The sequence below is a fragment of the Streptomyces sp. adm13(2018) genome (assembly GCF_008042145.1).
Classification (GTDB): domain Bacteria; phylum Actinomycetota; class Actinomycetes; order Streptomycetales; family Streptomycetaceae; genus Streptomyces.
In genome coordinates, this window is sequence record NZ_RDBH01000141.1 from 683,921 (window position 1) to 739,030 (window position 55,110).

At 70.2% G+C, this 55,110-nt stretch carries 47 protein-coding genes and 2 pseudogenes; 30 read left to right on the top strand and 19 right to left on the bottom strand.

What is annotated here, in order from left to right; translation table 11 throughout:
• The 23 genes from lysA to EAO70_RS31395 all read left to right on the top strand — a co-directional run.
• Positions 1-1,379 (top strand): diaminopimelate decarboxylase (lysA, locus tag EAO70_RS31285; RefSeq protein WP_187284111.1); only part of this gene is annotated, 1,379 nt, incomplete at its 5' end.
• Between the two features lie 143 nt (positions 1,380-1,522).
• On the top strand, positions 1,523-2,815 hold the full coding sequence (locus tag EAO70_RS31290) for a homoserine dehydrogenase (RefSeq protein ID WP_148006176.1): 1,293 nt from the start codon (positions 1,523-1,525) through the stop codon (positions 2,813-2,815).
• A 7-nt stretch (positions 2,816-2,822) separates the two neighbouring features.
• Positions 2,823-3,893 carry a threonine synthase gene (gene thrC, locus EAO70_RS31295; protein ID WP_148006177.1) on the top strand — a complete coding sequence of 357 codons (1,071 nt, stop codon included), beginning with the start codon at positions 2,823-2,825 and terminating at the stop codon, positions 3,891-3,893.
• A gap of 347 nt (positions 3,894-4,240) precedes the next feature.
• On the top strand, positions 4,241-5,158 hold the full coding sequence (thrB, locus tag EAO70_RS31300) for a homoserine kinase (RefSeq protein ID WP_148006178.1): 918 nt from the start codon (positions 4,241-4,243) through the stop codon (positions 5,156-5,158).
• Positions 5,159-5,571: 413 nt separating this feature from the next.
• Positions 5,572-7,608: a transcription termination factor Rho gene (rho, locus tag EAO70_RS31305; protein WP_315986260.1), complete on the top strand. Its 2,037-nt coding sequence runs from the start codon at positions 5,572-5,574 to the stop codon at positions 7,606-7,608.
• 226 nt (positions 7,609-7,834) lie between these two features.
• Positions 7,835-8,932, top strand: coding sequence for an LCP family protein (locus tag EAO70_RS31310; RefSeq protein WP_148006180.1), 1,098 nt, complete (start codon positions 7,835-7,837; stop codon positions 8,930-8,932).
• Positions 8,933-9,157: 225 nt separating this feature from the next.
• Positions 9,158-9,376: a 50S ribosomal protein L31 gene (gene rpmE, locus EAO70_RS31315; RefSeq protein ID WP_030321069.1), complete on the top strand. Its 219-nt coding sequence runs from the start codon at positions 9,158-9,160 to the stop codon at positions 9,374-9,376.
• Between the two features lie 97 nt (positions 9,377-9,473).
• Positions 9,474-10,550, top strand: coding sequence for a peptide chain release factor 1 (gene prfA, locus EAO70_RS31320; RefSeq protein ID WP_148006181.1), 1,077 nt, complete (start codon positions 9,474-9,476; stop codon positions 10,548-10,550).
• 46 nt (positions 10,551-10,596) lie between these two features.
• A complete protein-coding gene (gene prmC / locus EAO70_RS31325) occupies positions 10,597-11,478 on the top strand; it encodes a peptide chain release factor N(5)-glutamine methyltransferase (RefSeq protein WP_187284112.1) in 882 nt (293 codons plus the stop codon).
• Between the two features lie 49 nt (positions 11,479-11,527).
• Positions 11,528-12,175, top strand: a complete 648-nt coding sequence (locus EAO70_RS31330; protein ID WP_148006183.1) for an L-threonylcarbamoyladenylate synthase — start codon at positions 11,528-11,530, stop codon at positions 12,173-12,175.
• Positions 12,172-12,819 (top strand): protein-tyrosine-phosphatase, encoded by a 648-nt coding sequence (locus tag EAO70_RS31335; RefSeq protein ID WP_148006184.1) that lies wholly within the window; start codon positions 12,172-12,174, stop codon positions 12,817-12,819. The genes EAO70_RS31330 and EAO70_RS31335 overlap by 4 nt, the downstream gene beginning before the upstream one ends.
• Positions 12,820-12,911: 92 nt before the next feature.
• Entirely contained in the window at positions 12,912-14,159 is a 1,248-nt protein-coding gene (gene glyA, locus EAO70_RS31340; protein ID WP_148006185.1) for a serine hydroxymethyltransferase, read from the top strand.
• Positions 14,160-14,277: 118 nt separating this feature from the next.
• Positions 14,278-15,591, top strand: coding sequence for an MraY family glycosyltransferase (locus EAO70_RS31345; RefSeq protein ID WP_148006186.1), 1,314 nt, complete (start codon positions 14,278-14,280; stop codon positions 15,589-15,591).
• A 262-nt stretch (positions 15,592-15,853) separates the two neighbouring features.
• Entirely contained in the window at positions 15,854-16,267 is a 414-nt protein-coding gene (locus EAO70_RS31350; RefSeq protein ID WP_148006187.1) for a hypothetical protein, read from the top strand.
• 222 nt (positions 16,268-16,489) lie between these two features.
• On the top strand, positions 16,490-17,299 hold the full coding sequence (gene atpB / locus EAO70_RS31355; RefSeq protein ID WP_030321087.1) for a F0F1 ATP synthase subunit A: 810 nt from the start codon (positions 16,490-16,492) through the stop codon (positions 17,297-17,299).
• A 94-nt stretch (positions 17,300-17,393) separates the two neighbouring features.
• Complete coding sequence (atpE, locus tag EAO70_RS31360; protein WP_055599282.1) at positions 17,394-17,660, top strand: ATP synthase F0 subunit C; 267 nt, start codon at positions 17,394-17,396, stop codon at positions 17,658-17,660.
• Between the two features lie 41 nt (positions 17,661-17,701).
• Entirely contained in the window at positions 17,702-18,247 is a 546-nt protein-coding gene (locus EAO70_RS31365) for a F0F1 ATP synthase subunit B (RefSeq protein ID WP_073808580.1), read from the top strand.
• The gene (locus EAO70_RS31370; protein WP_148006188.1) at positions 18,244-19,059 is read left to right on the top strand and encodes a F0F1 ATP synthase subunit delta; all 816 of its coding nucleotides are present in this window, start codon (positions 18,244-18,246) and stop codon (positions 19,057-19,059) included. Before EAO70_RS31365 ends, EAO70_RS31370 begins: the two co-directional genes overlap by 4 nt.
• A gap of 149 nt (positions 19,060-19,208) precedes the next feature.
• Positions 19,209-20,807 carry a F0F1 ATP synthase subunit alpha gene (atpA, locus tag EAO70_RS31375; RefSeq protein ID WP_015036207.1) on the top strand — a complete coding sequence of 533 codons (1,599 nt, stop codon included), beginning with the start codon at positions 19,209-19,211 and terminating at the stop codon, positions 20,805-20,807.
• 20 nt (positions 20,808-20,827) lie between these two features.
• Positions 20,828-21,745: a F0F1 ATP synthase subunit gamma gene (locus EAO70_RS31380; RefSeq protein WP_148006189.1), complete on the top strand. Its 918-nt coding sequence runs from the start codon at positions 20,828-20,830 to the stop codon at positions 21,743-21,745.
• The gene (atpD, locus tag EAO70_RS31385; protein ID WP_148006190.1) at positions 21,745-23,187 is read left to right on the top strand and encodes a F0F1 ATP synthase subunit beta; all 1,443 of its coding nucleotides are present in this window, start codon (positions 21,745-21,747) and stop codon (positions 23,185-23,187) included. The genes EAO70_RS31380 and atpD overlap by 1 nt, the downstream gene beginning before the upstream one ends.
• 114 nt (positions 23,188-23,301) lie before the next feature.
• Entirely contained in the window at positions 23,302-23,676 is a 375-nt protein-coding gene (locus tag EAO70_RS31390) for a F0F1 ATP synthase subunit epsilon (protein ID WP_053648591.1), read from the top strand.
• A gap of 143 nt (positions 23,677-23,819) precedes the next feature.
• The gene (locus EAO70_RS31395; RefSeq protein ID WP_148006191.1) at positions 23,820-24,266 is read left to right on the top strand and encodes a DUF2550 domain-containing protein; all 447 of its coding nucleotides are present in this window, start codon (positions 23,820-23,822) and stop codon (positions 24,264-24,266) included.
• Positions 24,267-24,383: 117 nt separating this feature from the next.
• Here EAO70_RS31395 and EAO70_RS31400 read toward each other — a convergent pair whose 3' ends face one another.
• From EAO70_RS31400 to EAO70_RS31410, 3 genes are all read right to left on the bottom strand, one after another.
• The gene (locus EAO70_RS31400; protein WP_402115445.1) at positions 24,384-26,231 is read right to left on the bottom strand and encodes a glycosyl hydrolase family 18 protein; all 1,848 of its coding nucleotides are present in this window, start codon (positions 26,229-26,231) and stop codon (positions 24,384-24,386) included.
• 127 nt (positions 26,232-26,358) lie between these two features.
• A complete protein-coding gene (locus EAO70_RS31405; RefSeq protein ID WP_148006192.1) occupies positions 26,359-27,012 on the bottom strand; it encodes a response regulator in 654 nt (217 codons plus the stop codon).
• A complete protein-coding gene (locus EAO70_RS31410; RefSeq protein WP_261993129.1) occupies positions 27,009-28,205 on the bottom strand; it encodes a sensor histidine kinase in 1,197 nt (398 codons plus the stop codon). The genes EAO70_RS31405 and EAO70_RS31410 overlap by 4 nt, the downstream gene beginning before the upstream one ends.
• A 151-nt stretch (positions 28,206-28,356) precedes the next feature.
• On the opposite strand from EAO70_RS31410, the gene EAO70_RS31415 reads away from it, so the two are divergent.
• The gene (locus tag EAO70_RS31415; protein ID WP_148006193.1) at positions 28,357-29,001 is read left to right on the top strand and encodes a hypothetical protein; all 645 of its coding nucleotides are present in this window, start codon (positions 28,357-28,359) and stop codon (positions 28,999-29,001) included.
• Here EAO70_RS31415 and EAO70_RS31420 read toward each other — a convergent pair.
• A complete protein-coding gene (locus EAO70_RS31420; RefSeq protein WP_148006194.1) occupies positions 28,921-29,493 on the bottom strand; it encodes a cob(I)yrinic acid a,c-diamide adenosyltransferase in 573 nt (190 codons plus the stop codon). The genes EAO70_RS31415 and EAO70_RS31420 overlap by 81 nt on opposite strands.
• Positions 29,494-29,842: 349 nt before the next feature.
• Here EAO70_RS31420 and EAO70_RS31425 point away from each other — a divergent pair, with 349 nt between their 5' ends.
• The gene (locus EAO70_RS31425) at positions 29,843-30,691 is read left to right on the top strand and encodes a 3-hydroxyacyl-CoA dehydrogenase family protein (RefSeq protein WP_148006195.1); all 849 of its coding nucleotides are present in this window, start codon (positions 29,843-29,845) and stop codon (positions 30,689-30,691) included.
• Between the two features lie 126 nt (positions 30,692-30,817).
• Positions 30,818-31,141 (top strand): STAS domain-containing protein, encoded by a 324-nt coding sequence (locus EAO70_RS31430; protein ID WP_148006196.1) that lies wholly within the window; start codon positions 30,818-30,820, stop codon positions 31,139-31,141.
• 254 nt (positions 31,142-31,395) lie between these two features.
• On the opposite strand, the pseudogene EAO70_RS40125 reads toward EAO70_RS31430, so the two are convergent.
• Positions 31,396-33,167 (bottom strand): annotated as a pseudogene (locus EAO70_RS40125) (GAF domain-containing protein); the annotation flags it as partial.
• Between the two features lie 143 nt (positions 33,168-33,310).
• Positions 33,311-33,778 (bottom strand): STAS domain-containing protein, encoded by a 468-nt coding sequence (locus EAO70_RS31440; protein ID WP_187284113.1) that lies wholly within the window; start codon positions 33,776-33,778, stop codon positions 33,311-33,313.
• A gap of 256 nt (positions 33,779-34,034) precedes the next feature.
• Between EAO70_RS31440 and EAO70_RS31445 the strand changes: the two genes are divergently transcribed.
• On the top strand, positions 34,035-34,211 hold the full coding sequence (locus EAO70_RS31445; RefSeq protein WP_148006199.1) for a CsbD family protein: 177 nt from the start codon (positions 34,035-34,037) through the stop codon (positions 34,209-34,211).
• A 188-nt stretch (positions 34,212-34,399) separates the two neighbouring features.
• Here the strand turns inward: EAO70_RS31445 and EAO70_RS31450 are convergent, their stop codons facing one another.
• The 6 genes from EAO70_RS31450 to EAO70_RS31475 form a co-directional block, all read right to left on the bottom strand.
• The gene (locus EAO70_RS31450) at positions 34,400-34,906 is read right to left on the bottom strand and encodes a MarR family winged helix-turn-helix transcriptional regulator (protein ID WP_402117193.1); all 507 of its coding nucleotides are present in this window, start codon (positions 34,904-34,906) and stop codon (positions 34,400-34,402) included.
• A gap of 50 nt (positions 34,907-34,956) precedes the next feature.
• Positions 34,957-35,370 carry an STAS domain-containing protein gene (locus EAO70_RS31455; protein ID WP_148006200.1) on the bottom strand — a complete coding sequence of 138 codons (414 nt, stop codon included), beginning with the start codon at positions 35,368-35,370 and terminating at the stop codon, positions 34,957-34,959.
• A complete protein-coding gene (locus tag EAO70_RS31460; RefSeq protein WP_148006620.1) occupies positions 35,367-36,404 on the bottom strand; it encodes a B12-binding domain-containing protein in 1,038 nt (345 codons plus the stop codon). Before EAO70_RS31460 ends, EAO70_RS31455 begins: the two co-directional genes overlap by 4 nt.
• A gap of 62 nt (positions 36,405-36,466) precedes the next feature.
• Positions 36,467-38,020, bottom strand: coding sequence for a PP2C family protein-serine/threonine phosphatase (locus tag EAO70_RS31465; RefSeq protein WP_187284114.1), 1,554 nt, complete (start codon positions 38,018-38,020; stop codon positions 36,467-36,469).
• A gap of 241 nt (positions 38,021-38,261) precedes the next feature.
• Positions 38,262-39,482, bottom strand: a complete 1,221-nt coding sequence (locus EAO70_RS31470) for a PP2C family protein-serine/threonine phosphatase (RefSeq protein WP_148006621.1) — start codon at positions 39,480-39,482, stop codon at positions 38,262-38,264.
• A gap of 368 nt (positions 39,483-39,850) precedes the next feature.
• Positions 39,851-40,726, bottom strand: a complete 876-nt coding sequence (locus tag EAO70_RS31475) for a hypothetical protein (protein WP_148006202.1) — start codon at positions 40,724-40,726, stop codon at positions 39,851-39,853.
• Positions 40,727-41,034: 308 nt separating this feature from the next.
• On the opposite strand from EAO70_RS31475, the gene EAO70_RS31480 reads away from it, so the two are divergent.
• Positions 41,035-43,749: a M4 family metallopeptidase gene (locus EAO70_RS31480; RefSeq protein WP_261993130.1), complete on the top strand. Its 2,715-nt coding sequence runs from the start codon at positions 41,035-41,037 to the stop codon at positions 43,747-43,749.
• A gap of 587 nt (positions 43,750-44,336) precedes the next feature.
• Here the strand turns inward: EAO70_RS31480 and EAO70_RS31490 are convergent.
• Positions 44,337-44,687, bottom strand: a pseudogene (locus tag EAO70_RS31490) (VOC family protein); the annotation flags it as partial.
• 358 nt (positions 44,688-45,045) lie between these two features.
• On the opposite strand from EAO70_RS31490, the gene EAO70_RS31495 reads away from it, so the two are divergent.
• Positions 45,046-46,278 carry a hypothetical protein gene (locus EAO70_RS31495; protein ID WP_187284115.1) on the top strand — a complete coding sequence of 411 codons (1,233 nt, stop codon included), beginning with the start codon at positions 45,046-45,048 and terminating at the stop codon, positions 46,276-46,278.
• Positions 46,279-46,841: 563 nt separating this feature from the next.
• Here the strand turns inward: EAO70_RS31495 and EAO70_RS31500 are convergent.
• On the bottom strand, positions 46,842-47,030 hold the full coding sequence (locus tag EAO70_RS31500) for a hypothetical protein (RefSeq protein ID WP_148006204.1): 189 nt from the start codon (positions 47,028-47,030) through the stop codon (positions 46,842-46,844).
• Between the two features lie 635 nt (positions 47,031-47,665).
• On the opposite strand from EAO70_RS31500, the gene EAO70_RS31505 reads away from it, so the two are divergent.
• The gene (locus EAO70_RS31505; RefSeq protein ID WP_187284116.1) at positions 47,666-49,042 is read left to right on the top strand and encodes a VanZ family protein; all 1,377 of its coding nucleotides are present in this window, start codon (positions 47,666-47,668) and stop codon (positions 49,040-49,042) included.
• A 123-nt stretch (positions 49,043-49,165) separates the two neighbouring features.
• Here EAO70_RS31505 and EAO70_RS31510 read toward each other — a convergent pair whose 3' ends face one another.
• The 5 genes from EAO70_RS31510 to EAO70_RS31535 form a co-directional block, all read right to left on the bottom strand.
• A complete protein-coding gene (locus tag EAO70_RS31510; protein WP_148006206.1) occupies positions 49,166-50,122 on the bottom strand; it encodes a penicillin-insensitive murein endopeptidase in 957 nt (318 codons plus the stop codon).
• Between the two features lie 66 nt (positions 50,123-50,188).
• Positions 50,189-51,079, bottom strand: coding sequence for a hypothetical protein (locus EAO70_RS31515; RefSeq protein WP_148006207.1), 891 nt, complete (start codon positions 51,077-51,079; stop codon positions 50,189-50,191).
• A 90-nt stretch (positions 51,080-51,169) separates the two neighbouring features.
• Positions 51,170-51,592 carry a hypothetical protein gene (locus EAO70_RS31520; RefSeq protein ID WP_148006208.1) on the bottom strand — a complete coding sequence of 141 codons (423 nt, stop codon included), beginning with the start codon at positions 51,590-51,592 and terminating at the stop codon, positions 51,170-51,172.
• Between the two features lie 419 nt (positions 51,593-52,011).
• Positions 52,012-53,145, bottom strand: coding sequence for a DUF2690 domain-containing protein (locus EAO70_RS31525; protein WP_148006209.1), 1,134 nt, complete (start codon positions 53,143-53,145; stop codon positions 52,012-52,014).
• Positions 53,146-53,722: 577 nt separating this feature from the next.
• Positions 53,723-55,110: glycosyl hydrolase family 18 protein (locus tag EAO70_RS31535; RefSeq protein ID WP_148006623.1), on the bottom strand; the 1,388-nt coding region annotated here is incomplete at its 5' end.

Below are 55,110 nucleotides of genomic sequence, written 5' to 3' on the forward strand. Positions count from 1 at the left end.
CCCACCCCGCAGGTCCTCGCCACGCCGACGTCCTTCCCGAGGGCCACTACACCGCGCCCCCCGCCGACCTCAACGTCCTCGACCCCAAGGTGTGGTCGCGGACCGTCGAGCGCGACGAGCGCGGTGTCGCCACCGTCGGCGGGCGGAGCGTGACCGACCTCGCCGAGGAGTTCGGGACCCCCGCCTACTTCCTCGACGAGGCCGACTTCCGTGCCCGCTGCCGCGCCTGGGCCGAGGCCTTCGGCCCGGACGCCGACGTCTTCTACGCCGGCAAGGCCTTCCTCTCCCGGGCGATCGTGCGGTGGCTCACGGAGGAGGGACTGAACCTCGACGTGTGCTCCGGGGGCGAGCTCACCACCGCCCTGTCCGCCGGGATGCCTGCCGAGCGCATCGCCTTCCACGGCAACAACAAGAGCGAGCACGAGATCCGCACGGCCGTCGAGGCAGGCGTCGGGCGGATCGTGCTCGACTCCTTCCCCGAGATCGTGCGCGTCGCGCACATCGCGCAGTCCCTCGGCCGCCGCCAACCCGTGCAGATCCGCGTCACCGTCGGCGTCGAGGCCCACACCCACGAGTTCATCGCCACCGCGCACGAGGACCAGAAGTTCGGCATCGCGCTCGCCGGCGGCCAGGCCGCCGAGGCCGTCCGCCGGGCGCTGAGGCTGGACGGGCTCGAGCTCATCGGCATCCACTCGCACATCGGCTCGCAGATCTTCGACATGGCCGGCTTCGAGGTCTCCGCGCGGCGCGTCGTCCAGCTGCTCGCCGAGGTGCGCGACGAGCACGGCGTCGAGCTGCCCGAGATCGACCTCGGCGGCGGCCTCGGCATCGCGTACACCTCCGAGGACGACCCGCGCGAGCCGCACGAGATCGCCAAGGCGCTCAACGAGATCGTGACGCGCGAGTGCGAGGCCGCCGGGCTCCGTACCCCCCGGATCTCCGTCGAGCCCGGCCGCGCCATCGTCGGCCCCACCGCCTTCACCCTGTACGAGGTCGGCACCGTCAAGCCGCTCGACGGGCTGCGGACGTACGTCAGCGTCGACGGCGGCATGTCCGACAACATCCGCACCGCGCTGTACGACGCCGAGTACAGCGTCAACCTCGTCTCGCGGACCAGCGACGCCGCGCCGATGCTCTCCCGGGTCGTCGGCAAGCACTGCGAGAGCGGCGACATCGTCGTACGGGACGCCTTCCTGCCCTCGGACCTGGCACCCGGCGACCTCATCGCCGTGCCGGCCACCGGCGCGTACTGCCGCTCCATGGCCAGCAACTACAACCACGCGCTCCGGCCGCCCGTCGTCGCCGTCCGGGACGGCGAGGCGCGGGTCATCGTGCGCCGCGAGACGGAGGAAGATCTCCTGCGTCTCGACGTCGGGTGATGAAATAGTCGAGTGATGAAATAGATGTCTCACGATCCGGACGAGGGGCTGAAACCCCCGTCCGGTGAGTGAGACTGGATCCACCGTTGAGAACCGCAGAGACTCGAACGTAGAGATACGAAGTAGGACGGGAAAGAGGTCGGATGATGCGTACGCGTCCGCTGAAGGTGGCGCTGCTGGGCTGTGGAGTGGTCGGCTCAGAGGTGGCGCGCATCATGACGACGCACGCCGACGACCTCGCCGCGCGCATCGGCGCCCCGGTCGAGCTCGCCGGCGTGGCGGTCCGCCGCGCGGACAAGGTCCGCGAGGGCATCGCCCCGGAGCTGATCACCACCGACGCCACCGCCCTCGTCAAACGCGGGGACATCGACGTGATCGTCGAGGTCATCGGCGGGGTCGAGCCGGCCCGCACCCTCATCACCACCGCGTTCGAGCACGGCGCCTCCGTCGTCTCGGCGAACAAGGCGCTGCTCGCCCAGGACGGCGCGAGTCTCTACGCCGCCGCCCAGGAGCACGGCCAGGACCTCTACTACGAGGCCGCCGTCGCCGGCGCCATCCCGCTGATCCGCCCGCTGCGCGAGTCCCTCGCCGGCGACAAGATCAACCGGGTGATGGGCATCGTCAACGGCACGACGAACTTCATCCTCGACAAGATGGACACCTCCGGGGCCGGCTACTCCGAGGCGCTCGACGAGGCCACCGCCCTCGGGTACGCCGAGGCCGACCCCACCGCCGACGTCGAGGGCTTCGACGCCGCCGCCAAGGCCGCCATCCTCGCCGGGATCGCCTTCCACACCCGGGTCCGCCTCGACGACGTCTACCGCGAGGGCATGACCGAGGTCACCGCGGCCGACTTCGCCTCCGCCAAGCAGATGGGCTGCACCATCAAGCTGCTCGCCATCTGCGAGCGCGCCGCCGACGGCGAGTCCGTCACCGCGCGCGTGCACCCGGCGATGATCCCGCTCAGCCACCCGCTGGCGTCCGTCCGCGAGGCGTACAACGCGGTCTTCGTGGAGGCCGACGCCGCCGGACGGCTCATGTTCTACGGCCCCGGGGCGGGCGGCTCGCCGACCGCCTCCGCCGTACTCGGCGACGTCGTCGCCGTCTGCCGCAACCGTCTCAACGAGGCGACGGGCCCCGGCGAGTCCGCGTACACCCAGCTGCCCGTGAGCTCCATGGGCGAGGTCGTGACGCGGTACCACATCAGTCTCGACGTGGCCGACAAGCCGGGCGTGCTCGCCCAGGTCGCGACGGTCTTCGCCGAGCACGGCGTATCCATCGATACGGTGCGCCAGAAGGGCAAGGACGGCGAGGCCTCCCTCGTCGTCGTCACCCACCGCGCGCCCGACGCCGCCCTCTCCGGGACCGTCGAGGCGCTGCGCAAGCTCGACACCGTGCGCGGTGTCGCCAGCATCATGCGTGTTGAAGGGGAGTAAAGGACCCATGACCCACAAGGGCACCCACCAGTGGCGCGGCATCATCGAGGAGTACCGGGACCGCCTTCCGGTCACGGACACGACGCCGGTCGTCACGCTCCGTGAGGGCGGCACGCCGCTCGTACCCGCTCAGGTCCTCTCCGAGCGCACGGGCTGCGAGGTGCACCTCAAGGTCGAGGGCGCCAACCCCACCGGCTCCTTCAAGGACCGGGGCATGACCATGGCCATCACCCGGGCCAAGGAGGAGGGCGCGCAGGCCGTCATCTGCGCCTCCACCGGCAACACCTCCGCCTCGGCCGCGGCCTACGCGGTGCGCGCCGGCATGGTCTCGGCCGTCCTCGTGCCGCAGGGCAAGATCGCCCTCGGCAAGATGGGCCAGGCCCTCGTGCACGGCGCGAAGATCCTCCAGGTCGACGGCAACTTCGACGACTGCCTGACCCTGGCCCGCAGCCTCTCCGAGAACTACCCGGTGGCGCTGGTCAATTCGGTCAACCCGGTCCGCATCGAGGGCCAGAAGACCGCCGCCTTCGAGATCGTGGACATGCTGGGCGACGCGCCCGACATCCACGTCCTGCCCGTGGGCAACGCCGGCAACATCACGGCGTACTGGAAGGGGTACCGCGAGTACGCCGAGGACGGCCTCGCGACGCACCGCCCGCGCATGTGGGGCTTCCAGGCCTCCGGATCCGCCCCGCTGGTCCGCGGCGAGGTCGTCAAGGACCCGTCGACGATCGCCACCGCGATCCGCATCGGCAACCCGGCCTCGTGGGACTACGCGCTCGCCGCGCGCGACGAGTCGGGCGGCTTCATCGACGAGGTGACGGACCGTGAGATCCTGCGCGCCTACCGGCTGTTGGCCGCGCAGGAGGGCGTCTTCGTCGAGCCGGCCTCGGCCGCTTCGGTCGCCGGTCTGCTGAAGGCCGCCGAGCAGGGCAAGGTCGACCCCGGGCAGCGGATCGTCTGCACGGTGACCGGAAACGGCCTCAAGGACCCCGACTGGGCCGTCGCCGGCGCGCCGCAGCCGGTCACCGTCCCGGTCGACGCGGTCGCCGCGGCCGAGCGCCTCGGTCTGGCCTGATCCTCACCCCTCCGCGCAGGGAAACGTGCTGGTCGAAACCCGATCAGGAACGTACATAGGCGCACAGGTTGGCTCGCGACACGCATCGTGCGCCTCCTGTGCGCCCTATGTCGCGGCAGAACCTTCCTTCGATAGGCTGTACCGAACCCGCCCCGACGCATATGCGCGGTGTGGTTGCCGTCGTCGCCTCCGTGGCTGAAACGGCCCCCGGGTTCCCGGCACTTCTCTTGAGAACACCCGCCGAAACGCCCTGCCGAAGCACCCCCGCACCACCCTTCGCAACACCTTCTGAAACACCCGCTGTTCCAGAACAACCCGTTGTCGCAATCAAGGAGAGTCATCGAGCGATGGCCGGTCCAGCGTTCCGCGCCGCCGCCGTACGGGTGCGCGTCCCCGCCACCAGCGCCAATCTCGGTCCGGGCTTCGACGCCTTCGGCCTGTCGCTGGGGCTCTACGACGACGTGGTCGTCCGTGTCGCCGACTCCGGGCTGCACGTCGACATCGCGGGCGAGGGCGCCGAGACGCTCCCGCGCGACGAGAGCCACCTCCTCGTACGCTCCCTGCGCACCGCCTTCGACCTGCTCGGCGGACAGCCGCGCGGCCTGGAGGTCGTCTGCGCCAACCGCATCCCGCACGGCCGCGGCCTCGGCTCCTCCTCCGCCGCCATCTGCGCCGGCATCGTCGCCGCCCGCGCCGTGACGATAGGCGGGGACGCCCGGCTCGACGAGGCCGCCCTGCTGGAGCTGGCCACCGAGATCGAGGGTCACCCCGACAACGTCGCCGCCTGTCTCCTCGGCGGATTCACGCTCGCGTGGACCGAGTCCGGTGCCGCGCGGGCCATCAGGATGGATCCCTCGGATTCCATCGTTCCGGTGGTTTTCGTCCCCGGTAAGGCGGTCCTGACCGAGACCGCCCGCGGACTCCTGCCGCGCACCGTCCCGCACGTGGACGCCGCAGCCAACGCCGGACGCGCCGCCCTCCTCGTCGAGGCCCTGACCCGCCGCCCCGAGCTGCTGCTCGCGGCCACCGAGGACCGGCTGCACCAGGAGTACCGGGCTCCCGCGATGCCCGACAGCATCGCCCTCGTGAACCGGCTGCGGGCGGACGGCGTCCCCGCGGTCATCTCCGGCGCGGGCCCCACGGTCCTCGCGCTGGCCGAACACGGGACGGCCGACAAGGTCGCCCGCCTGGCGGGCGAGGGCTGGGCCGCGAACCGGCTCGACCTCGACGCCTCCGGAGCGAGCGTCCTTCCGCTGGCGCCCTAGGCGCACGGCGGCCGGACGCCGGGCAGCGTCCGGACAGGAGATTGCCGGTGAGGGAGAGGGGGAATGTTTGTCGGAGCCGGTAGTGTTAACCTCAAGTCAGCACCCGGCGCCTTTGTGGCGCGGTGCTGAGTGTCCCCATCAGGGACCACCGATTCTTCCGGGAGCCTCCCCAACTGCCTGAGCAGCCTGCCTGAGCAGTTTCGAGCACGCTCCGGAACCGGCACGACACCCCTCGCTCTTCAGCAGTGAGGGCCGAGCAGGGGGCGCTCGGGCCGGACCCCAGCACGTTTCTCTCCGCCGTACCCGGCGGGACCACCGCCCCGGTCACGGTCCACCCACATGGGACCGCTGCCGGACAGCACAACCGGTCGCCGAGCCAGATGGCCGACGTCCGCTCCAGGGAAGGACCCTTCGTGAGCGACACCACCGATCTGATGGGCGTGACTGCCGACAGCAGTGTCGACGCCGCCGCGCCCGCCGCAGGTGCTGCCACCGGCGGCACCGCACGGCGCCGCCGCTCCGGCACCGGCCTCGAGGGCATGGTCCTGGCCGAGCTGCAGCAGGTCGCGTCCGGCCTCGGCATCAGGGGCACCGCGCGGATGCGCAAGAGCCAGCTGATCGAGGTCATCAAGGAGGCGCAGGCCGGTGGAGGTTCCGCCGCCCCCGCCAAGACCGCCGACGCCGCCGAGACCAAGCCGAAGCGCCGCACCACCGCCAAGGCCCGTACGGGTGAGACCGCTGCCGAGGGCGCCGAGCCCAAGGTCGACAAGGCCGAGAAGGCCGTCGCCCAGCAGCAGATCGACATCCCGGGCCAGCCGGCCTCCGACGACCAGCCCGCGGGCGAGCGTCGTCGTCGCCGTGCCACCGCCCCCGCCGGCTCTCCGGAGGGCGAGACCAAGGCCGAGGCCGCGCAGGCGGTCAGGACCGAGACCCGTACCGAGGCCAAGGCCGACGCGGGCACCGACACCAAGGCCGAGGCCGCCGGCGACGGCGCCGAGGGCCGTGGCCGCCGTGACCGCGGCGAGCGCGGGGAGCGCGGCGACCGCCGTGAGCGCCGTGACCGTCAGCGCGACCGCGGCAAGGGCGACGAGCAGCAGGGCGGCGGCCAGGGCGGCCAGCGCCAGCGCCAGGGCGGCCAGGGTCAGCAGACCCAGGGCCAGCAGCAGGGCGGCGGCCAGCAGGCCGGTCCGCAGGACGACTACGACGACGCCGACGGCGGTCGCCGGGGTCGCCGCGGCCGCTACCGCGACCGCCGTGGACGCCGTGGCCGTGACGACTTCCAGGCCGGCGAGCCGCAGGTCGCGGACGACGACGTCCTGATCCCCGTCGCGGGCATCCTCGACATCCTCGACAACTACGCGTTCATCCGGACCTCGGGCTACCTGCCCGGTCCGAACGACGTGTACGTCTCCCTCGCCCAGGTCCGCAAGAACGGCCTGCGCAAGGGCGACCACGTCACCGGCGCCGTGCGGCAGCCGAAGGAGGGCGAGCGCCGCGAGAAGTTCAACGCGCTGGTCCGCCTGGACTCGGCGAACGGCATGGCCGCCGACTCCGGCCGAGGCCGTCCCGAGTTCAACAAGCTGACCCCGCTCTACCCGCAGGACCGGCTCCGCCTGGAGACCGACCCGGGCGTGCTGACCACGCGGATCATCGACCTCGTGTCGCCGATCGGCAAGGGCCAGCGCGGTCTGATCGTGGCCCCGCCGAAGACCGGCAAGACCATGATCATGCAGGCGATCGCCAACGCGATCACGCACAACAACCCCGAGTGCCACCTGATGGTCGTCCTGGTCGACGAGCGTCCGGAAGAGGTCACCGACATGCAGCGGTCGGTCAAGGGCGAGGTCATCTCCTCGACCTTCGACCGTCCGGCCGAGGACCACACCACCGTCGCCGAGCTGGCCATCGAGCGCGCCAAGCGCCTCGTGGAGCTGGGTCACGACGTGGTCGTGCTGCTCGACTCGATCACCCGTCTGGGCCGCGCGTACAACCTCGCGGCGCCGGCCTCCGGCCGCATCCTGTCCGGTGGTGTCGACTCGACCGCGCTCTACCCGCCGAAGCGCTTCTTCGGTGCGGCGCGCAACATCGAGGACGGCGGCTCGCTGACCATCCTGGCCACCGCGCTGGTCGACACCGGTTCGCGCATGGACGAGGTGATCTTCGAGGAGTTCAAGGGCACCGGCAACATGGAGCTCAAGCTCGACCGGAAGCTCGCCGACAAGCGCATCTTCCCGGCCGTCGACGTCGACGCCTCGGGTACGCGTAAGGAAGAGATCCTGCTCGGCAGCGACGAGCTCGCCGTCACCTGGAAGCTGCGTCGTGTGCTGCACGCGCTCGACCAGCAGCAGGCGATCGAGCTGCTGCTCGACAAGATGAAGCAGACGAAGTCGAACGGCGAGTTCCTGCTCCAGATCCAGAAGACCACGCCGGGCGGCAAGAACGACGACTGAGGCGACTGAGGTGTGACCTGCATCACACTTCGGCCCGACGGTCCGATCGGGGCCTCGGCCTCGTAATCCGGTCGTGACCTGCGTGAACCACTGCGCCCACCGTGCCCCGCACGGTGGGCGCAGTGCTGTGCTGCCCCCGCGCACCCCCAAACCTCACAGGCCCGTATGCAACCCTTTTGGGCGCTTCACCGTCACACGTGGTGAACCTAGGGCCCGAGGGATGGCGATGAGCGAGCAGAACAAGAGCGGCCGAATACCCGGCGCCGGGAACGGCCGCCGCCGCAAGGAGCGCGCGAAGCGCAGCCGCAGGGCGGCCGTGCTGGTCTCCGGCGCCCTCGCCGTCCTCGTGCTCGGCGGCACGGGCCTCGGCTACGTCTACGTCAAGCTCGACGGCAACCTCGAGACCGTCGACATCAACGCCCAGCTGGGCACCGACCGCCCCGACGACGTCGACAACGGCTCCCTGGACATCCTCGTCCTCGGCTCCGACTCCCGCTCCGGCGACAACGGCGCCTACGGCAAGGACGAGGGCGGCGCCCGCTCCGACACCGCGATGGTCGTCCACGTCTACGAGGGCCACAAGAGGGCGAGCGTCGTCTCCGTCCCCCGCGACACCCTCGTCGACCGCCCGAAGTGCACCGACGCGCAGGGCGCCACCGTCGCCGGCGAGCGGCGCGCCATGTTCAACACGGCGTACGAGGTCGGCGGGCCCGCCTGCGCCGTCAAGACCGTCGAGTCGATGTCCGGCATCCGCATGGACCACTACATCGAGGTCGACTTCACCGGCTTCAAGAAGCTCATCGACAAGCTCGGCGGGGTGGAGATCACCACCACCGCGCCCATCAGGGACGGCAAGAGCCACCTCGACCTCGCGCCCGGCACCCACACCCTCGACGGCGAGCAGTCCCTCGGCCTGGTGCGGACCCGCAAGAGCGTCGGCGACGGCAGCGACCTCGGCCGCATCCAGCTCCAGCAGGCCTTCATGAAGGCCTTCATGAACCAGGTCAAGGACGTCGGCGTCCTCAGCAACCCGAAGAAGCTCCTCGACCTCGCCGACGCCGCCACCAAGGCCATCACGCCCGACTCCGAGCTCGACTCGGTCCAGGAGCTGATGGGCTTCGCCAAGGGCCTCTCCGGCATCGGCGCCCAGAACGTCCACATGGTCACGCTGCCCGTCGAGTACGACCCCCGCGACCCCAACCGCGTCGTGCCCCTGGAGGCCCAGTCGCGGCAGGTCTGGACGGCCCTGAGGAAGGACCTGCCGATCCCGGCCTCGGCGACGAAGGACGCCGCCACCGGCCAGGCCGACGGCATCGTGAAGTAGCCCGCCGACCGGCCCCCGGGAGCGTCGTCGCGCAGCCCGCCGACCGTCCCCGGGGCCAGCGTCGAGCAGCCCGCCGGCCCCCGCGCGGGGCGCCAGGAATACTTTCCCCCTCACCCCGGTTTGGGGAGATGCGGCCAGTCCTGGCAGACTGGTACGTCGGCCCCGGTTCACGCCTGCCGCGACCTGCGGAAGCGACCCGGAGCCCTCCCGAAACTAGGAGACACCTTGAAGCGCGAGATCCACCCCGAGTACGTCGAGACCCAGGTCAGCTGCACCTGTGGCGCGTCGTTCACCACCCGGAGCACCCTGACCGAAGGCACCATCCGTGCCGAGGTCTGCTCCGAGTGCCACCCGTTCTACACGGGCAAGCAGAAGATCCTCGACACCGGCGGCCGCGTCGCCCGCTTCGAGGCCCGCTTCGGCAAGGCCGGCTCCGCCAAGTAGCGAGCCCCTGCGCCGGTCCACGGTCGCCCCGCGCGGGCGGCCGGGACCGGCGCTTTGCCGTCCCCGTAGCAACTGACGAAACACCCAGGAGCCCCCGATGTTCGAGGCGGTCGAGGAACTGGTCGGCGAGCACGCCGGCCTCGAGACGAAGCTCGCAGACCCTTCGGTCCACGCCGACCAGGCGAACGCGCGCAAGCTGAACAAGCGCTACGCCGAGCTGACCCCGATCGTCGCCGCCTACCGGTCCTGGAAGCAGACCGGTGACGACATCGAGACCGCCCGCGAGCTGGCCCAGGACGACCCGGACTTCGCCGCCGAGGTCAAGCAGCTGGAGAAGGACCGGGAGGAGCTCACCGAGAGGCTCCGCCTGCTCCTCGTCCCGCGCGACCCGAGCGACGACAAGGACGTCATCCTGGAGATCAAGGCGGGCGCCGGCGGCGACGAGTCCGCCCTCTTCGCCGGCGACCTGCTCCGCATGTACCTCCGGTACGCCGAGCGCGTCGGCTGGAAGACCGAGATCATCGACGCCACCGAGTCCGAGCTGGGCGGCTACAAGGACGTCCAGGTCGCCGTGAAGACCAAGGGCGGCAACGGCGCCACCGAGCCCGGCCAGGGCGTCTGGGCGCGCCTGAAGTACGAGGGCGGGGTGCACCGCGTGCAGCGCGTGCCCGCCACCGAGTCGGCCGGCCGCATCCACACCTCCGCCGCCGGCGTGCTTGTCACGCCCGAGGCCGAGGACGTCGAGGTCGAGGTCCTCGCCAACGACCTGCGCATCGACGTCTACCGCTCGTCGGGCCCCGGCGGCCAGTCGGTCAACACCACCGACTCCGCCGTCCGCATCACGCACCTGCCGACCGGCATCGTCGCCTCCTGCCAGAACGAGAAGAGCCAGCTCCAGAACAAGGAGCAGGCCATGCGCATCCTGCGCTCCCGGCTCCTCGCGGCCGCCCAGGAGAAGGCCGAGGCCGAGGCCGCCGACGCCCGCCGCAGCCAGGTCCGCACCGTGGACCGGTCCGAGAAGATCCGTACGTACAACTTCCCGGAGAACCGGATCTCGGACCACCGCGTCGGCTTCAAGGCGTACAACCTCGACCAGGTGCTCGACGGCGACCTGGACCCGATGATCCAGGCCTGCGTCGACGCCGACTCGGCCGCCAAGCTCGCCGCGGCGTAAGTGGCGCCCGTTCCGTAAGCCCCACCCCGCACCACGGAGGACCAGCGTGCAGTCACTTTCTGGGGGGCGACCCCCAGGCCCCCGCAGTCTGCTGCTTGCCGAGGTGGCCCAGGCCACCCAGCGGCTGGCCGACGCCGGCGTTCCCTCACCGCGTTTCGACGCGGAGGAGCTCGCCGCGTTCGTGCACGGCGTCAAGCGGGGGGAGCTGCACAACGTCAAGGACGCGGACTTCGACGCCCGCTACTGGGAGACGGTCGCCCGCCGCGAGGCCCGCGAACCGCTCCAGCACATCACCGGGCGGGCCTTCTTCCGGTACCTGGAGCTCCAGGTCGGGCCGGGCGTCTTCGTGCCCCGCCCGGAGACCGAGTCGGTCGTCGGCTGGGCCATAGACGCCGTCCGCGCGATGGACGTCGTCGAGCCGCTCATCGTCGACCTCTGCAGCGGCTCCGGAGCCATCGCCCTCGCGATGGCCCAGGAGGTGCCACGCTCGCGCGTGCACGCGGTCGAGCTCTCCGACGACGCCCTCGTCTGGACCCGGAAGAACGCCGAGGGCTCCCGCGTCACCGTCCACCAGGGCGACGCGCTCCGCGCGCTCCCCGAGCTGGACGGCCAGGTCGACCTGGTCATCTCGAACCCGCCGTACATCCCGCTCACCGAGTGGGAGTACGTGGCGCCCGAGGCCCGCGACCACGACCCGGAGATGGCCCTCTTCTCCGGCGAGGACGGTCTCGACACCATCCGCGGCATCGAGCGCACCGCCCACCGGCTGCTCCGTCCCGGCGGCCTCGTCGTCATCGAGCACGCGGACACCCAGGGCGGGCAGGTGCCGTGGATCTTCAACGAGGAGGCCGGCTGGGCGGACGCCGCCGACCACCCGGACCTGAACAACCGGCCGCGCTTCGCGACCGCCCGCAAGGCAATGCCATGACCGCCATGACCGCGAAGACGAACCACGTGTACGAGGAGGCCGGGAACTGATGGCACGGCGATACGACTGCAACGAGGCGACCGACCGCGTGACCGGTCTGCGCGAGGCCGCGTCCGCCGTCCGCCGCGGCGAGCTGGTCGTGCTGCCCACCGACACCGTGTACGGGATCGGGGCGGACGCCTTCGGCAGCGAGGCCGTGGCGGACCTGCTCGCCGCCAAGGGCCGGGGCCGCACCATGCCCACGCCCGTGCTCATCGGCTCCCCGAACACCCTCCACGGCCTGGTCACGGACTTCTCCGAGCAGGCGTGGGAACTCGTCGACGCGTTCTGGCCCGGCGCCCTCACCCTGGTCGCCCGGCACCAGCCGTCCCTCCAGTGGGACCTCGGCGACACCCGCGGCACCGTCGCCATCCGCATGCCGCTGCACCCGGTCGCCATCGAGCTCCTCACCGAGGTCGGCCCGATGGCCGTCTCCTCGGCGAACCTCACCGGGCACCCGTCCCCCGAGGACTGCGACGCGGCCCAGCAGATGCTCGGCGACTCCGTCTCCGTCTACCTCGACGGCGGCCCCACGCCCGGCATCGTCCCCTCGTCCATCGTCGACGTCACGGGGAAGGTCCCGGTACTGCTCCGCGAGGGCGCGCTCTCGCCGGAGGAGCTCCGGAAGGTCGTACCCGACCTCGAGGTGGCGAATTGACCGCCCCTGAGGGGCGTGGCATAGCGGGGTTCGACGACAGCACCTCCTTCCGCATCCTCCACGTCAGCACCGGCAACGTGTGCCGCTCGCCCATCACCGAGCGGCTGACCCGCCATGCCCTGAGTGACCGCCTCGGCGATCCCCTGGGCGGCGGCCTGATCGTGGAGAGCGCGGGCACGTGGGGCCACGAGGGCGCCCCGATGGAGGCCAACGCGGAACTCGTCCTCGCCGACTTCGGCGCGGACTACAGCGGCTTCGTCGGCCGCGAACTCCTCGACGAGCACGTCATCCGCGCCGACCTGGTCCTGACCGCGACCCGCGACCACCGCGCCCAGGTCATCTCGATGGGCCACTCGGCGGGGCTGCGCACCTTCACCCTGAAGGAGTTCACCCGGCTGGTCCGGGCGATCGACCCGGCGACGCTCCCGGACGCCCACGACGAGGGCATGGTGGAACGCGCGCGTGCGCTGGTCCGCGCGGCGGCGGCTCTCCGCGGGTGGCTCCTGGCCCCCTCGGTGGACGCCGACGAGGTCAACGACCCGTACGGCGCCCCGATCACCTTCTTCCGCTCGATCGGCGACGAGATCAACCAGGCCCTGGACCCGGTGGTGACGGCTCTGACGGGCGTGCGGGCGCGCGACTGACGGCAGGCTGACGCCGGGGCTCTGTTCGCCGGGCGGGTGGGGGCCCGGCTGCCTACATTGGTGCTGACATCCCTTCACGCCCGGAGTCAGCCATGCCGGTCACCGCTCCCCCCGAAGAGGCTCTCGACGTCCTGCGCCGGCAGGACCCGGAGGTCGCCGACGTGCTGCTCGGCGAGGCGCGGCGGCAGGCCGACAGTCTGCAGCTGATCGCCGCCGAGAACTTCACCTCGCCCGCCGTCCTCGCCGCCCTCGGTTCGCCGCTCGCCAACAAGTACGCCGAGGGATACCCCGGGGCCCGTCACCACGGCGGCTGCGCGTACGCCGACGCCGCCGAGCGGATCGCCGTGGAACGGGCCACCGCGCTCTTCGGGGCCGAGCACGCGAACGTCCAGGCGCATTCGGGCTCCTCGGCCGTCCTGGCGGCGTACGCGGCCCTTCTCAGGCCCGGTGACACGGTCCTGGCCATGGGCCTCGGGCACGGCGGGCACCTCACCCACGGTTCGCCCGCCAACTTCTCCGGCCGCTGGTTCGACTTCGTCCCGTACGGGGTCGACGCCGAGACCGGGCTCGTCGACTACGAGCAGGTCGCCGCCCTCGCCCGCCACCACCGCCCCAAGGCGATCGTCTGCGGCTCGATCTCGTATCCCCGGCACCTCGACTACGCCCTCTTCCGCGAGATCGCCGACGAGGTCGGCGCCTACCTGATCGCCGACGCCGCCCACCCCATCGGCCTGGTCGCCGGGGGAGCGGCGCCCAACCCCGTCCCGTACGCCGACGTCGTCTGCGCGACCACCCACAAGGTGCTCCGCGGGCCGCGCGGCGGCATGGTCCTCTGCGGCGAGGAGCTGGCGGAGCGGATCGACCGGGCCGTCTTCCCGTTCACCCAGGGCGGGGCCCAGATGCACACCATCGCGGCGAAGGCGGTGGCCTTCGGGGAGGCGTCCACGCCGGCCTTCACCGGCTACGCCCACCAGGTGGTCGAGCACGCGCGCGTGCTCGCGGCCGCGCTCGCCGCCGAGGGCTTCGCGCTGACCACCGGCGGCACCGACACCCATCTCATCACCGCCGACCCCGCGCCCCTCGGCGTCGACGGCCGCACCGCCCGCGCCCGGCTCGCCGCCGCCGGCATGGTCCTGGACACCTGCGCCCTGCCCTACGGCGAGGGGCGGGGGATCCGGCTCGGCACCGCGGCGGTCACCACCCAGGGGATGGGCGCACCGGAGATGGCGCGGATCGCGGCGCTGTTCACCTCGGCGCTGCGGGACGACCCCGCGGAGACGGCCCGGGTACGCGCCGAGGTGCGGGCGCTGACCGGCGGGTTTCCCCCGTATGGCGGCTGAGGAACGGTCCGGGGAAGTCGCCGTGCAACCGTTCGGGCCCCCGGGGTGTCTCCAAGCACATGGACGGCACGGCTAGGGTGTGGGGCTGAGATGGCCAGCGAAACCTGTGGGGCAGCCCGTGCGTGATTACCTGCTGACGCTCTGTGTCACGGCCGCGGTGACCTATCTGCTCACCGGTCCGGTGCGGAAGTTCGCCATCGCGACCGGGGCGATGCCGGAGATCCGTGCCCGAGACGTACACCGAGAACCGACTCCGCGGCTCGGTGGCATCGCCATGTTCTTCGGGCTCTGCGCGGGACTCCTCGTCGCCGACCACCTGCAGAACCTGAACAGCGTCTTCGAGCTCTCCAACGAGCCGCGCGCGCTGCTCTCCGGTGCCGCCCTGATCTGGCTGATCGGCGTCCTGGACGATAAGTTCGAACTGGACGCGCTGATCAAGCTGGGCGCGCAGATGATCTCGGCGGGCGTCATGGTGGCGCAGGGTCTGACGATCCTGTGGCTGCCGATCCCGGGTGTCGGGGTCGTCTCGCTGACCCCGTGGCAGGGCACGCTCCTGACCGTGGCCCTGGTCGTCCTCACCATCAACGCGGTCAACTTCGTGGACGGCCTGGACGGTCTCGCGGCCGGCATGGTCTGCATCGCCGCCGCCGCCTTCTTCCTGTACGCGTACCGCCTCTGGTACGGCTACACGATCGAGGCCGCCGCCCCGGCGACGCTCTTCACCGTCATCCTCATGGGCATGTGCCTGGGCTTCCTGCCGCACAACATGCACCCCGCGCGGATCTTCATGGGCGACTCGGGCTCGATGCTGATCGGCCTGATCCTGGCCGCGTCGGCGATCTCGATCACCGGCCAGGTCGACCCGGACGCGCTGAAGATCTTCGAGGGCTCGACCCGTGAGGCCACGCACGCCGCCCTGCCGGTCTTCATCCCGCTGCTGCTGCCGCTGACGATCATCGCGATCCCGATGGCGGACCTGGTCCTGGCGATCGTGCGCCGTACGTGGAAGGGCCAGTCGCCGTTCGCGGCGGACCGCGGACACCTGCACCACCGGCTCCTGGAGATCGGCCACTCGCACAGCCGAGCGGTCCTGATCATGTACTTCTGGTCGGCGCTGATCGCCTTCGGGACGCTGGCGTACTCGGTCCACTCGGCGTCGATGTGGATCGTCCTCTGCGTCGTCGCGCTCAGCGCGATCGGCCTCGTGCTGCTCCTGCTGCCGCGCTTCACCCCGCGTGCGCCCCGCTGGGCCGAGTCGGTCGTACCGCCCCGCTACCGCCGCCGCAAGCGGGTTCCCGTCGTGGAGGCCGCTCCGGCGCCGGCGCGGGTCGAGGAGGAGCGCGTTCCGGTGCCCGCGGGAATCAACGGGTCCACCGCCATCGGCAACCGCGGCCGCTTCACCGACAGGCGTAAGGCCGGAACGCCGAGTTGACGAAAGCCGCATTCGCGGCCATTAGCAGACAACGCGCCGTGGTGTCGCGCACACACGCGCAGGGTCACTCTCATGTGTGACTGTTGGCACACCTTATGGGTAAAGACCTATTCAAATAGTTTGTGATACGGTTCACGAGACCCGGCGACAGTGCCGAAAGACCGTAGTGCGACGGTCATTTGGCCCCGAGACCCACCTCGGACCGGGCTTACGCTCGTCCTTGACGACACCATCGCCCCCTTCAGCAAGCGGAGACACCGCCATGCCGTCCAACGACGCACGCATCCTTCTGCACACCGTCATCCCCACCGCTGCCGTCGGCGCGATCGCCACGGTCATCAGCGCTGTGGTCGCCGGTGGCAAGGGCGCGCTCGGCGCCGTCGTCGGCACCCTGGTCGTGCTTCTCTTCATGGGGATCGGGCAGGTCGTCCTGCAGCGGACGGCGAAGTCGCTCCCGCATCTGTTCCAGGCCATGGGGCTCATGCTCTACACGGCCCAGTTGCTGGTGCTCTTCATCTTCCTGGCTCTGCTCAAGGACACCACCCTGTTCAACTTCAAGGCCTTCGCCTTCACGCTGCTCGCGGCGACCGTGGTGTGGGTCGCCGCACAGGCGCGTGCCTACATGAAGGCCAAGATCACGTACATCGACCCCGGAAACACGGGGTCGAAGTCGTGAAGGGTAGGGCCGGGATAAAGCCGCGTTCGGCTTCCTGCTATCGTCCGGTGCCAACTGCGGCACTGCGGGCGCGGGCATCCGAGACGCCTGTCCCAGCGCGAGGCTCGATGCCTGACCGCCGCCCCCCAATCCGTAAGACCAGTCCAGTGCCGACCCGCGGCTGCGTGCCGCGCCGACACAACGAGGTTGCCGTACCTATGCGCCACGCTGAAGGAGCCCGCGGTGAGTGCTGACCAGACGCTTGCCTTCGACCCGGATTGCCACATCTTCAGTGGATGTGGCTTCCCGGCGCCGGGCCTGCACACGTTCATGTACGAGCCCATCGCCACGGTGGGGGGCATCGAGTTCACCAAGCCGATGCTGCTCGCCATCCTCGGCTCCATCGTGGTCGTCGGGTTCTTCTGGGCCGCCTTCAACAAGCCCAAGCTGATCCCCGGCAAGATGCAGATGGTCGGCGAGGCCGGTTACGACTTCGTGCGCCGCGGCATCGTCTACGAGATCATCGGCAAGAAGGACGGCGAGAAGTACGTCCCCTTCATGGTGTCGCTGTTCTTCTTCGTCTGGATCATGAACCTCTGGTCGATCGTTCCGCTCGCCCAGTTCCCGGTCACCTCGCTGATCGCCTTCCCGGCCGGTCTCGCGCTGATCGTCTACGTCATGTGGATCTCGCTGACGTTCAAGAAGCACGGCTTCGTCGGTGGCTGGAAGAACATCGTCGGCTACGACAAGTCGCTCGGCGCGATCCTTCCGATGGTCGTCGTCCTCGAGTTCTTCTCGAACCTGCTGATCCGGCCCTTCACGCACGCGGTGCGACTGTTCGCGAACATGTTCGCCGGTCACCTGCTGATCGTGATGTTCTCGCTGGCCACCTGGTACCTCATGAACGGCCTGGGCTTCGTCTACGCCGGCGCCTCGTTCGTGATGGTCCTCGTGATGACCGCCTTCGAGCTCTTCATCCAGGCCGTCCAGGCGTACGTCTTCGTCCTCCTGGCCTGCAGCTACATCCAGGGCGCGCTCTCCGAGCACCACTGAGCCGATCCGTCCCGGATCGTGGCTTCACCCCCAATCCAACAGTCGTCCGGTGGCCAACCCCCACCGGGTCATTGAAAGAGAAGGAAGTAACGGCATGTCCGCTGCTCTCGAACTGGTCAACCTCGCCGCCCCCGGTGACTCCGCCAAGACCACCCTCGTCGGCAACGTCGCGTCCATCGGCTACGGCCTCGCCGCGATCGGCCCCGGCGTCGGCGTCGGCATCATCTTCGGTAACGGTACGCAGGCGCTCGCCCGTCAGCCCGAGGCCGCCGGTCTCATCCGTACCAACCAGATCATGGGTTTCGCCTTCTGTGAGGCGCTCGCCCTCATCGGCATCGTCATGGGCTTCGTCTACCAGTAAGCCGGACCGACTGCCCGATTCTTTATACGGAAGGCACTGATGTGAACGCTCTGCTTCTTGCGGCGGCGGAGGAGCCCCAGCCTCCTCTGATCCCGCATCTCGACGAGCTCGTCATCGGCCTGATCGCCTTCGTCATCGTCTTCGGCTTCCTCGCCAAGAAGCTCCTCCCGAACATCAACAAGGTTCTGGAGCAGCGCCGCGAGGCCATCGAGGGTGGCATCGAGAAGGCCGAGTCGGCCCAGATCGAGGCTCAGAGTGTGCTGGAGCAGTACAAGGCCCAGCTCGCCGAGGCCCGCCACGAGGCCGCGCGTCTCCGCCAGGAGGCGACGGAGCAGGGCACCGCGATCATCCAGGAGATGAAGGCGGAAGGCCAGCGCCAGCGCGAGGAGATCATCGCGGCCGGCCACACGCAGATCGAGGCCGACCGCAAGGCCGCCTCCGCTTCGCTGCGGCAGGACGTGGGCAAGCTCGCCACCGACCTGGCGGGCAAGCTGGTCGGCGAGTCCCTCGAGGACACCGCCCGCCAGAGCCGGACGATCGACCGCTTCCTCGACGAGCTCGAGGAGAAGGCGGAGGCCGTCCGATGAACGGAGCGAGCCGTGAGGCACTGGCCGCCGGCCGTGAGTCCCTCGACGCGCTGACCGACAACACGTCGGTCGACGCGACGAAGCTCGCGGACGAGCTGGCCGCAGTCACCACGCTGCTCGACCGCGAGGTGTCGCTGCGCCGGGTCCTGACCGACCCCGCGCAGTCGGGTGAGGCCAAGGCCGAGCTCGCGCAGCGACTCCTGAGCGGTCAGGTGGGCGGCGAGACCGTCGACCTGGTGTCCGGCATGGTGCGTTCCCGCTGGTCGCGTTCGCGTGACCTGGTCGACGCGGCCGAGGAGCTGGCGAACACCGCCGACCTCACCGCGGCGCAGAAGGCGGGCGCCCTCGACGGTGTCGAGGACGAGCTGTTCCGCTTCGGCCGGATCGTGTCCTCCAGCCACGAGCTCCGCTCGGCGCTGACGGACAAGTCCGCCACGGCCACCGCCAAGGGCGAGCTGCTCCGCAGCCTGCTCGGCGGCAAGGCCAACGCCACCACCGAGCGTCTGGTCGTCCGTCTGGTGACCCAGCCCCGGGGACGTAGCCTGGAAGCGGGACTCGAGTCCCTCTCCAAGCTCGCCGCGGCGCGCCGGAACCGGATGGTCGCCGTCGTCACCTCGGCGGTGCCGCTGTCGGACCAGCAGAAGCAGCGCCTCGGAGCCGTACTCGCCAAGCTGTACGGCCGCGAGATGCACCTGAACCTGGACGTGGACCCCGCGGTCCTCGGCGGGATCACGGTGCAGGTCGGCGACGAGGTCATCAACGGCTCGATCGCGGAGCGCCTCGACGAGGCGACCCGTCGACTGGCCGGCTGACGACCGGCACCAGCAGCACAAGGCATCACAGCTACACAGCATCACCAGCGGCCCGGTTGGGCCGTGCAGAGATTGCAGAAGATTCCTGGGGGTCGGCCCCCAGACCCCTTAAGAAACTTCGGGCCCAACAAGGAGAGCAGGGAACCCAGATGGCGGAGCTCACGATCCGGCCGGAGGAGATCCGGGACGCACTGGAGAACTTCGTCCAGTCGTACCAGCCGGACGCGGCCTCGCGCGAGGAGGTCGGCACGGTCAGCCTGGCCGGTGACGGTATCGCGAAGGTCGAGGGTCTTCCCTCGGCCATGGCGAACGAGCTGCTGAAGTTCGAGGACGGGACCCTCGGTCTCGCGCTGAACCTCGAAGAGCGCGAGATCGGTGCGATCGTCCTCGGCGAGTTCAGCGGCATCGAGGAGGGGCAGTCGGTGCAGCGCACCGGCGAGGTCCTCTCCGTCGGCGTCGGTGAGGGATACCTGGGTCGCGTCGTCGACCCGCTCGGCAACCCGATCGACGGTCTCGGCGAGATCGCGACCGAGGGCCGCCGCGCCCTCGAGCTGCAGGCCCCGGGCGTGATGGCCCGTAAGTCGGTGCACGAGCCGATGGAGACCGGCTACAAGGCCGTCGACGCCATGACGCCGGTCGGCCGTGGTCAGCGTCAGCTGATCATCGGTGACCGTCAGACCGGCAAGACCGCTCTGTGTGTCGACACGATCATCAACCAGCGCGACAACTGGCGCTCGGGCGACGTGAACAAGCAGGTCCGCTGCATCTACGTCGCCGTCGGCCAGAAGGGTTCGACCATCGCGTCCGTGCGCGGCGCCCTGGAAGAGGCCGGTGCGCTCGAGTACACGACGATCGTCGCCGCCCCGGCGTCCGACCCGGCCGGCTTCAAGTACCTGGCGCCGTACACCGGCTCCGCCATCGGCCAGCACTGGATGTACCAGGGCAAGCACGTCCTGATCGTCTTCGACGACCTGTCGAAGCAGGCCGACGCCTACCGCGCCGTGTCGCTGCTGCTGCGCCGCCCGCCGGGCCGTGAGGCCTACCCGGGTGACGTCTTCTACCTGCACTCGCGTCTCCTGGAGCGCTGCGCGAAGCTCTCGGACGAGCTGGGTGCCGGTTCGATGACCGGTCTTCCGATCGTCGAGACCAAGGCGAACGACGTGTCGGCGTTCATCCCGACCAACGTCATCTCCATCACCGACGGCCAGTGCTTCCTGGAGTCCGACCTGTTCAACGCCGGCCAGCGTCCGGCTCTGAACGTCGGTATCTCGGTCTCGCGTGTCGGTGGCTCCGCCCAGCACAAGGCGATGAAGCAGATCTCCGGTCGCCTCCGCGTGGACCTGGCCCAGTTCCGTGAGCTGGAGGCGTTCGCCGCCTTCGGTTCCGACCTGGACGCCGCGTCCAAGGCGCAGCTGGAGCGTGGACAGCGCATGGTCGAGCTGCTCAAGCAGGCTCAGTACCAGCCGATGCCCACCGAGAACCAGGTCGTCTCCGTCTGGGCCGGCACCACCGGCAAGATGGACGACGTCCCGGTCGTCGACATCCGCCGCTTCGAGGCCGAGCTCCTGGCGTACCTGCGTCAGAACCACTCGGGCCTCATGACCTCCATCCGTGAGGGCGGCAAGATGTCCGACGACACCCTGACGGCCGTGGGCGACGCCATCGCGGAGTTCAAGAAGCAGTTCGAGACCTCTGACGGCAAGCTGCTGGGCGAGGACGCTCCTGCCGCCGTCAACGTCTCGAAGTGACGACGGAAGGGACCTGACTCATGGGAGCGCAGCTCCGGGTCTACAAGCGTCGCATCAAATCCGTCACCGCGACGAAGAAGATCACCAAGGCGATGGAGATGATCGCCGCCTCGCGTGTCGTCAAGGCGCAGCGCAAGGTGCAGGCGTCGACTCCGTACGCGACCGAGCTGACGCGCGCGGTCACGGCGGTGGCCACGGGTGCGAACGACAAGCACCCGCTGACCACCGAGGCGGAGAACCCGATCCGTGCCGCGGTCCTGCTCCTCTCGAGCGACCGCGGTCTGGCCGGTGCCTTCAACTCCAACGCCATCAAGGCCGCGGAGAGGCTGACGGCGAAGCTGGAGGGCGAGGGCCGCGAGGTCACGATCTACGTGGTCGGCCGTCGTGGCATCGCGCATTACAACTTCCGTGAGCGGAAGCTGGCCGGCTCGTGGACCGGGTTCACGGACCAGCCGTCGTACGGCGACGCCAAGACGATCGCGGCTCGGCTGATCGAGGCGATCGAGCAGGACACGGCGGAGGGTGGTGTGGACGAACTCCACATCGTCTACACCGAGTTCGTCTCGATGATGACGCAGACGGCGGTCGAGGCCCGGCTGCTGCCCCTCAGCCTCGACGAGGTGGCGAAGGAGGCGGGCGACAAGGACACCCTTCGTCCGCTGTACGACTTCGAGCCGTCGGCGGAGGACGTCCTCGACGCCCTGCTGCCCCGGTACGTCGAGAGCCGGATCTACAACGCGCTGCTGCAGTCGGCTGCTTCCAAGCACGCCGCCACGCGACGCGCGATGAAGTCGGCGACCGACAACGCGGGAGACTTGATCAACAACCTCTCCCGACTTGCCAACGCGGCCCGCCAGGCCGAAATCACCCAGGAAATCAGCGAGATCGTCGGTGGCACCGCAGCCCTGGCCGACGCGACCGCGGGGAGTGACAAGTAATGACGACCACTGTTGAGACGGCCGCCGCCACGGGCCGCGTCGCCCGGGTCATCGGCCCGGTCGTCGACGTGGAGTTCCCCGTCGACGCGATGCCGGAGATCTACAACGCGCTGAACGTCGAGGTTCCGGACCCGGCCGTCGAGGGCGGGACGAAGACCCTGACCCTCGAGGTCGCCCAGCACCTCGGTGACGGCGTCGTCCGCACCATCTCGATGCAGCCCACCGACGGCCTGGTCCGCCAGGCCCCGGTGACCGACACCGGTACGGGCATCACGGTGCCCGTCGGTGACGTCACCAAGGGCCGCGTGTTCAACACGCTGGGTCAGGTGCTGAACGCGGACGAGTCCACCGTTGCCGACGCGCCGCGCTGGACCATCCACCGCAAGGCCCCGGCCTTCGACCAGCTCGAGTCCAAGACCGAGATGTTCGAGACCGGCCTGAAGGTCGTCGACCTTCTCACCCCGTACGTCAAGGGTGGAAAGATCGGTCTGTTCGGTGGTGCCGGTGTCGGCAAGACCGTTCTGATCCAGGAAATGATCGTCCGTGTGGCCAAGCTGCACGACGGTGTGTCGGTCTTCGCGGGCGTCGGCGAGCGCACCCGTGAGGGCAACGACCTCATGGTGGAGATGGAGGAGGCCGGCGTTCTGGACAAGACCGCCCTGGTCTTCGGCCAGATGGACGAGCCCCCGGGCACCCGTCTCCGCGTGGCCCTCGCCGGTCTGACCATGGCGGAGTACTTCCGCGATGTGCAGAAGCAGGACGTGCTGTTCTTCATCGACAACATCTTCCGCTTCACCCAGGCCGGTTCCGAGGTGTCGACCCTGCTCGGCCGTATGCCCTCCGCGGTGGGCTACCAGCCGAACCTGGCCGACGAGATGGGTCTCCTCCAGGAGCGCATCACCTCGACCCGTGGTCACTCGATCACCTCCATGCAGGCGATCTACGTCCCCGCCGACGACCTCACGGACCCGGCGCCGGCGACCACCTTCGCCCACCTCGACGCGACGACGGTTCTCTCCCGTCCGATCTCCGAGAAGGGCATCTACCCGGCCGTGGACCCGCTGGACTCCACGTCCCGGATCCTGGACCCGCGCTACATCGCGCAGGAGCACTACGACGCCGCCACGCGCGTCAAGGGGATCCTGCAGAAGTACAAGGACCTCCAGGACATCATCGCGATCCTCGGTATCGACGAGCTGAGCGAGGAGGACAAGCTCGTTGTCCACCGCGCCCGCCGTGTCGAGCGCTTCCTGTCCCAGAACACCCACGCGGCGAAGCAGTTCACCGGTGTGGACGGTTCGGACGTTCCGCTCGACGAGTCGATCGCCGCGTTCAACGCGATCTGCGACGGTGAGTACGACCACTTCCCCGAGCAGGCGTTCTTCATGTGCGGTGGCCTCGAGGACCTCAAGGCCAACGCCAAGGAGCTCGGCGTCTCCTGAGCCCCGTGCTCTCCCGAGGGGGGCGGGATTCCGGTCCCGCCCCCCTCACCACGCCCCTTAGAATTGACCCCAACACCCGGCACGACCGCCGGGTGGTGACCCGAGGAGCCACCCTTGGCTGCTGAGCTGCACGTCGAGCTGGTCGCCGCGGACCGGAGTGTCTGGTCCGGCGAGGCCACCCTGGTCATCGCGCGTACCACCTCCGGCGACATCGGCGTCATGCCCGGCCACCAGCCGCTGCTCGGTGTGCTGGAGTCGGGCCCGGTGACCATCCGTACCAGTGAGGGCGCGACCGTCGTCGCCGCCGTCCACGGTGGATTCATCTCGTTCGCCGACGACAAGCTGTCGCTGCTCGCGGAGGTCTGCGAGCTGGCGGACGAGATCGACGCCCAGCGCGCCGAGCGCGCGCTGGAGCGTGCGAAGTCGGATTCCGACGCGGCCGCCGAGCGGCGCGCCGACGTCCGGCTGCGCGCGGTAGCGGTCCGCTGACGGTCCGCGCAGAGTAGTGCCCTCAGCCGCGGCACGGTCTGGAACCCTCCAGACCGTGCCGCGGCTGAGGCGATGCAGATGCAGGTCGTATTCGGTTCTGCCGGCGGTGTCGGCTACGGGACGCAGCGAGGAGGTCGGTGAAGATGTTCCTCGCTCTGCTCGTGTGCGGCCTGGTCGTCGCACTGGTGGTGATCGGACTCTTCGTCTTCGGCTTGCGCCGAAGGCTGATCCAGCGTGCCGGCGGCACCTTCGACTGTTCGCTGCACTGGAACGTCCCGGACGATCCGGATCCGAGCGGCAAGGGCTGGACCTACGGTGTGGCCCGCTACAGCGGTGACGAGATCGCCTGGTTCCGGGTCTTCTCGTACGCGCCCCGCCCGCGCCGTGTCCTGGAGCGCTCGTCCATCGTGGCCCTGGAGCGCCGGACGCCGGAGGGCGAGGAGGAGCTCGCGCTGCTCTCCGACATGGTGATCCAGCCCTGTATGTACGAGGGCGTCCGGCTGGAGCTCGCGATGAGCGAGGACGCCCGGACGGGTTTCATGGCCTGGCTGGAGGCGGCGCCTCCCGGGCAACGGGTGAATGTGGCTTGAGTTCCTTGCCCGTTGGCTGGGGGTCCCCCCGGACGAAGTCTGGGGGAGGGTGAACGGCGAGGAAGCGGGGGTCGGCGTGCTGCGCCGGCCCCCGCTTCTTCATGACCCCGTGGGGGGTTAGTTCAGACCGGTGTTGATGGCACCGACGAGTTCGCCGTTGCTGGTGTCACCGCTGAACTCCCAGAAGAACGCTCCGCCGAGGCCCTGGTTCTTGGCCCAGCTCATCTTCGAGTTCACGGTGGCGGGGGTGTCGTAGCTCCACCAGTTGCTGCCGCACTTGGCGTACGCCGTGCCCGCGATGGTGCCGGTGGCCGGGCAGGTGTTCTTGAGGACCTTGTAGTCCTCGATGCCCGGCTCGTAGGTGCCGGGGGCGGGGCCGGTCGCCGTGCCGCCGGGGGCGGCCTGGGTGACGCCGGTCCAGCCGCGTCCGTAGAAGCCGATGCCGAGCAGCAGCTTGTTGGCGGGGACGCCCTTCGCCTTGAACTTGGCGATCGCCTCGGCGGAGTTGAAGCCCTGCTGCGGGATGCCGGCGTACGCGGTCAGCGGGGAGTGCGGGGCCGTCGGACCCTGCGCCGCCCAGCCGCCGAAGAAGTCGTACGTCATGACGTTGAACCAGTTCATGTACGGCGCGGCGCCCGCGTAGTCGGCTGCGTCGATCTTGCCGCCGGTGGAGGCGTCGGCCGTGACGGCCGCGGTCACCAGGTAGTTGGCGCCGAACTTGGCCCGCATGGCCTGCATCATGTTCTTGAAGGAGGCGGCGCCGCTGGTGTCACAGGAGAGACCACAGGCGTTCGGGTACTCCCAGTCCAGGTCGATGCCGTCGAAGACGTCGGCCCAGCGCGGGTCCTCGACCAGGTCGTAGCAGGACTGCGCGAAGGCCGCCGGGTTCTGGACGGCCTGGCCGAAGCCGCCCGACCAGGTCCAGCCGCCGAAGGACCAGAGGATCTTGATGTTCGGGTAGGCCTTCTTCAGCTTGCGCAGCTGGTTGAAGTTGCCGCGCAGCGGCTGGTCCCAGGTGTCGGCGACGCCGTCGACGGACTGGTCGGCGGTGTAGGCCTTGTCGTAGTCGGCGTAGGAGTCACCGATGGTGCACTTGCCGCCCTGGACGTTGCCGAAGGCGTAGTTGATGTGGGTGATCTTGGACGCGGAGCCCGAGGTCACGATGTTCTTCACGTGGTAGTTGCGGCCGTAGACGCCCCAGTTGGTGAAGTAGCCCATCTTCACCGCGTTGGGGTTCGGCTGGCCGCCGCCGCCACCGGTGGTGCGGACCGGGGTCTCGCCTGAGGCGGGGCCCGTCTGGTCGACGGTGTCACGGGCGACGACCGTGTAGCTGTAGTCGGTGCCCGCGGTCAGGCCCGTGTTGGTGTACGTGAGGCCGGTGACGGTGGCGACCGTCGCGCCGTCCCGCTTGACGTCGTAGTTCTTGACGCCCTTGTCGTCGGTGGCCGCGGTCCAGGTGAGCTTCACCGAGGTGTCGGTGATGTCGGAGGCCACGGGGGTGCCGGGGGCCGAGGGGGCGTTGTCGCCGGGCTGGCTGGTGCCGTCGCAGGCGGCGCCGTTGATCTTGCAGCCGCTGGGGGCGCCGGGGCCCGCGCCGTTGTAGCCGAAGGAGACCGAGGCGCCGGGGGCGAGGGTCCCGTTCCAGCCGACGTTCTTGGCGGTCCAGTGGTTGCCGGAGCTGGTGACGGTGGCGTCCCAGGCGGAGGTGACGGACGTACCGGTGGGGTAGTCCCACTCGACGGTCCAGGAGCTGATGGTGGTGGTGCCGGTGTTCTTGACGGTCCAGTTGGCACCGAATCCGGTGCCCCAGTCCTGGGTCTTGGTGTACGTGGCGGTGGCCGAGGTGGCCGCTTCCGCGGGGGTTGCGAGGCCGACCATGGCGGCCAGGGGCAGGATCAGGGCGGTCAGGCCGGCGGCGGCCCGGTGTCTGAACCCTGTTCTGCGCGTCGGTGCTTGAGTGCTCAACGGTGCTCCTCAAGTTGCGGACGGAGGTGGGGGTGGTCCGGTGGTCCGTGAAGATGCGCGCGCCCCGCGAGCGTAGAAAGGTCTGGACCAACCGTCAAGAGGTCCAGACCAACGTCGGTGAGCTCCGTCAGACCCCCAACTCCTGTGCCAGCACGGCCGCTTGGACCCTGCTCCGCAGCGCCAGCTTCCCCAGCACCTTGCTGACGTGCGTCTTCACCGTCGCCTCCGCCATGTCGAGCCGTACCGCGATCTCCGCGTTCGACAGCCCCTGCCCCAGCGTCGACAGCACCTCCCGCTCCCGGGGCGTCAGGACGTCGAGCACCGACGGGTCCGTCCCCGACGGCTCCCGGACCGGACGGCCCGTCGCCGCGAACTCCGCGATCAGCCGCCGGGTCACCGCCGGGGCGATCAGCCCCTCGCCGCGCGCCACCGTCCGCACCGCCTCGATCAGCTCCCGCGCCTCCGCGTTCTTCAGCAGGAAGCCCGACGCCCCCGCCCGCAGCGCCCCGAAGACATAGGCGTCGAGATCGAAGGTCGTGAGGACCAGCACGTCGGCGAGCCCCTCCGACACGACGATCCCGGTCGCCGTCACCCCGTCCATCCGCGGCATCTGCACGTCCATCAGGACCAGGTCGGGGCGGAGCGCCCGGGCGAGCTCCACCGCCCGCTCGCCGTCCGCCGCCTCGCCGACGACCTCGATGTCCGGCGCGCTGCCCAGGATGAGCACCAGGCCCGCCCGTACCGCGGACTGGTCCTCGGCGACCACCACCCGCACTGTCATGCCCGCTCCTCGTCGCTCTCGTCCACGGGCAGCTCCGCCCGCACCCGCCACAGTCTCCGCCCGCCGTCGTCCGTCGCCGGACCCGCCTCGAAGACCCCGCCGAGCAGCGCCACCCGCTCCCGCATCCCCACCAGACCAGCCCCGGAGCCCGGCGCCGTCGGGCCGGGGCGCTCCCCGTACGGGCTGGTCACCTCGACCGTGAGGGCCCTCGGGCCCCGGCCGAGCAGCACCAGGACCTCGCCCGGCGCCGCGTGCTTCAGCGCGTTGGTCAGGGACTCCTGCACGATCCGGTACGCGGCCAGCTCCACCGGTGCCGGAAGTCCCGCCGTGCTCTCCCGGGTGTCCCGCAGGGCGAGGTCGAGACCGCTCGGCCGGGCGTTGGCCTGTGCCTGGTCGACCAGCGCGTCCAGACCGGCGAGGGTGGGGGCGGCGGCCGGTTCCGTGTCGCCGTCGCCGTCCCGGAGGAGGCCGATGAGCCGCCGCATCTCCGCGAGGCCCTCGACACTGTTCTCCCGGATCACGGTGAGCGCCTGCCGGGTGGTGGCCGGCTCGTCGATCGAGAGCGCGGCGGTGGAGTGGATCGCGATCGCCGACAGGTGGTTCGCGACCATGTCGTGCAGTTCGCGGGCCATCCGGGCCCGCTCGGCCACCACGGCCTGGGTGCGGTCCATCTCGGCGAGCAGCGCGGTCTGTTCGGCCCGCAGCCAGGCCGCCTCGGCCGCCTCCCGGTGGTTGCGCACGACGGCGCCGGTCATCGCGGGCAGGAAGGAGATCATGCCGGTGAGGACCCCGACGAGCAGCGCGATCGCGTTCTGCCACCAGACGAGGAAGCCGACGGTGACCGCCACCGTGACCAGGCCGGTCGTGTAGGGGACCCGGCGGGCGGTGGCGGGAGTGCCGTAGACGACGGCCGCGTAGACCACGTCCGTGAACATCAGGATCGTGAGCAGGTTCCCGTTGGTGAACTGGTCGCCGACGACCGCGACCGTGCCGACGACGATCGCCGTCTGCGGCATCGTCCGGCGCACGGTCTCCGCCGCGGCCATCGCCGCGAGCGGGACCAGCGCCGCCCACCGCTGGTCGAGGATGCGGTCACCCGCCGTGTAGAGCCCGAAGGACCACAGGAGCAGTCCGCAGGAGAACCCGAGGAGGCCCATGAGCAGGTCGAAGCGGTGCGGGCGGGGGAGTGTCACGTCCTCATCCAACACGGCCGGGCGTCCCCCGACCTCCTCGTCCGGGCTGATCCGTCCTCCGTCGAAGGATGTAGACGCGGTTCGTCATCGGCGACGACGATCCGGGCCGGACCGCGGGAGACGCTGAGGGGGTACCGAAAGGGGAACCGTCGTGATCGTCACGCTGATCGTCGTCTGCGAGGTCGGCTTCTGGGTGCTGCTGGCCGCCGGCCTCGCCGCCCGCTACCTCCTGAAGATGCCCCGGACGGGGATCGCCCTGCTGCTCTGCGAGCCGCTCCTGGAGGTCCTGCTCCTGGTCGTCACCGCGATCGACCTCAAGAACGGGGCCGACCCCAGCTGGAAGCACGGCCTCGCCGCCCTCTACATCGGGTACACCGTCGGCCACGGCCACCGCACCGTGAAGTGGCTCGACGGCCACGCCGCCCACCGCTTCGGCGGCGCACCGCCGCCCCCGAAGCCCCCGCGGTACGGGATGGCCCGGGCCCGCCACGAGGGCAGGGTCTGGCTCGGTTCGGTGGTCGCGGCGGCCGTCGCCTCGGGCCTGCTGTTCCTGGCCGCCCTGTACGTCGGCGAGGACGGGAACACCGACGGCCTCTACGGCTGGATGTTCGTCGCCTGGCGGGCGGCCGGCATCCACGGCCTGATCGCGCTCACCTACGCGATCTGGCCGAAGAAGGCCCCCGAGAAGGCCCCCGAGAAGGCCCCCGAAGAGAGCTCAGCGGTCCCCGCCCGGGACCCAGAGCACGTCCCCGACCTCCTTGTTCGCCGTACGGGCAAGGATGAAGAGCAGGTCTGACAGCCGGTTCAGGTAGGTGGCGGTGAGGGCGTTCATCGTCTCGCCGTGCACCTCCAGGGCCGCCCAGGTGGAGCGCTCCGCCCGCCGGACCACCGTGCACGCCTGGTGCAGCAGGGCCGCCCCGGGCGTGCCGCCCGGCAGGATGAAGGAGCGCAGCTTCTCGAGCGACTCCAGGAAGTGGTCGCAGTCACCCTCCAGCTTGTCCACGTACGACTGCTCGACGCGCAGCGGCGGGTACTCGGGGGTCTCCACCACCGGCGTGCAGAGGTCCGCGCCCACGTCGAACAGGTCGTTCTGCACCCGGACGAGGACCTTCACGACCTCCTCGTCGAGCTGCCCCAGGGCGATGGCCGTGCCGATGGCGGCGTTGGCCTCGTTGGCGTCGGCGTAGGCCGAGATCCGCAGATCCGTCTTGGCGGTCCTGCTCATGTCGCCGAGGGCCGTGGTGCCCTGGTCGCCGGTACGGGTGTAGATGCGCGTCAGATTGACCATGGGTCCAGCCTAGTTACGCACCGGCCCTCCGGAACGTCCGTGTGCCGACCGTCACGGCGAGCGCCGTCAGGGCGAGGGCGGCGAGCCCCCCCCGTACAGCAGCGTCGGCGTCGTGCAGTGGCCGCGCGACGGCTCGTGGCCTCGGGGTGCGCGCCGGCCCGGCGGTGCACGCGACCGCATACCCCCGCGGGTACGCCACGGCCGTACGGGTGGCCGAACGGGGTGCTGCGAGTGTGACGTCCGTCAAACAGGGCGTGACGCGCATTACTTCACGGTCACATGGCGGCTCCCGACCGCTAATCTCCGCCGAGGAGCCAGAAGTGAACAGGCGTTAAAGGGGTGGAAGATCGTGGCCAGGAAGCTCGCCGTCATCGGGGCCGGACTCATGGGATCCGGCATCGCGCAGGTCTCGGCACAGGCGGGCTGGGACGTCGTCCTGCGTGACGTCACCGACGCCGCGCTCACCCGGGGCACCGACGGCATCAAGGCGTCGTACGACCGGTTCGTCGCGAAGGGCGGGCTGGCCGCCGCCGACGCCGAGGCCGCGCTCGGCCGGATCACCGCCACCACCGAGCTGGAGGCCGTCGCCGACGCCGACATCGTCGTCGAGGCCGTCTTCGAGAACCTCGACGTCAAGCACGAGATCTTCCGCGCGCTCGACAAGGTCGCCAAGGACGGCGCCGTCCTCGCCTCCAACACCTCCGCGATCCCGATCACCAAGATCGCCGCGGTGACCGCCCGGCCCGAGGCCGTCGTCGGCACCCACTTCTTCTCCCCGGTCCCGATGATGCAGCTCTGCGAGCTCGTCCGCGGCTACAAGACCAGCGACGAGACCCTCGCCACCGCGCGGGAGTTCGCCGAGTCGGTCGGCAAGACCTGCATCGTCGTGAACCGCGACGTCGCCGGCTTCGTCACCACCCGGCTCATCACCGCCCTCGTCGTCGAGGCCGCCAAGCTCCAGGAGTCCGGCGTCGCCACGGCCGAGGACATCGACATCGCCTGCAAGCTCGGCTTCGGCCACGCCATGGGCCCGCTCGCCACCGCCGACCTCACCGGCATCGACATCCTGGTGAACGCGGCCACCAACATCTACACCGAGTCCCAGGACGAGAAGTTCGCGGCGCCGGAACTGATGCGCCGGATGGTGGACGCGGGTGACATCGGCCGCAAGAGCGGGCAGGGCTTCTACAAGTACTGAGCACGGCCTGCGGCCCCGCCTCACCCCGTGGGGTGAATTTCGGTATCGGTTCGCTGACAAGGCGCAACGTATCTGCCGGTGCGGCAGTCAGTTGTTGCGAAGACGGAGCACTCTCGGGGAGCGCATATGCACATCAGGGGCGACCAAGTCGAGCTGGTCGTCGGGGGCCGCCTCGACGTCCGCAGCGCGGCGGACGCCCGTACGGTCCTGCACTCGGCCGTCGACGACGGCGTCGGCGACCTGGTGCTCGACCTGACCGGTCTCGACTCCTGGGACGCCACCGGACTCGGCGTCATCATGGGCGCCCACCGGCGCGCGGGCCGCTGCGGCCGACGGCTCGTCCTGCGCGGGGTCCCGCCCCAGATGCAGCGGCTGCTCGTCGCCACCAAGCTGCACCGCATCCTCGCCATCGAGGGCGGTCTCGCGCTGGAGTCGCTGCCCCGGGTGTGACCACCCGGAGCGGAGGGCTCCGGCGCGAAGCCGCCGCGGGGCGTCCCGCCGGTGACACCCGTGTGAAGCAGCCGTGCGAACCCGGCGTCACGCGCAATCCTCACAAGACCGTGACGACTGGGTCTCGTGGGCACCCCACCTGTTCCCGAGCGCCTGACCACGGTCTAGGGTTCGGTCGCCTGCACATTGACGGACCCACCCGGCGGGCACCGGACACCGCTTCTTGGGGGCTTGGACCATGGACCCGATCAACCGCGGGCGAGGAGGACGGCGGTGGCGCGGTGCTCGGCCTCCGTCTCGGGGGTGCTCCCGTGGCCGGCGACGAGGACGGACAGGGCGGCGAGCAGGGCGTCGGACTCGGCGGCCGCCCGCTCGGGGGTGACGGAGGGGTGCGCGGCCCACCAGGCGTAGTGCTGGGCGACGGTGTGGGCGCGCTCGGCATGCTGCCCGGCCTGTGGCCCTCGGCGGTGTGGCGGACCAGGGCGGTGGTGGTGGCGGCGATGGCGCCGCGTCCGCAGACGTCGCCGAGCAGGAAGCCCCACCGGCCGTCCTCGAGGGGGAAGACGTCGTAGAAGTCGCCGCCGATGTCGAGGCCCTCGCCGGCGGGGTGGTAGTAGGTGGCCACCTCGGCGCCGGGGACCTGCGGCAGGTCGGCCAGTAGGAGGCCGGCTTGCAGGTCGCGGGCCAGGGCGGCGCGGTGGGTGTACTGGCGGGCATTGCGGGTGGCGAGCGCGGCGCGGGAGGCGAGTTCTTCGGCCAGGGCGACGGTGTGGCCGTCGAAGGTGTGCTCGCCGGCGGACAGGAGGGTCATGGTGCCGATGACGCTGTCGCGGTCGGTCAGGGGGACGCACACGTAGCCGGTGATGCCCAGGTCGTGCCAGGGGCCCGGGCCGGTGGGGGTGCGGCGGGCGATCTCGCTGGTCCCGGAGGCGAGGACGCGGGCGACGGCGTCGTCCTCGGCGTCGTAGACGGGGATGTGGGAGGCGAGCAGGTCGCGCTCTTCTTCGGTGGGTGCGGCGGTGGCGACGCGCCGTACCCGGCCGTTCTCGACGACGTCGATGGCGCACAGGGGTGCCAGGCGCGGGACGCAGGAGGTGGCCAGGCGCTGGAAGGTGTGGGTGGCGTCCAGATCGGAGGAGAGGGTGGTGCTGGCGTTGAGGAGGAAGGCGAGGTCGTCGCGGGCGGCCTTCTCGCGGGCCTCCGCTGCCTGCTGGGCCTGCTGGGCCTGGTGGCGTTCGATGGCGAGGGCGGCGGTGCCCGCGAAGACCCGGGCGAGTGCGAGGTCGGCGTCCTGGGGGGCCCGCGGGACGCGGTGGTACATCGCGAAGGTGCCGAGCAGTGAGCCGTCGCGGGCCAGAATCGGGGTGGACCAGCAGGCGGCCACGCCGGCCTTGTCGGCCAGGTCGCGGAAGTCGTCCCAGAAGGGGTCGGTGGCGATGTCGGTGACGATCACCGGCGTCCGGCGGTGGGCGGCGGTACCGCAGGAGCCGACGCCCTCGCCGGTGGCGATGCCGTCGATGGCCTGGTTGTAGAAGGCGGGCAGGCTCGGGGCGGCACCGTGGTGCAGGTGCTGGCCGTCGGCGTCGGCGAGGAGCACGGAGACCATGATCTCCTCGGGTGCCAGCTCCTCGATCGCGCGGGCCATGCCGTCCAGGACGTCGGGCAGCGGGGCCTGGCGGGCGATCTGCTCCAGCAGCGCCCGGTGCTCGGCTGTCAGTCGCTGGGCCTGCTTGATCTGGGTGGTCTCCACCCCGATGACGCGCACGCCCATGACATTGCCGCCCGCGTCCAGGCGGGGCTCGTAGGTGAAGTCGAAGAACGCCTCCCGCGCCGTCGGACCCACGCCCAGCACCACCCGGGCCTCCCGCCCGGTGTAGAGCGCGCCGGTGCGGTAGACCCGGTCGAGCAGACCGATGAAGCCCTGCTCGACGAGTTCCGGCATCAGGCGCCCCAGGGGCAGGCCGGTGCGGGTGCGCTCGGCACCGCCGATGGCGGTGAAGAATGCCTCGTTCGCGTTCTCCAGCATGTGCGCCGGCCCGGCCAGCGAGGCGAACACGGCCGTCGAGTGCCCGAACAGCGCTCGCACGTCGTGGTCGGCTCCGGTGGCGGCAGCGGCGCGCGCATCTGCCGTCCCGGCAGGCGGGGAGACATGCTGCCCCGGTACGCGCGTCATGCTGTCTGCCTCTCCTTGGGCTGTGCCGGACCGTTCAGGTCGGCATCCACGATGGCGCCGTGGTCAGTGTCCACTGCCAAGGCTTGTTCGACGTCGGCGTATACGGCGAAGACCTGGTCAAGGCCCGTCAGGGAGAACAGGCGGACCACGGTGCTGGGCACCGCCGCAAGACGCAGAGCTCGCTCCTGCGTGGCCAGGTCCTGCCAGAGCCGCACCAGCACACCTATGCCGGAGGAGTCGCAGAACGTCAGGCGGCTGCAGTCCGCGACCACAGCCCCCGCCCCCCGCCCCCTGGCCAGCTCCTTGTCGCCGGCTTCCTGGAGCTGGACCATGCTGTCGAAGTCGAGCTCCCCGCGCAGCGCGAACACCGCGCACCGCACCCTGTGGGTGACTTGTACCGAGAACACCTGCGGCTTCCTCCGCCCGAAGCTTTCACCGACAACGACCTCATGGTAGAGAACCACGCCTGCAGCCTCACACATCGCACTCGGTTCGGGCCGGGACGGCCACCGGTCTGGGAGGTGAGCAGGCCCTTGCTGTTTCACGGCCGCCACCCCGGAGCTCCTCACTTGCCGGCACCATGCCTTTTCCCGCTACGTCACGCCTGAGCGGGCCTGCGGCCTTGGGGGATCAGGAGATTTCCGCCGTGCAGGTTTCGGACCTCGGGATCGCGAGCAGGCGGTGGTCACGACCAACCCGGTACTACACGAGGAGGTCCCCATGTCGGGCACCGAGAAGACCAAGGCGCAGGCCGAGCAGGCCAAGGGCAAGGCCAAGGAGATGACGGGCCGCGCACTCGGCAACGAGCGGATGACCGCCGAGGGCCACTCCGACCAGGCCAAGGGCAACGCCCGCCAGGCCAAGGAAGACGTCAAGGACACCTTCCGCCACCACTGACCACACCCCCCGCCGTCGGCCACGGCCCGCGGCTCGGATGGACCCCGACCCCCTTCCCCCAGGGTCGGGGTCCATCCGCGTTCCCGGTCGCGGCCCGCGCGGTACGCGGCCCGCCGGCGCAGACCCGCGGTACCCGCGTGGACCCGGGCGGGCGGGACCACGGTCGGCGAGAGACGTCGAGTAGTCCTTCAGGCCGCGGAGAAGGCACCGGGAGGTTGCAGGTCGCCGCTGTGGGTGGTGTCGAGTTGTGCCAGGAGTCCTGCGAGGCCGGCTGCCAGGGCGTGGCGCTGGTTCGGGGGCATCTGGCTGATGGCCTGATGGAGCACCGAGTCGCGCTCGTCGCGGATGCGTTGCAGGTGTTCCTTGCCGGTGGGGGTGAGCCGCAGGAGGATCTCACGGCCGTTGTCGGGGCAGGGCAGCCGTTCGAGGAAGCCGATGGCCTGCAGCCTGTCGCACATGCGGGTGACGGTGGGGGCGGCTGAGGCGAGGCGCCGGCATGCGGTGCGCATGCGTATGCCGCCCTCGTGGTCGATGACGTACATCAGGCGCAGCTGGGATGTGGAGCTGGGTGCTGTGTCGTGGCTGGTGGCGTGCCTGGCGCGCTCCCACATGACGTCGAGGAGCTCGGTGATGGTGCTGGCCGAGTGAGTGGTGTGGTGGAGGGTCGCGTTGGGGGCTGCGTCTGGCGTGGTCACTGTTTCCCCGTCGGTGTGTAGAGGTGCCCGGTGGACGGCCGTGCTGTGGCTCAGGTACTGCCGTCTTGGCCGGTGGAGGGAGCCGCGTGAGCGCCGTCGTCGGGCCCCGTGGTCCGCGCGGGGCTGACGGGCTGTGCGGCCGTGAGGTAGTCGAACGTTCCGGTGACGTGGAGGATGCGGTCCAGTGTCGCCGGTCTGTCCTCCATGTGCAGTCGCACGCCCGCCGCGGTGGTGCGCCGGTGGATCATGAGCAGGGCGGACAGGCCCATGGAGTCGATGGCGCCGAGGTGCGCGCAGTGCAGATGCAGGTCGGCGAGGCTGGGCCGGGCTGCGAGCTGGGCGGTCGCCTCCTCCACGAGGAGGCCGGCGCTGTCGTGGTCGAGGTCTCCGTGGATCTCTATGCGGATGCTGTCCGGGGAGTCGACCGTGGTCAGGTGCAGGTGCTGTTCGGGGTGAGTGGTCATGCGGGGGTCCTGGCGGTGGTGAGGGTTCGGCTTGCGGCCTTGAGCATGCGGGTGGCCCGGGGAAAGTCCTTGAGTTCACGGGCCATGAGGTCCAGGGCCGGCGGCAGGCCGGCGGCGGGGACTCCTCGTGCGTTCAGGATCTGCGCGGTCCAGGTGATGAACGAGGTGAACAGGTCCTCGTCGTCGAGGTAGAGAGCGGTGGCGAGGAACTCGACGATGTGCGCGAGGTCTTCCGCGGTGCGCTCGCGCTGGGCGTGATCGTAGGCGCGCATCGGGGGGAAGGCTTCTTCCAGGGCGGTGAAGACCGCTTGCACGAGCGCGGTGTCGCTCCGGGCGACCAGGGTGTACTCCTGGTCCTCCAGGTGTGGCAGGTCGTCGAACTGCTGATGGTCGGGCGTCGGCCGAGGCATCCGGCGTGTGCTGAGGAGGTCGGCGGCGCCTCGGGCGTGGGGGGCCCAGGCGTCCGCGCCCAGCAGCGCGGCATAGCGGCCCTCGGGTCCGAAGGCGGCACCGCCGGCGATGACGGGTACGCCGATGGCCTGGCAGGCGGTGATCGCCGCGTGCGCGGTCGGCAGACGGGTCGCGATGGAGCTGGAGAGCGCGACGGCGTCGGCGCGGGTGCTGTGGAGGTGGGCGATCAGGTGCGGGGTCGGCACCTGGGCGCCGAGGTAGTCGACCTGCCAGCCGCGCAGTTTGAGTACCTCGGAGAGCAGGCGGGCGGGCAGGGCGTGCCATTCTCCGTCCACGCATGCCACGGTGATCCTGCCGCAGGTCACAGGTGTGCGGGCGGCGGGATGGGCGGCGACCGCGGCGACGGCACGCTCGTTGATGGCGGTCGCCGCGTGCTCCTGGGCGACGCTCATCCGGTTGGCCGCCCATTCCTCTCCGACGCGCCCCTGGACCACGGCGATCACATCGAGCAGGACGTTCTCCGCATCCGTGCCCTCGTCGAGTACGCGCAGCACCAGCTCGGTGGCCGTGTGTTCGTCCATGTCCGAGACGGCCTGCCACAGCTGATTCGCGAGTTGCTCCATCTGTCCGGCGGGAGGAACGCGCGGCGGGGTGCTGGTGCTGGTGCTGGTGCTGGTGCTGGTGCTCACGGGGTGTACCTGCCCCGGGTGTGTCCGTCCACTGCGCTCAGGTGGTGGGTGCGGGGAGCGGAGATCACGACGACGGCCATGTCGTCGTGCGAACGGTTGCCCAGCCACTGGGCGGCCAGCATCTGTACGTGCTCCGCGATTCCCTCGGCGGGCATGCCGGCGCACTGGGAGAGCGCGCGTCTGAGCCGCGCGTCGCCGAACAGGGCATTGCCCATCGGCCCTCCCCGGGCTTCGGTGATGCCGTCGGTGTAGAGGACGCACGATTCACCGGGGGCGAGGGAGACGGCAGCGGTGGTGGCCGAGACGGTGGGGATGGCTCCGATCAGGGTGCCGTGGGTGTCGGCTTCCTCCACGGTTCCGTCGGCCCGGACGATCAGCGGGTTGGGGTGGCCACCGCTCGTGAGCCTGAGGTCCACCATGCTCCCGCGCCGTACGGCGGAGGCCAGGATCATCGTGGCGAACCGGGTGTGGTGGGAGCTCAGCAGTGCGGTGTTCAGCAGGCTGAGCATCCGCTGGTGGTCATCGGCCATGGGCAGCAGAGCGTGCAGGGTGTTGCGGATCTTGCCGGTCAGGACGGCGGCCTCCAGCCCCTTGCCGCAGACGTCTCCGATGGAGACCAGGGAGGCCTCGCCCTCGACGGCCGCGGGATGGACGTCGTAGAAGTCGCCGCCGATGCGCTCGTGGTCCGCGGAGGGCCGGTAGCGGCCGGCGTAGTCGACCCCGGAGATGTGGTGCAGCACCGGGGGCATCAGTTCCCGCATCAGCACGTCGGTGATCGCGGTCTGCTCCGCGTACAGGCGGGCGGCGGACATCGCGGCCCCGGCGCGGGCGGCGAACAGCCGCGCGAACACCTCCTCCTCGGCACTGAACGCCGTGCTCTCCGACTTGCGCAGCAGGATGAGCGCGCCCGCCGGGACACCGTGCCCGGGCAGCGGAGTGATCACTATCGAGCCGACCGGTCCGAATCCCTCGGGCAGCATCCACGCGGGGGCCGCGGCCGGGTCGATCCACCGTGAGGGCACCGGCGGGAACCCGCGCAGCGCCTCGCCCAGTCCCGGCACGGCGGTGGGGTCCACCGTCACGGTCGACAGGGCGGGAGCACCGCCGCGCAGGCAGGTGACCACCGGCAGTCGCTGACCACGAGCCGGTGCGACGGCCAGCGCCGCATCGGCGAGGTTCTCAGCCGCCATCTGCGCGGTCACGTCCATACAGCGCCCGAGGTTGAGCGAGGACAGCAGGGCGGTCGACGCCTCCGCGAGGAATGCGCTTCGCTCCCGCTCCAGGTGGAGAGCTTCTCGGGCGAGCCGGCGGTCGGTGTCGTCCACCAGCCACCAGACCACCGATCCGTCGCCCCGAACGCTGGGATGCGCCTCGAAGATCCGCTCCCCGATCGTTCCGCTCAGCGCCTCCGCCTCTAAGGGGGCCGCATGCGGTCCGGGGACACTGAGGGCGGAGTGCGCTTCGCGGAGCCAGTCCGGAACCGTGTCCGCCAGCAGGGCCCCCGGTGTCGCGGCGGGCAGAAGAAGGTGTGCGGCGGCGTTGCACCGCACGACAGCACCGTGGACGTCAGCGACGAGAACGGGGTAGGGGGCCGGGCCCCAGGAGGGTTCCTGCGCGGGGACCTGGTCGGCATGGGCTTGGGTGGAGACCAAATGTTGAGGACCCGCTGGGCGAGTCCCTCACCTCATCGACTAGACAGTTGCTTGCAGGCAACGATCCTCCCCGGCACCCCTATCTGGCAACCCGCCCCCGTCTGCGATCAGACCATGGGAGGGGTTGGTCACAGGGCTCTCACAAAAGCTCCTCATACTCTGCGCCTCGGTCCGCAGACACGGAGGGGGTGGTGCCGTGCCAGTCCAGGCACATCACCAGCGAGTCGTCTGTCGCCGGACCGGAGCCCCGGTGCCCCAGCAGTTCCTGCAGCATCGCCCGGGGAACCTGCGCGGCGGGGAGGAGACGCGTGTTGCTGATCGACGCCGCCAGGGCACGCAGGCTGTACTTCTCCCCGCTCGGGGACAGGGCGTCGTAGATACCGTCACTGATGAACAGCAGTCGGTCTCCGGGCTCGATCTGGAAGCTCTGCGAGACGTAGACGGTGTCCTCGACCATTCCCAGAGGCATCTGGGCCTCCAGAGCGATCGTCTCCACGACTCCTCCGCGTACCCGCCACACCTTCGGGGAGCCGGCGTCGATGATCTCCACGTGCCCGGTCGGGAGGTGGAACCGGAACAGCAGTGTGGACAGATACTGACGCCCCCCGTACTGCCCGTAGACCGCCTGATCCGCCAGGGCGGCCTGATCGCAGAGGCTCAGTCCGGCCCGGCGCGCGTTGCGGAGCGCGTTGATCGCGAGATTCGTCAGCAGCGCCGCGGCGATGCCCTCACCCATGCCGTTGCTCACGGTCACGAAGAGGTTCTCGGCGGAGGCGGACCAGTCGAAGGAGTCGCCGAAGATGGCATAGGCCGGCTCAAGCTGGGCACCGAGGCTGTACTCGGGACGAGAGCATGAACGCCCCGGCAGCAGCTGCCACTGCATCTCGGCGGCCAGAGTCAGCCGGTCGGCTCGACGCGCCTGCAGGAAGAGATCCGTATCACGCTCCGCGACCACCACTTCGTGCGCCAGGGCATCCGCACACTGCTGGAGGTCCTCAAGCACCTCAGGGGCGGGGCGCTCGCCCTCTGGAGCAGGCAGCACGACGCTGAGCACGCCGAGCCGGTCTCCCCGCACGCTGACCGGTACGTGCACGGTGATCGCGGACTGCGACGCGTCGTACACGATGTGCACGTCCTGTGCGCCGAATGCCCGGCCCGGAGCGCTTCCGTGCACCGACACCGGCTCGCGCGTGTGCGGCAGTACGCCCACCGGCTGCAACCTCGTCAGGGCGTAGTCGACCAACAACAGGTCGACCGCCCGGGCTCCGTGGCGGCGCTCGATGGCGGAACGGATCACGTCGAAGATCTCATGGGGGGCGGCCTCCCGCAGCGACCGCTCCACCACATCAGGTCTGTCCAAGGCTACTGAAACCCTCTTCTTCATTGGAGAACGATGTAAACCGCCACATTAGATCTGAACCCGCATCGGAGAACATCGGTGCAGCGGTTCACGCAAAGCCGGTGACAGTGACCTTTACCACGGACGGAGGGCCCGTCGACACGGCTCGACGGAAGACCCCGGAGCGCCGACCGGTCCGTCCGCCGAGCGTGACGGCGAGCCGACCCCTGACCTGCTCGGTCTCCCCCTCACCATCCCGATCCCGGCCTGACACCCCCTGAGGCTCCCGCCGCCGTCCGGAGAGCGCAGCTGCGAGAACGGCGGGGGCCTCCTCGTCGGCCGGTCCCGGGCCGGGCATTCCGTTTCGGCCACCGCCACTGCCGAACAGGTCAGGGGGTGGGATGGAGCCAGCCGCGGATCGTGGCCTGGACGCCCGCCTGGAAGCGGGTTTCGGCCCCCAGTTCGTCGAGCATGCGGCTTATCCGCCGGCGCGCGGTGTGCACGTGCACGCCGAGGCGCCGTGCGATGGACTCGTCCTTCAGTCCGGCGGCGAGGAGCCCCAGGAGCTCGCGTTGGTCGGCGGTCAACGGGCTCCCCACGCCGCCGACCGGTGTGGCGCGTCGCCACAGTGCGTCGAAGAGCGGCAGGGCGGCCCTGTGCGAGAGGGACTTCCCCAGCACATGTGCCACCCCGGTGGGTCCGTCCGTGTTCGTCGCGGACAGGAGGCTTCTGGACCGGTCGACGACGACAAGGCCCGTCGGCAGCCCCACGCCCACACGTGTCTCCAGGCCCGGCCCGGTGAGCCCGATCAGGGCCTTCGCCCGATCCGGGAAGTCGGCCCTCCTGCGGTCCAGGAGGACCCGTACGGCGATTCCACGTGCCAGCAATGCGCGGATACGGCCGCAGCCCACGCCGAACGGCTCCGGTTCGCCGTCCCGTGCGTGCTGCATCGGGTTCTGCCGATCCACGATGAACACCTCCGTCCCGGCGTCCTCCAACAACGTGTCCAGTCGGGCCGCAACGACGTGGGTGTCGCCGAGTATCTCGATGTCTCTGTGGAGTTCGCGGCGTAATGGTTCGGGTGGAAGTCGGTCGACCAGGCGCTCGGCGTAGGAGCCCAGCGACTTGAGGTCGGCGAACTCCTGATGCAGAAGTTCCTGGCGGCGCCGGATCAGGGTGCGCAGTGCGGCGGCCGGGCCGGCTGCCGACCGGCTGTCGTCCCGCGTACGGCTCGGGGTCAGGTCGTACGGGTCGGTATCGATCATGCTGAGCAGTTTGACCCGCTCACAGAACCCTCACAAGTATGCGTGGCCACTTCCGAGGGGGGTCGAGCTCTGGTGCTGGAGGGGCCCCCGGCGCTTGCATATCGGCGACACACAGCGACTCCACAGGCACTCATGGTTGAGGAGATCCCTTGCCCAAGCTCAACTCGCCCTCGTCCGCTGCCGAGACAGCGTCGAGGCGGATATGGCGGAAACACCTTCGCTCCGCCGGTTCGATCGCGGTTCTGCTGGCCACTGCAACGACCTTGCAGGCCTCACCCGCGTGGGCGGTCGACCCCGACGTCGGCCCCGTGAACGCCCAGCCCGGCCAGGACACCGCCACGCCGGTGCTGATCGAGGGCATTCGTGAGCCCGTCGACGCCAAGGCCGCTCCTGCCGACGCGGCCCGGCAGCACCTCGCCGCGAACAAGAGCCGGTACAAGATCCCCCGGGCGGGCAGCGACCTCGTGCCCCTGGCGACGATCGCCGGTTCCACGGGCTCGACGGTCCGGCTGCAGCAGAAACACCGCGGGATCGACGTGCTGGGCGGCCAGTACGTGGTCCGTATGGAGGAACAGGACGGCGGAAGGGTGGTGACCGGCACCTCCGGGCACTACTTCACCGCCCTCGCCACCGACGTCACCCCCCGCATCGGGCAGGAGCTCGCTGTGCGGCGCGCCGTGGCATCGACGGCCCGCCGGCTGAGCGACGCCCTCGCCATCGGCCAGGCCCCCCGCGCCGAAGGCAGCGCCGACGAGGCCAAGGGGCTGAGCAGGGAGACCAAGGGGCTGAGCGGGGAGGCGAAGGGACTCGTCGTCCTTCCCCAGGGCACCGGGGTGCTGGCTTACCGCGTGACCGTGCGCGGCAGTGCGCCCGGTACCGGGGCTCCTGTCGTGGAGGAGGTGTACGTCGACGCGCGCTCGGGCTATCCGGCCCTTCAGTACAGCGCGCTGAAGACGATGGCCGCGCCCGGAACCCTGACTCCCGGTGACGCGCCCGAGGGGGAGGTGGCGGACGCGCCGCCCACCCCTCCCAAGGACCTGGTCCCGGAGACCGGGTCGGGAACCCGGCTGAACGGCGCGGCCACCTCTCTGGACGTGGCGTACGACGCCTCCAGCGGCGGCTATCTCCTGGCGGACGCGGCGCGGATGCGCGGCACCACCAAGGGTCTGCTGGCCACCTGGGACGCGCGTGACAGGTCGGTGTCGGAGGCCTCCGGCAGGTGGCCCTCCGGCCTGAGGATGTTCTCCTCCCCGACGACCGCGTTCGGCCCCGGCGCGACGGACTCGGGTGCGGTGGACGCCCACTGGAACGCGGGCCAGGTCTACGACTACTTCAAGAAGAACCACGGGCGTGACGGCCTGGACGGCAGGGGCTCGACCGTCAACTCCCTCGTGGGCGTGACGTATGACGGCATGCCCTACGTCAACGCCTTCTGGGACGGCACCAAGATGGTGTACGGCGGCGGGGACTCGGAGTTCAAGCCGCTGTCGGCCGATACCGACGTCGTCGGGCACGAGATGACTCACGGGGTCGTCGAGCACACCGCGAACCTGGTCTACGCGGGTCAGTCCGGCGCCCTGAACGAGGCCATCGCCGACTACTTCGGCAACGCCATCGATGTCACGGCGAGCGGGACGCCGATGAGCGATCCGGCGGCAGGCCTGATCGGTGAGAACCTGTGCCGTACGAAGGCGGCCTCCGACTGCGCCCTTCGCGACCTCAACGACGGGGCGACGACCTCGAAGAACTTCCTGGGCGTCTCCTTCGCCACCGACAACGGCGGCGTGCACCTGAACTCGACGATCCTCTCCGGCGCGCTGTGGGACATGCGCGAGGACCTCGGCGGCGCGCTGGCCGACAGGATCGTCTACAAGGCCCTGACCGAGTACATGACTCCGGTCGACGGCTTCACCGAGGCGCGCAACGCGGTGCTCGCGGCGGCCCGGGCGATCGGCGTGACGTCCGCCCAGCAGAACACGGTCAAGCGGTCGTTCAACGCCCACGGCATCGTCCCGGGCTGGGAGCAGGCCCTGGGCGTGGACACGGACACGCTCTTCGGCAGGCTCAACACCACCGACTCCGGCGTGGGCGCCGGCGGTGGCTGGTGGACGGCGTCCAAGTCGAACGACGACGGGTCCGAGCCCTATTCCGTCTACGCCGGCCGTCTGGACGGCAAGGGCGGTACCAAGGTGATCAGCCCCAACGACGGCAGGTACCACACGGCGCCGGCCACGGACGGCAGGACGGTCGTCTGGACGGCCTACGGTCCCACCTCGGTCGACCTCCTCTCCCGTCCCGTCGCGGGTGGGCCGGTCAAGACCCTGTACAGCTCGTACACGGGTGTGGCGGGCCTGCGCGTCGAGAAGAGCGTCGTCGTGTTCGAGGAGTACGACATATTCGGCGGTCGGCACGTCGGCTACCAGCGCCCTTCCGACCCGGCCCCCGTCTTCACGGACGGACAGAAGTGGGACACCCTCACCGCCCTGCCCTCCATCAGTGACAACAGGATCGCCTACGCGAAGCTGTACCCGCAGGGCGGCTCCTACCGGCTCGGAGTGGAGGTCGTCGACCTCGCCACCGGCAAGGCCGTCATGACCCAGCAGCTGGACGAGCCGGTGAGCCTCGGCCAGACCGGCATCAACGGCTCGAAGGTCTTCTGGCTGGCCGACACCGACGACAGCGACGACGGTCGACTGACCATCATGAGCTCCGCACTGGACGGCACCGATGCGCATGCCATCAGCGACGAGCACAAGCCCGGCGCGCTCATCGCCTCCGACCTCACGGTCTCGCAGGACGCGGTGACCGTCGTCGGCGAGACGCCCGACACCCGGTACCGCAACGAGTCACTGCCCAAGCTGTGGCAGCTGCCCACCGACGGCGTCCGCATGGAGCGCGTCTCCTGCAACCGCGGTGAGCAGAGCTATCCGGCAGCAGGCGCGGGACGCCAGGTCGTCTGGCTCGACGCCACCACCGGCTCGACGGACCTGGTTGTCCGCAACCGGCCCGCCGGGGCCTGCTGACCCGGCACACGACTGGACGGGGCCGGCGGCATCTGCCGCCGGCCTCTGTCGTATGAACCGACTTCTCGCTGGCGTACGAGGGCCGCCGGTGCTCGCGGTGCCGGGTACGGACGCGGTGTTCCCGGCCGCGGTCACCGAGTCCGTACGGGATGCGTCGGTGGCCAGGTCTCCGTAGACGCGGTTCGACCGTCCGGACGCACGAAGGGTGCGGGGTGCGCGTTCCGGTCGGTGAGCCAGGCACGGGTGTCGCGTTCGGACAGCGTGAACGCGCTCGTCGTACGGCCCGAGGAGGCCGAAGACGTGGTACTGCCCGGGGGAGCCGGTATCCGGCTGCTCGCCGACGCCGCCGAGACCGGCGGAGCGATCGGGGCCGATCGGCTGAGGCTGGCCGCCGGGTCCGATGGGGCAGGCCCCACCACCACACCCGGTCGACCGAGGTGTTCCACGTCGTGGCCGGGGCTGCCTGGTTCCGGTTGTTCGGGGCGGACGGCGCAGGCGGCGAGCGCGGCCCCGGTCGCGAGCGGGTGGAGACCGTGGGCGCCGGGGGCCTCGTGGTGGTCACGCCCGGCACCGTCCACGCCTCTGGCCATGATGTGGCCGGCCGGGTCCATGAAGTACACGCCTCGACCGCCGTCGTTGTGATTGATCGCGCCGGGCTGCTTCCGGTGAGGGTCGGCGTAGTGCTCGATACCGCGCTGTGTGATCTGTGCGTACGCCGCGTCGAACTCCTCCTCGGAGACGAGGAACGCGTAGTGCTGCGGGGTGATGCTGTCCGCGGGGATGGTGGCGAAGTCCAGCGTGACACCGTTGCTCAGGGCAACCGCGACGAACGGCCCCCACTCGGCGGTGATCTCGAGGTTGAGCAGGTTCGTGAAGAACTCCGCGGACTCTCGGTTGTCCCGGGCGTGGACGATCGTGTGGTTCAACTCGACTGACAAGGAATGCCTCCGGAGGCATGTCCCGACACCTCCATGCCTCACCCAGCCGGTGACCGACACGCGATGTCGCCGTCAATCGTAGTCGCTGGCGCAGCTTTCAGAGAGCATCGGGCACCGACCCTCACGCAGGCCCTTCGCACCAGTCCACTCGAAGAGGCGATGACTTGAGGCAGTGCGGGGTGTGGAGGCTGGGGCCCAACCGATGGAATTCTTAGCGCGGTTGGCTTCCTCGCCGTAAGGTCTGCTGCCGAGGGGATGCCCTCACTCGGCGGGGGACGGGGGAAGCATGGAGATCTACGCCCACTGGCTTGACGGTGAGCACCTGAGCGTGTCCGGGTGGGGTCCGCAGGACACGTCCTTGGCCGTCATGCTGAAGATCCAGGCCCTGTTAGGGCACACGGTGGTCCTGAGCGACGTACAGCTCATCGACAGCCATGCGGTGCAGGCCCTGTTCGAGACGGAGGACTTCCGGTCCTTCGTGCGCGGGTGCCCCTCGTTCCTGCGCTGCACCACCGCCGCCCCGGCCGACAGCGACCCCTTCGCCCTGGTCACCACCGGCCTGCACCGCGCTCTGGAGCCCGGCTGGCTCTCGTCTTCGTTCGAGACCGCAGAACCCCTGGTCAGGCTGTCCGAGGCGGTACTGGAGCGCGGGGAGGCGAATCCCGGGCCACTGTTCGCGCGGGGCACCGCGCTGGGCGCACGGTACGCGGAGGGCGGGGCCATCCGGCGCAGGCTGGAGGCCGTGGCCTGGACCCTTCACCACTTCTCCCGCGAGCCGGGAGTGCCGCTGGGCACGAGCGCCGTGACGCGCCCCTCCTCGTACCACGACGTGCTGGAGGAGGTGGCGGCACTGCCCGGGCTCCCCGGCCACGACTACGCCCCGGTGGAGCGCACCCTCGCCTTTGTCGACGCGCACGTGGATCCGGCGGACCGGCACCGCAGGTCCATGCTCCTCGCCCGGCTCGACGCGTCGGAGCCGCCGCACCGGACGGCGATCTGGAACACCGCGACACAGGCTTGGAACGCGGCGGTGCAACGCACTTTGGGAACCGACGGCGCGTCCCCCCGTTCGCTCCCGGAAGCGGCCGACATCGGGCTGTACCTCGGGCACCCCACAGACGCACTCTTCGAGCCTGCCGGCCCTGGAGCCACCGGCCCGGCGGAGCACAACATGGCCCCGGGCCATCTCGCGGCGGTCGCCGAACTGGGCTGGCAGGACATCGCGAAGATCCATCAGGACGAGGTCGTGACGCGTCGGCGCGATGCCTTCCAAGCAGCGCTGCGCGCCGGGGACGCGTCGGCCGCCGACGACGCCCTGCCCGCCCTCCTCCGCGCGATCCGGCGAAAGCTGCCGGCCTCCGCGGAGCGGCCCGGGCGTCTGGCCTGGGCCGCGGCGGAGACCGGCCTCGGACTCGCCGGCGCCGGGCTCGCCCTCGGCACCGGCGAAACCCTCGGCCTCCTGGGACCCGCGCTGGCGTTCGGCCTGGCCGCGGAGCGACTTCTTCGAGGCGGACGCAACCGGTCGCACATCGTCACCACACTGATGACAGCCGGGGGAAGAGGAACCTGGACGCGACACGGCCGAACCTGATCGGACACCGGCCTCCGGGGCCATATGTGTACTGCTCCGGATGCGGGGCAGGCGGAGGCCGAGCACGTGGGACTGCTCACGGGCCCGCGGCACTCCCCCGCCGCAGGGTCCGACCGGGTGACGACCGGCCCGCGCTCGTGGTGTCGCGCGGGCCGGTCACCCGGCACTCGAACCGGCCGCCTGAGGCCATACCGTCAGTGGTTCACATCGGCCGCCAGAGTCGAGCCCGAACCATGGTGGCGCAGGAGAAGGCCGGTCGCGAGCCCGCCGGCGACCGTGGCAGCGACCATGACGGCCATGACGGTCGAGTAGGCGCCGTCGAAGGCATGGGAGGCGACCGCGACCAGAGCGGGGTTGCTGTCACCTGCCAGGGCGAGTGCCTGCGGCGGGGTTCAGTGTGATCGGGCGCGGTGGAGGTCGCGCAGCAGGGCGATCTCGGCTCCTTGGTGCAGCCGGCCCTCCGCGGTCCGCGCGCCGGATACCGCTTTCCACTTCCGTGGCGTGGGGTGACGATCTCGCGGAAGGCCGAGGTCAGCTTTCATCCACGGCGTCCTGGCACGGCGTCAGGAGAGGACCGCGCCACTCGTCGCAGCCGACTGCGCCGGCAGGACGACGAGGAAACAGTCCGACTCCAGGTCCATGACCACCGTGGCCGGTATGCCCTCGCGCTGCCGGGCAGCGGCGTACTCCTCGGCGGGCCAGGCGCCGCGGGGTGCTCCGGCCGGGAAGGACTCCAGAATCCTCGTCTGCATGACGTTCTCCCGCTTCCTCGTGAAGCTCTCGTCTTCACCTTCGCGTGCCCCGAGAAAGGCGCCGCACACCCGTGGGTCCATGACTCACGAGTCGTCTCGCTGCGGCTGTGTTCGTCCTCCTCGCAGCGGCGATGTGGTGGCCTCACTGGATCACCGCATCCTTGACCGCCGCCGAAGGTGCCGCCTGCTCGCGGCCAGTGAACGTGGCCCCGTCCCTGGATCGCCGCCTCGCCATCAGGGTTTCGGGAGCTGTCGCACTTCCCCGGCCCCCAGTCCTTTCGCCGCATTGCCGTTCAAGTAAAGGCGACTTGACGAAGAAGCCTTCGCCGAGCACGGGGCCCGGCAACCGCGTCTAGGGTCGGTGAGTTCATCGTCAACGGGGAAGGTGCTCACCTCTGTGAGACCGATGTGTGCGTGCGCGGCTGATGCGACCGCAGTCGGCTTGTCCGGCGACGGCGGCTCAAGGAGTGACGTCATGGCTCATTCCCACCGAGATGCGGCTGGCGGGGCGTGCAGGAGGACGTCTGCTACGCCGCTGCACAACCCTCTGGACATCACACCGTCTTAGTCAGGACTCGCTCCTTCCCCGCCCTGGTGGTGAACGTGCGGAGCCTTCCATACGAACAGGCACTTCCATGATCCATGCCGTCTTTCGCGACCACCTGCTCTTCCTCGCGCTCGCCATCACCGTGACTCTTGCCGCAGGTGTGCTCGCGTACGGGGTGGCTGCGCGGAACGTCGATCGGCAGCCCGCCGTGCTCTACGGGCTGTGGGCTTCTTCGACGGTCGGTCCCGTCCTGCTGACCACGTGGGGTGGCAGCGGGATCGCCACGCTCCAGTGCACGATCAATCCTGCCTACGTCCAAGCGTTCGCCACGACGCAGGGTCAGCTCAATGTCGCACTGTTCGTTCCATTCGGGCTGCTCGCTGTCCTGGCCACCAGGAGAATCCTCCTCAGCGCCGCGCTGGGGGCTCTCTTCACGGCCGCCGTGGAGACCGCGCAGGCCACCCTTCCCCTCGTCTCCCGCCTTTGCGACACTGACGATCTCGTGACGAACGCGGTGGGCGCCCTCATAGGCGTCGGCATCGGAGCTGCCGTATGCCGAGCGGCCCGTCACGGATCTCCGCTCTCATCGCGCGCGGTCAAGCGTTCGGTGTTCGGCGGGGCAGTGATCTCGCTGGTCATCGCCGCGACGTGGGTCACCGTCATCGAGCCTGTTCGCGCTGTGTTTCCCATGCCTGTTCCGCCCGCAAGCCCTGAGCAGGTCCGGGCCCTCCGAGCTGAGCTTGAGAGGGCCTTCGGGGAGACCTACACCATCGAGACCGCGACCTTCTTCAACAACGTGGACGGATCCAGCACCGTCAGTGCAGTGCTGCCGGGCGGCACTGCCGAGATGACATGGCCTGACCGAGAGAAGTTCACCGTCCACTTCTCGCCCACCAATCCTGGCGAGGGCGAGGGAACCTACGCCTACCGGATTCCCGGGACAAGCCGTCCCGTGCGGACGTCTGGTCAGGCACAGCAGGTCGCCACCCGATTCGCCGAAAGCTACGCGCCCTGGGCATTGCGTGACTCCGAGGCAGGGGTCCGGCAAGCGCGCTCCACCGTCGAGGATTCCGGTTGGATCGTCGAGTGGCGCCGACAGCGGAACGACATTCTGATGCCCATGCGCTTCGGCCTCCTGATCGAGCCTTCCGGCCGGATCGGTGCTCTCCTCGCCCGAGACGTCGACGACCCCAAGCTGCCTCCCGTTGCCGTCACCGAGAACACCGCGTGGAATGCGTTCGCAACTCATCACCAGGTCAGGCCTGCGAAGGGAGAGCGCAGAACCGCAGTGCTCCTGGCGGAGCGCCAGGAGAGCGCGTGGCGCGTGTACTGGCGCCTGACAGCCGCCTACGACGACACGCTGCTCTCGGCCACGGTGGATGCCGCCAGCGGCATCGTGGCGGAATCGTCAGCAAGCCAGGCATCGGAGGGACTCCCGTCGATGGACGAGATGGAAGGCTTCTGAGAGCGACCACGCCTTGGGGGCGGCTCCACGGCGCCGCTCCCAGCCGTGATCGGTTGAGTTCGCGTTCACCGACGTCACCGTAGCTGCCGATGTCGGCGGTTTCGCGTGCTGCGACGAGCCGTGTCAGCGGTAGCGGATGTGCAGGTGGTTGTCGTGATTCGGGTACTGCGTGGTCAGTCCCTCGGCGATGAGCGTCGGATCGTTGAAGTAGATCAGCTGGACGTGACCGGGGGCCGCCGCGCGGACCGCCTGTACGAGCTGACGGGTCGCCGCCCGGTCGTAGGTGCCGGACTGCCAGGTGATCCGGCCGGCGGTGCACTGGGCGGAGTCGGTGCGGACCGGCCAGATGTCGATGTCGAGCCCGACCTCGTGGCTCGCGTGGCCCGGGATGTCTCCGCCGTGCTCGAAGCCGGCGTCACCCACCGGCACCCTGCCCTGGCCGGTTGCGGCGAACGAGGATGCGGCGGACTCCAGTTGCGCGACGGAGGCGGCGGTGGCCCAGTTCGCGGAGGCGTTGCCGTCCGGGTTCTGGTCACACAACGTGGTGGAGAAGTTGATCAGTTCGTAGTGCCAGACGAGGTTGCGCCAGGTGTCGGGCCCGACGACCCCGTCCGCGGCGAGGCCCGCGTGGCTCTGGAAGCTCTTCACCGCGGTCGCGGTGGCGGTCCCGAAGTTGCCGTCGACGGTGAGTCCTGCGGCGCGCTTGGCGTTGAGGAGGTACTGCACGGCCTTCACGGCGGACCCGTTGTCGCCCTGGCGTACGGTGACGACGAGCCGTCCCCAGGTGCTTGGGCCGACGACGCCGTCCGCCGTGAGGCCCTTGGCGCTCTGGAACGACGTGACGGCGGACGCCGTGCCGGAGCCGAAGACCCCGTCGGCGGCCGCGGTGTGGCCGTGCGCGGCCAGCAGGTACTGGACGGCCACGACGTCACTGCCGCGGTTGCCCGAGCTCTGGACGTGGTAGGAGGCGCCGGCGAACGCCTGGGCAGGCGGCCCGGCCTGGAGGAGCAGGGCCATGGTCATGGCGAGGAACAGGGCGATCCGGGAGCCCTGCTTTCTCGGACCGGACGATCGGAGCATGAGGCGATCCCTCTCGTGACGGGACGGACGACGGGGGCTGGTGACGAGGCTGGTGGGCATCTCTTCTCACGGCACCGGCCGGGCGAAGCTCAGCCCGTGACGCCGCTCCAGCTCACGGATGCGCGGGAGCAGCGACCGTTCCAGGGCGAGCATCTCTCCTCGGTGCGAGATCTGGAAGGCCGTTCGACGGCTGGTGCGCAACGGCTCCCGTACGGCTTCCACCGGAGCCATGCACGTGGCGTAGGCCGCCCCGAGGCCCCGGTCGGCGCGGGCCGCCTCCTCGGCGTCCTCGGTGCGCTGGACGGTGCGGTCTACCAGGGCGAAGAAGCCGTCCTCGTCGTCGACGTCGATGCCGTACCGCTCGAGACAGCCGGGCAGGGCCCGCAGTGCGTCGCGGGCCCGCGGATCGTCTCGAACGGCGGCCACCTCGGGCCACCACAGTGACTGGAGCGGGGCGTAGAGGTCCTTGAAGGCCTTGATGGCGGCGTGTGCCTCCGCCACGCAGCGCTGTTGCGCGGCCGGGTCCTTCCGGCCCTTCGGGCCGGGGCGTTCCGCGTCGGTCGTGGCCGGCACGCTCCGGGTGAGACCGTGCCGTCCGATGAACCCCAGATCGGGGAGGTCGGACCAGCCGATGTACGCCGGGGGCGGAGCCTCCGGAGGGTTCACCCCCTCCCCCTCCACGCACTCGGTGAGCCGGGCATGGCCCACCATCTGGGCGAAGCCGTCCAGGCCCTGGGTCAATCTGGTGTCGACCCCGGTGGCGGGCAGCACCATGGCGGTGATGTCCCGCGGCAGGCCCTTCTGCACCGAGGGTGGCCGCACGACCCCCGACGGCGTGGGCAGGGACTGCGGCGAACGGCCGGACGCGGCGCCACCGCACGCCGACAGTACGGCCGACGCGAGGACGGCGCCCGTGATCGCGACGGTGATCGGCTTCTTCCTTCTCCTCTTCTTCACGGCGCCTCGCATCTCCTCCGTTGTGGCGGCACGTCGTGGGGCCACCGGGCGGGTGGCCCCACGACGTGCCGTCGACGTGCGGCCGGTCGGTCAGTGCGTGATCTGCACGCTGTCGCCGCCGTCCAGGAGGCTGGAGACGCTGAACTGCGTACCGGCGGCGATGTCCGTGACGAGCCAGTAGGTGGAGTCGCTGACGCTGTGGCTGCCGTCGTACGCCTGGACGTACCGCTTGGAGCCGGTCACCCAGCCGCTGGACTTCTTGTAGCGGCCGGCGTAGTGGTCGTACGTGCGGCTGGTGCTGTTGTACGAGTAGGTCAGGTTGAGGTCACCGCAGCTGCTGGAGGCCTTGGTGCGGATCGTGCCCTGTGCCTCGTACCCGCCCGTGGTGATGCTGGAGACCACGCACGCCTGGGCCGAGGCGGTCGCGGCGGGCGCGAGGGCCACACACGTGGCGGCGACACCGGCCAGTGCGAGGGCGCCCGCGGTCATCGTGTTCGTGCGTATGCGACGCATGCCGTAACTCCTTCTTCTGGAGGGATCGTTCATGGTCGACCGTGCATCGGACGGTGCCGCTGTCGGTCGAGACAGATCCTGGCGGCGTCCGGGGCGGATGCACCTGTCCCACGGGGCAGTCGGGACACTCACGGGACGAGCGGCGCGCAAGGGACGGGTCGTGACGCGCCGTCAGGGACGCAGCGAGACGTCGTGGGACGCCTGCCGCCCGTCGGGGAGGCGCGGACGGCGCTCCCGGTCACCGGGCCGGAGGATTCACCGACCGAGAGCCATGAGGAGTCGGGCGGCCCGAGGTCGGGAGGACACGCGTCCCGGGACGACGCGGAGACGCGCCGGGACGAGGCGACGAGTCGGGACTGCGGGCTCGGCGTGGCAAGGGGGTGGTCCGTACGGGACCCGGCGGGGCAGGGGTGAACCTCCTACGGCTGCGGATCAGCTTGTTCGGGGTCGCACTCCCGCTCCGCGGCCTTGGGGATCACCCCGCAGATGGAGATCGTCGCCAGCGGGTACTCAGCCACCGAGAGCATCCGCGTGTAGGTGTCGCGGTCCACCCGGATCGTCGCCTCCTCCGTACGGCTGCCCTTGTCGGTGATGATCACGCCGTCGCCGACCGCCCCGTTCTCCAGCCGGCCCCAGACCGCTTTGCAGGCGGCGCTGTGACGGAGCTGGATCCGGAGACCGCGCAGGTACAGCAGTCTGACCGTCTTCGCGTCCCACTGGCAGTTCATGGTCTGGGGCTCGCGCCCGAGGCAGCTCTCGCCGGAGCACCCGGGTACGGGATGATCAGGCGCGGGGCTCTGGGTGCGCCCGGTCGCGCTCTGCGCGGTCAGGCCCGAATCCCGTTTGCCCTGCGTCGGTCTGCCCGCTTCCCCCCTCGGACCGCCCGCCGGGCTGATCACCGCGAACACGGCGATGACGACCAAGGCGCCGAGCACGGCACCGATCGCCATGTGGACGACGGGCTTCGCACGTCCCACCACTGAGCCCGGCCACGATTTCGCCGGGGTGTCACCCGACCGGGGAGCACGCGTTCCGGTGGATCGGGATCCGCTCCGCGCGTCCACTCCCTGGCGGAGGGCGGCGTCCCCGTCGGGGAGTACGTCATCTTCGTGGTGCCGGGGTGCGGGGGCGCCGACATGCTCGTGGGTTCCGACTCGCTCGTGGGTTCCGGCCTTTTCGTGGTCCTCGGATCTGTCGCGGGCTTCGACCCCTTCGCGGGTTTCAACGCCTTCGCGATGTTCGGCCGGCGCACCAGCGCTTCGGCTTCTGCGCATGAGCTCCTCGGCCTGCTCCCAGAGCCGTAACAGCTCAGCGGGATCCTCGCCCACGACCTCCGCCAGCTGCTGGATCGCAGCGCGGCTCGGCCATTGCTTCCYGTTGAGGAAGCGCTCCCAGGACGAGCGGCTGTAGTGCGTCCTGTCGGCCAGTCGGCCGTAGCTGAGACCGAACTCCTCCTTGATGCGACGCATCCCGAGCAGAACCCGATCACGGGCGAGACGGAGTTCGGCGTCCTGCCCCTCCCCGTCCCCTGCCTGTTTCACGACCGCGGCCATCCGAAGCCCCTCCCCCGCCATGAACTCCCGTACATAACAGGGGAGTTCATCGACTTCCCGCTATCTGCCGGGCAGGACTTTGCCACACCCGCGGAGCCCTATCACAGGGGGCGCACGGAYGCGCGCATCCTTCGAGAGTGACGTGCGCCACATGCGGTGGATCGTGCGGGATACGGGGGATCGTGCGGGATCCCGTCTGGAGTCGCCCCACGCGGCGGAGGACGGGACTGGCGATGGCCGGGGTTGTGGCCCCTGCCTGGGGCGAGTGGCTGAACTGGCGCTGGTCCTGGGCCCTCGTGGGGCGTGGTGAAGGCGCATCCGTGGCCGTGGTGGTGCCGGGGCACCGGAACCCCCTACTTGCGGCGTCGGCGCCCCGATCTCGCGGCGAAGCCGGTACGTGCGGATGACTACCGCCCTGGTGAATGGCAGCTCGTCAAAACCTTGTTGGCCCTGTACGGGCTTCGGACGCTCCGCGTGCCCGCGGCCGACGAACGGACGGCGTCCACGGAGCGCGGCCCGTCCGCCCGGTGATCGGGGCGGACGGGCCGCGTGGTCGTGTCGGTGGTCGTGCCGGGTGTTACTTCAGGCCGTTGCTGATCGCGTTCACGAGTTCGCCGTCGACGGTGTCGCCGTTGAACTCCCAGAAGAACGCGCCACCCAGGCCCTGGCTCTTCGCCCAGGCCATCTTGGTGCCGACGGTCGCGGGGGTGTCGTAGCTCCACCAGTCGGTGCCGCAGTGGGCGTACGCCGTGCCCCCGATCGTGCCGGTGGCCGGGCAGGTGGTCTTCAGGACCTTGTAGTACTGGTTGCCCGGCTCGACGCCGGCCGCCGGGCCGGTCGCGGTGCCGCCGGGGGCGGACTGGGTGACGCCGGTCCAGCCGCGGCCGTAGAAGCCGATGCCGAGCAGCAGCTTGGAGGCGGGGACGCCCTTGGCCTTCAGCTTGGCGATCGCGTCGGCGGAGTTGAAGCCCTGCGCGGGGATGCCGGGGTAGGAGGTCAGCGGCGAGTGCGGGGCCGTCGGACCCTGCGCGGCCCAGGTGCCGAAGTAGTCGTACGTCATCACGTCGTACCAGTTGATGTACTGCGCGGCGCCGCCGTAGTCGGCCGCGTCGAGCCGGCCGCCGTTGGAGCCGTCGGCGGTGATGGCCGCGGTGAGCAGGTTGTTCGGGCCGAACGCGGCGCGCATGGCCTGCATCATGTTCTTGATCGAGGCCGGGCTGCTGGTGTCACAGGTCAGACCGCAGGAGTTGGGGTACTCCCAGTCCAGGTCGATGCCGTCGAAGACGTCGGCCCAGCGCGGGTCCTCGACCAGGTCGTAGCAGGACTGCGCGAAGGCGGTGGGGTTCTGGACGGCCTGGCCGAAGCCGCCGGACCAGGTCCAGCCGCCGAAGGACCACAGGATCTTGATGTTCGGGTTCTGGGCCTTGAGCTTGCGCAGCTGGTTGAAGTGGCCCTTCAGCGGCTGGTCCCAGGTGTCGGCGACGCCGTCGACGGACTGGGCCGCGGTGTAGGCCTTCTGGTAGTCCTCGTAGGGGTCGCCGATCGTGCACTTGCCGTTCTGCACGTTGCCGAAGGCGTAGTTGATGTGCGTGATCTTCGAGGCGGAGCCCGAGGTCACCAGGTTCTTCACCGTGTAGGAGCCCCAGTTGGTGAAGTAGCCCAGGTTGATCTTGCCGCCACCGCCGGGGTTCTCGCCTCCGCCGCCGCCGGTGGTGCGGACGGGCGTGGTGGCGGAGGCCGGGCCGGTCTGGTCGGCGGTGTCGCGGGCGACCACGGCGTAGCCGTAGTCGGTGCCGGCGCTCAGGCCCGTGTCGGTGTACGTGAGGCCGGTGACGGTCGCGACGGTGGTGCCGTTGCGCTTGACGTCGTAGTTCTTGACGCCCTTGTCGTCCGTGGCCGCGGTCCAGGACAGTTTCACCGAGGTGTCGGTGAGGGCGCTCGCGGTGGGCGCGCCCGGGGCGGAGG

What these genes read in the sequence shown, in the direction of transcription:
- atpA (WP_015036207.1), top strand. Translation starts at nt 19,209, where the DNA reads ATGGCGGAGCTCACGATCCGGCCGGAGGAGATCCGGGACGCACTGGAG.
- thrB (WP_148006178.1), top strand. Translation starts at nt 4,241, where the DNA reads ATGGCCGGTCCAGCGTTCCGCGCCGCCGCCGTACGGGTGCGCGTCCCC.
- EAO70_RS31420 (WP_148006194.1), bottom strand. Translation starts at nt 29,493, where the DNA reads ATGGTCAATCTGACGCGCATCTACACCCGTACCGGCGACCAGGGCACC.
- prfA (WP_148006181.1), top strand. Translation starts at nt 9,474, where the DNA reads ATGTTCGAGGCGGTCGAGGAACTGGTCGGCGAGCACGCCGGCCTCGAG.
- EAO70_RS31455 (WP_148006200.1), bottom strand. Translation starts at nt 35,370, where the DNA reads ATGACCACTCACCCCGAACAGCACCTGCACCTGACCACGGTCGACTCC.
- EAO70_RS31290 (WP_148006176.1), top strand. Translation starts at nt 1,523, where the DNA reads ATGATGCGTACGCGTCCGCTGAAGGTGGCGCTGCTGGGCTGTGGAGTG.
- EAO70_RS31500 (WP_148006204.1), bottom strand. Translation starts at nt 47,030, where the DNA reads ATGCAGACGAGGATTCTGGAGTCCTTCCCGGCCGGAGCACCCCGCGGC.
- EAO70_RS31350 (WP_148006187.1), top strand. Translation starts at nt 15,854, where the DNA reads ATGCCGTCCAACGACGCACGCATCCTTCTGCACACCGTCATCCCCACC.
- thrC (WP_148006177.1), top strand. Translation starts at nt 2,823, where the DNA reads ATGACCCACAAGGGCACCCACCAGTGGCGCGGCATCATCGAGGAGTAC.
- EAO70_RS31475 (WP_148006202.1), bottom strand. Translation starts at nt 40,726, where the DNA reads ATGATCGATACCGACCCGTACGACCTGACCCCGAGCCGTACGCGGGAC.
- EAO70_RS31460 (WP_148006620.1), bottom strand. Translation starts at nt 36,404, where the DNA reads ATGGAGCAACTCGCGAATCAGCTGTGGCAGGCCGTCTCGGACATGGAC.
- atpE (WP_055599282.1), top strand. Translation starts at nt 17,394, where the DNA reads ATGTCCGCTGCTCTCGAACTGGTCAACCTCGCCGCCCCCGGTGACTCC.
- EAO70_RS31405 (WP_148006192.1), bottom strand. Translation starts at nt 27,012, where the DNA reads ATGACAGTGCGGGTGGTGGTCGCCGAGGACCAGTCCGCGGTACGGGCG.
- EAO70_RS31430 (WP_148006196.1), top strand. Translation starts at nt 30,818, where the DNA reads ATGCACATCAGGGGCGACCAAGTCGAGCTGGTCGTCGGGGGCCGCCTC.
- glyA (WP_148006185.1), top strand. Translation starts at nt 12,912, where the DNA reads ATGCCGGTCACCGCTCCCCCCGAAGAGGCTCTCGACGTCCTGCGCCGG.
- EAO70_RS31445 (WP_148006199.1), top strand. Translation starts at nt 34,035, where the DNA reads ATGTCGGGCACCGAGAAGACCAAGGCGCAGGCCGAGCAGGCCAAGGGC.
- EAO70_RS31395 (WP_148006191.1), top strand. Translation starts at nt 23,820, where the DNA reads ATGTTCCTCGCTCTGCTCGTGTGCGGCCTGGTCGTCGCACTGGTGGTG.
- atpD (WP_148006190.1), top strand. Translation starts at nt 21,745, where the DNA reads ATGACGACCACTGTTGAGACGGCCGCCGCCACGGGCCGCGTCGCCCGG.
- EAO70_RS31380 (WP_148006189.1), top strand. Translation starts at nt 20,828, where the DNA reads ATGGGAGCGCAGCTCCGGGTCTACAAGCGTCGCATCAAATCCGTCACC.
- EAO70_RS31310 (WP_148006180.1), top strand. Translation starts at nt 7,835, where the DNA reads ATGAGCGAGCAGAACAAGAGCGGCCGAATACCCGGCGCCGGGAACGGC.
- EAO70_RS31505 (WP_187284116.1), top strand. Translation starts at nt 47,666, where the DNA reads ATGATCCATGCCGTCTTTCGCGACCACCTGCTCTTCCTCGCGCTCGCC.
- EAO70_RS31370 (WP_148006188.1), top strand. Translation starts at nt 18,244, where the DNA reads ATGAACGGAGCGAGCCGTGAGGCACTGGCCGCCGGCCGTGAGTCCCTC.
- EAO70_RS31330 (WP_148006183.1), top strand. Translation starts at nt 11,528, where the DNA reads ATGGCACGGCGATACGACTGCAACGAGGCGACCGACCGCGTGACCGGT.
- EAO70_RS31520 (WP_148006208.1), bottom strand. Translation starts at nt 51,592, where the DNA reads ATGCGTCGCATACGCACGAACACGATGACCGCGGGCGCCCTCGCACTG.
- EAO70_RS31510 (WP_148006206.1), bottom strand. Translation starts at nt 50,122, where the DNA reads ATGCTCCGATCGTCCGGTCCGAGAAAGCAGGGCTCCCGGATCGCCCTG.